Raw genomic sequence first — 57,671 nt, 5'->3', positions numbered from 1 at the left:
GAAGCGTTCGTTGAACTTGTCGATCAACTGCGAGAGCAGCGACTTCTCCGCTTCCTTCGCACCGCCCGAGCCGTCGCCGAAGCCCTTCATCGTCGTCGGCCCCTCGGCGGTGAGGGAGACGTCGTACTCGCCGGTCTTCTCCACCCGCATATGGCTGAGGTCGACCTCGCCTATGTCCACGCCGCCGTCCGCGCGACGCGGCAGCAGGTTGAGGAGGTAGCGGCCGTAGAGGTGCAGCCGCTCCAGCTCGGCGTCCCGGTAGGGGACGATCTGGGCGAGGAAGCCGTACTTCCTGACGTAGTCGTTGAGGTCGGCGCGGAAGCCCTCCGCCGTCTCCTGGTCGTCCTCGTCCTCGCTGTCCTGCAGAGCGGTGAAGCGGGCGATGGCGGGGGAGAGCAGCCGGTACAGCTCGGCGTGCAGCTTCTCCCACTTGGACTGTGAGCCCGCCGCCTTTTCCTTGGCGGCGAAGTACGCGGCGGCGAACTCGTCCATCTCCTGCCCGGACAGGATCCCCGCCTGCATGACCCGGCTCTGCGCGGTGTAGAGCAGGTTGGGGTCGGAGGGGAGGGTGTTCGCCTCCTCGAAGTACGGGCGGAAGGCGTCCTGTATGTCGTTCGCGTCGTTGACGAAGTCCAGTACCGCCAGGTCCGCCTGGGTCTTGCGCTCGGCGGTGCGGTTCAGCCGGGACAGGGTCTGGACGGCGGAGATGCCAGTCAGTGACTTGTTGACGTACATCGTCGTGAGGAGCGGCTGGTCGAAGCCGGTCTGGTACTTCTCCGCCACGACCAGGATCTTGTACTCGCGCTGGCCCGGACCACCGGCTCGGGCGGCCTTGTCGTCTGCGCGCGTGTACGCGAACGCCTTCGGTAGCGCGCTCTCCGACAGCCCGCCGTTCTCCTTCGGCTCGGTGGTCTCCTCGCCGTCGACGGTCAGCGATCCGGAGAAGGCTACGAGGACACCCAAGTCGGGGTACTTGGTGTCGTAGCCCCGGTCCTTGATGTAGCTCTTGATGGCGCGCGCCATGTGTACGGCGGACTCCCGGGAGCGGTTCACCACCATCGACTTGGCCCGCCCGCCGAGGCGGCCCCGACTGTGCGCCACAAAGTGTTCCACGATCACCTGGGCGTGCTGGGCGACCGTCGAGTCATGGGTGAGCGCGTACCGGGCGAGCAGACTGTTCGCCTTCGACGGGTCGACCTCCCGCTCGTCGGGGTTCTGGTTCACCAGCTTCCAGTACGTGTTGTACGTGACGTAGTTGCGCAGCGGGTCGAGGATGAAGCCCTCCTCGATCGCCTGTCGCATGGAGTACGTGTGGAAGGGCCGGTAGGTCGCCTTGCCGTCGATGTCCTGGAGCGTGCCGAAGAGTTCGAGGGTCTTGGCCTTCGGCGTGGCGGTGAACGCGAAGTAGGAGAGGTTCGCGGCGCGGGAACGCTGCTCGGCCCGCTTCTTGAGCTGCTCGTCCAGGGTTGCGCCCTCGGCCTTGACCGTGGTCGCGCCCGCGTCGTCCGAGTCGGAGTCGAGGCCGAGATCGCGCAGAGCGGCCCGTACGTCCTTGGCGGCGTCGCCGGACTGCGAGGAGTGCGCCTCGTCCACGATGATCGCGAAGTGGCTGCCCCGGATCTCGGTGGGGTTACGCTCGATGTACGAGATCAGCGCCGGGAACGAGTGCAGGGTGACCGTGACGATCTTCCCGGTGTCGCGGGAGAGGGCCTTGGCGAGCTGCTCGCCCTTCGCCCCGTGCTTCTCGTCGATCTTCACGACGAGGCCCGCGGTCTGCTCGAAATTGCCGACCGTTTCCCGGAGTTGGGCGTCCAGGTTGCGACGGTCGGTGATGACGATGACTTTGTCGAAGACTGGCACGCCCGGCTTGAGGCCCTTGGCCATGGCCTCGGCGTCGAGTTCGCGGGGGTCGGTGGGGGTGTGCAGGTCGCTGAGGCGGTGCGCGAGCCAGCCGATGGTGTTCGACTTGCCGGAGCCGGCCGAGGCCATGACGAGGTAGTCGTGGCCCGCACCATGGGTGGAGGCGTGCGCCGTGAGCTTCTTGACCGCGTCCCACTGCTGGAACCGGGGGAAGACCATCGTCTTGGTGGTGCCGCCGCCGGGCGTCTTGCTCTTGTGAAGGTGCACGAACCGCTGGAGTAGGTCCAGCCAGTTGTCCGGCTGCCAGACGTGCTCCCAGAGGTACGAGGTCGCGTACGTGCCGTAGGCAGTGGGGGCCGGGTTGCCTGCGCCGCCCGGCTGACCGGGGCCGTTGGAGCCGGTGTTGAAGGGGAGGAAGCGGGTGTTCTTGCCCTTGAGCTGGGTGGCGACGAAGACGAGATCTGGGTCAACGGCGAAGTTCGCGACGACCCGGCGCGTGAAGATCAGCTCGGTCGGGTCGCGGTCGGTGCGGTACTGCTCCTTGGCCTGCTCTACCCCCTGCTTGGTGAGCGGGTTCTTCAACTCGGCCGTGGCGACGGGGATTCCGTTGAGGAAGAGGGTGAGGTCGAGCCGGTTGCCCCAGTCGGCCTGCTTGGTCGCGTACTCGAGTTCGCGGACGACGGTTAGACGGTTGGCGCGGTAGCCGTCCAACACGGAGTCGTGGGCGACGAGGTTCGGCTTGAAGTACGCGACGCGGAGGAGAACGCCCCGGTCTTTGACGCCGTTGCGGAGCACGTCGAGGAGCCCGTTGGTTGCGATGGCCTGGTCGAGGCGGCCGGCGAACCCGCGCTGGGCCTCGTTGGGGTCGCCGCCGTAGACGGTGAGCAGCTCGCTCCACTCGTCGGGCTGGGTCGCCCCGATGAAGGTGAACAACTCGTTGGTGTCCAGGCCGAGATCGGCCCGGTAGTCCTGCGGGCGCGCTTCGCGCCAGCCACGCTCGACCATGGCGGCGACGATCGCGTCACCGAAGGCGGACTCCGTGTGGATGGAACTCATGACTACGCGGTGACTCCGTCCATTAGTTGCGTCCGCTGGCGGTGGAGACATCGAACTGGCCGGTTACGGCGGCGGTGATGAGGGCCTTGCGGCGTTCAGTGAGAGTCTGAACAGAGCGATGCAGTGACTCTCGAGCGCGTGCAACTGACTCGGCACTCAGATGAAGGGAGTCCGAGATGGATGCCTGTTTGCTCACAGGGACATTTGGCAGGAGCAAGTCTTTGACAACGCTGGTCGGGAGGTTGTTGGCCATCCCTTCGGCTCCGGAAATTCCGATCTTGATGTGCTCCCGAGCTTGGTGGCCGCGGAGTACGTGAGCCACGAAGTCAGCTTGCGCCCTCGTCCAGTCCAGTCTGATCCGATATACCTTGTCACAGAGCAGTAGGTTGTCGCTGATTTCTCCAACGACGCCGACACTGCCAATGAGGTCGATGGAGCCACTCGCGCGCGACATGAGCAGATCGCCTCTTTTGAGCACATACTCTCGTCGTGGTTCCACATCAGCAGGAAGCGCCTTGTGCTGGATCGGATCGAACCGCCCTGAGTTGACGCAACCAGCCTTCACGACGCCCCACTCGCCGTATTCTGCGAGGCGATCCTCACATTGGGGAGACCAGCCTTGCTCAATTCTCATTGACATGTGGCGTAGGCGAATAGAGCCGAATCGTTGCGTGAGGCTTGCAACAAGCTCAGAGAGTTGGCTCCGCCGACGGTCGTCCAACAACTTTGACTGCCGGTCTCGCATGGAAGTGAGTCGGTCGATGCGGGCGGTCTCGGCGTCGAGGAAGTCGGCGATGCGGCGCTGCTCCTCTGCGGACGGCAGAGGAACTGGCAAGGCGGCAACTTGACGCTCACTCACCGACGGAACCGGACCGGGGTTGGTAATTTTTGCCATATCCAGTAGCAGCATGAGGTAGCGCCAAAAGCGGGGATCGCCATAATGTGGCTCGAACGCGCGAACATTGTCGTCCACAATGCAATTGCGACCGGCGATGCATCGTTGATTGAGGAGCAGGGCAGCGCCTACTCGCGCATACAGGATACTGCCTCGGGGGACAATGCGAGCCCCGAGTTGGCGGGCCGTTCGACGGTCTACCCAGTTGTTCGCCCCGTCGAGTACACCTAGACGGTCAGCGCGAGGAAAGTCGGACACTTTGATGAACGGCAAATCTCCCTGCGTGGCTCCTTGGTAGGCGTGCGGGAACGTAGTGCCCATGTGAAACCGTCCGACTCGACCGAGAGTGGTTGTTGACCAACCTGGCCGCACGTTAGTCAGCCAGTCGACAGCTCTTGCAGACTGAGTAGGGGCAGAGTTCACTGCGTCACCTCACCCAACAGCGCCTGAATCTCAGCCTCCAGCGACTTCAACTCCGCATCGATCTCCCCCAGTGGCCTCGGCGGCTTGTACACGTAGAAGTGCCGCGTGAACGCGATCTCGTAGCCGATCTTCGTCTTCGTGTGGTCGATCCACGCGTCCGGGACGTGCGGCAGTACCTCACGCTTGAGGTAGTCCTCGACGTCCTCGCCGAGCGGGACGTTCTCGTAGTCCCGCAGGTCCGTATCCGGCTCCGGTGCGCCCTTGACCTTCTGGACCTCGCCCTCCGGGTCCCGGACGCCGATCGTCTCCCGTACCGCCTTCGCGAACGGCGCCCCCGAGGGCCACGTCAGGCCGGCCGCGACCACGGCGTCCTTGAGGGCGATGAACGCATCGGACTTCGTTGCCCAGGACGAGCCGAGCAGCGTACGCACCGCCGCCACGAACTCCTCACTCCGCTCCAGCTTGGCCACCGGCTTGGACTCCGCCAACGCCGCCAACGTCTCCTCCGTCACTTCGAAGCGGAGCTTCAACGGCCGCTCCACCGTGATGCGCTGGTAGCCGAAGTCCTCGTTGGCGAAGACCTTCACCTTGCCGTGCAGCGGGTGGTCCGCATCGCCCACGACCTGCAACGCCTCCGCGTACAGCCGCGTGATGTCGCCGATGTGGTCGGGGCGGCCGTTCGTCCCGTCGCCCAGTTCCTTGCGCTTGTCGCCGAGGGACTTGCGCATCTTCACCCACTGGTCGCGCGCGTCCAGCAGGACGACCTTGCCCTTGTGGTCCTTGTCCTTACGGTTCGTCAGGATCCAGAAGTACGTCGAGATACCGGTGTTGTAGAAGAGCTGGTCCGGGAGGGCGACGATGGCCTCCAGCCAGTCGTTCTCCAGGATCCAGCGACGGATGTTGGACTCGCCCGACTCGGCCGCGCCCGTGAACAGCGGGGAGCCGTTGAAGACGATGGCGATGCGGGAGCCGCCCCCGCCGTTCACGTCCACCGGCTTCATCTTCGAGATCATGTGCTGGAGGAAGAGCAGCGAACCGTCGTTGATGCGCGGCAGACCCGCGCCGAAGCGGCCGGCGTCGCCGAGCGACCTGTGCTCGTACTCGACCTCCTCCTTGACCTTCTTCCACTCCACGCCGAACGGCGGGTTGGCGAGGATGTAGTCGAACTTCCGGCGGGCGTGGCCGTCGTCGGAGAAGGAGTTGCCGAAGCGGATGTTCTCCGGGTCCTGGCCCTTGATCATGAGGTCGGACCGGCAGATCGCCCACGACTCGGGGTTGAGTTCCTGCCCGTACACCTCGACCGTCGCGTCCGGGTTGAGGGCCTTGATGCGGTCGTCGGCGGCGCTGAGCATGCCGCCCGTGCCGCAGGCCGGGTCCATAACCGTGCGGACGACGCCGGGCAGGCTGAGGGCGTCCGCGTCGGGCGCCACCAGCAGGTTCACCATGAGCTTGATGACCTCGCGCGGGGTGAAGTGCTCACCCGCCGTCTCGTTCGACTGCTCGGCGAAGCGGCGGATCAACTCCTCGAAGATGTAACCCATGTTGTGGTTGGGCACGACGTCGGGGTGCAGGTCGAGGTCGGTGAACCTGCCGATGACCCGGTAGAGCAGGTTCGCGCCGTCGAGCTTCCTGACCTGCTGGTTGAACTCGTACTTGTCGAGGACCTCACGGGCGTTGTCGGAGAAGGCGCCGACGTAGATCTGCAGGTTCTTCGCCGCGTTCTGCGGGTCGGCCGCGATCTTCCGCAGCGTGAGCTCGCTCTTGTTGTAGAAGGAGTGACCCGAGGCCTTGCGCAGGAAGTGGCCGGCGTCGATGTCCTGGCCCGCGAACCTGGCGACGGTCTCGACGACCTTCTCGCGCGTTGGCTCCAGAACGCACTCCAGGCGACGCAGCACGGTGAACGGCAGGATGACCTTGCCGTAGTCGGACTGCTTGTAGTCGCCGCGCAGGAGATCGGCGACGGACCAGGCGTGGTTCGCCAACTCCGTGTGCTTACTGCTGTTCAAGAGGTCCCGGCTTCCTTCCGAAGAGCGCCGTCCGGGTGTGGGACGGCAGGGATCCAGTGTGGTCGTGTGCGGTAGGACGTGTGGGGCGTTTCAGGCAGAACGGTTGTCGGGGGCACCCGACGTATTCGGGGTGCCCGGGGTGTCCGGTGGCAGGAGTACGCCGGCGGTGAGGCCGGTGGTCAGCGTGGCCGCGGTATCGGCGGCGAGGTCGGCGGCTCGGCGGACGGCCGTGCGCAGCTCGTACACCCGGCGGAACGCCTCCCCGTAGCGCCGCTGTTCCTTCAGCGGCAGCAGCGGTACGCGCAGGCGGCCCGGTGTGACGTGCACGAGGGTGGAGCCGGTGGACGCGGAGGCGATGTTGTCGTCGGCGCCGAGGAACCCGGCCAGGAACCACGGGTCGAGGCGGGCCGGGTCGGGGCGCAGGAGATGGACGTGCTGACCGAGCAGGGCTCCGGCGTCCCGGTCGTCCGCGACCCGGGTCATCGCGGACTCCTTGCCGCTGCCCGCGACGGCTCGTACCAGGACGTCCCCGGCGGCGACGGGCTGCGCGGCGTCGGCGTGGAGGTCCATGGCCCCGCCGGACGGGGGGTTTCCTGTGGCGACATCCTGGGCGGTGAGGACCGGCCGGTCCACGGCGGGGGCGGCGGAGCCTTTGGAGCCGCGGGTGCCGGGCGGCGCCGCCCGCAGCACGGTCAGGGCGCCGCCGCGTGCCAGGTCGGAGACGGTCGCCGTACGCCACTCGCGGGCCGATGCTCCGGACGGCTGCCAGCCGCCGGACGCGGAGGCGGATGCCAGGGCGGCGACCTGCTCGGTTAGTTGGTCGTGCAGGTCGTGGACGCGCCGTGTCAGGGCGGCCGGGTCGATGTCGGCCGCGGTCGCCCTGACATGGCGGGCCGGGGTGACGTCGACGACGTCGTCGAGGAGGTCGACGAGCGGTACCGCGCGGGCGACGCCGGGCTCGTCGGCGTAGGTGTCGGGGGCGGTGGTGAACGCGCCCCAGGGGCCGAGGACCCGCTCCGACAGCCCTTCCCAGTCGAAGGTGGCGGCGGAGGCCGAAGAGGTGGGGGCGGAGGCGGCGGAAGCGGAAGGGCCGGACCGGCGGGAGCGTGAGCCGCCGCGGGAGCCGGCACCCGCCATCGCCGTACCGGTGGCGGACGGCGTGCCTGTAGCGCCGTCCCGCTGCTCGCCCTCCCCGTCGACGAACAGCACCGTCGTACGGTCCGTGCCGCCCGGCTCGGGACGTTGCAACACCCAGATCTGCAGGCCGATGTGGAGCGGATACGCGGCACGCGCCGGAAGCGAGACGACGGCGCGCAGGGCCCCGCCGCGGATGAGTTCCGCGCGGACACGGCGGCCGGAGGAGCGGAAGGCCAGCGCGGGCGGCAGCAGCATGACCGCGTGGCCGCCGGGCTCCAGGTGTGCGAGGGCGTGCTGCACCCAGGCCAGTTCGGACTCGAAGCGCGGCGGGACCCCGTACGCCCACCTCGGGTCGTAGGCCAGCTCGTCGTGACCCCAGTCGCGGTCGGCGAACGGCGGGTTGCACAGGACGGCCTCCACGGTGAGGTCGGGGAAGGCGTCGGCGCGCAGGCTGTCGCCGATGTGGATCGCCGTCTCGGCCTCGGGTACGGCGATCAGTAGCCGGACCGCGGTGCGTTGGCCCTGGACGGGGAGCGAGTCCTGCCCGAACAGCTCCCGCGCGCCTTGCCGGGCGGCGGCGGCGAGGAGGGTTCCGCTGCCGCAGGCGGGGTCGAGGACACGGGACGCGCCCGCGGGCAGGAGCCGTGCCATGAGCCGCGCCAGACCCTCCGGGGTCTGGTAGACCCCGGAGGCGGCGCCCTCGTCCAGTTCGCGTTCGGCGAGGACGTCGAGGGCGGCTTGGGCGCCCGCCTCACGCACGCAGCCCAGCAGCGCGCGGACCGCGCTCGCGTCGTCCGGGCCGTAGCGGACCGGCTCGGCTTCCGGCACGGCGGTCGGTAGCTCTTCCGCGGTCTTGTCCGCCCGGGCGATCAGCTGGTCGTCGGGCAGGGCGGCTAGTTCGGCCAGCTCCTCCTTCGTGCGGCGGGACGCGGCAGCCACCAGCGGGAAGAGTCGCGCGGCCACCCCCGAGCCAGGCCCCAGCAGCCGTAGTGCCGTCCGCAGCTCCTCGGTCGGGGAGGCGGTGGAGGTGTGCCCGCGTCCTCGCAGCCATGCCTGGACGGCCGACAGGTCGTAGAGCGGGCTTGCTTCCGTGCCTGCGCTGGGTGCCGGGAAGTCGTCGTGGCGACGGCGCCAGTTGCTGACGGTGGCGCGTGTGACCCCTGCGATGCGGGAGATCTCGGCGGCTGTCACGTGTGCGGAGGGCGCCGGTCGGGCTGGTGGCTGCTGGGGCATGGCGTGGAGTTCCGCACCTCTCGGGCCAGTCGGATAGGGACGGTTAACACGTTACAACAGCCGTCAAGTTCGTCAAGTTGTTTGACAGTGCTTTCAGGGCTATGCTTATCTGGCCACGCTTCCGGATGGAAGCATGACCCTGACTCCGCAACCTCACCGTGAAGCGTCCTGGCGCCGTACCGCGCCCGCATTCAATCTCTCCCGGTCCCTTTTCGTTCGTCGCAATGCCATACCTCGGGGCCGTCCACTCCGCGTCCATTCCGCACCGCAGTTGCCACCCACCGCACACACGGGAGGAACCCGTATGACCGTGACGGAACAGCCCCGGCAGGACGCACACCACCCCACCGGCCCCGCCCATCCGGCCTCGTCCGACCAGCCCGTGCCCGTGGCCGATCTGGTGGAGGCCCGCCTGGCGGAGGAGGCGCTCACCGAGCCCGTGAAGGTGCTCCTGAGGGAGGCCCTGGGCAACGGCGAGCCCCGGGGGACCTCCTCTGTCGGCCGGATCTACCTCGAATCCGTCGCCGTCGCCCGGTTCCGTGGCATCGGACCGCGCGCCTGGCTCAAGCTCAGCCCCAGACCCGGCGTGAACCTGGTCGTGGGTCGCAACGGCTCCGGCAAGTCCAGCATCGCCGAGGCCATCGAGACAGCCTTCACCGGCGTCAACGCACGCTGGCAGGGGCAGCATGCGATGCGCAGCAGCAACTGGCGCAACCTCCACGACACCGACGGCAGGCCGGAGATCGAGGTCAAGCTCGCCGTCGAGGGCGACACCGGCCGCAGCACCCTCACCCGCGCCTGGGAGAGCGACGACTTCGACACCTCCCGGGCCGAGCTCAAGCGACCCGGGCACGGCCGCGCACCCCTCGACCAGGCGGACTGGAAGCAGGCCCTGCGGGACTTCCGGCCCTTCCTGTCGTACGTTGACCTCGACCGCATGATCAGTGGCAAGCCCTCCGAGATGTACGACGCCATCGCCACCATCCTCGGCCTGGGGCAGCTCAGCGCCGCCGACGGCCGGCTCCGCCAGGAGGCCAAGGCCCTCGAAGACGCGGACAAGGCGGTGAAGGCGGAGCTGCCGGGCCTCAAGGAGGCGCTGTACGAGTTGGAGGACGACGAGCGCGCGGTGCAGGCACTCGTCGCCGTCGACACGGCGGGAACGCCCGACTTCGAGACGGTTGAAGCGCTCGTCGCCGGTCTGCCCGCCGCCGGGGACGACGGCCTGCTGGCCCGGCTGCGCGCCGAAGCCGACGTGCAGGGACCCGAGATGGCGCAGGTCCACGCGGCCCTGGACCGCCTGCGCAATGCTCTCGCCGATGCCGAGGACCTGCGCGGCACCGGCGCCGAGGACGCCCTGCGGCGTGCGGAACTCCTCGAACGGGCTGTGGCGCACCACGACCGTCACCCCGACACGGCCGCCTGCCCCGTGTGCGGGACCGACGGGATGCTGGACGCGGCATGGGCCGCGGACGCCCTCGCCCAGATCGCCGCACTGCGGCAGGAGGCGGAGGCGGCAGCGGGCGCGCGCAGTGAACTCCGGTCGGCCGTGCGGGCCGTGCAGGACCTCGTCGACACGCCCCGACAGATCCCCGCCGCTCTGGCGGACCCGTGGCGCGCCTGGACAGCCTGCCGGACCATCAGTGATCCCGGCGAACTCGCCCAGCGCGCCCACGAGGCCGCCGCGACCCTGGCCGATGCCTGCGCCGCCGTCAAGGAGAACGCCGCCAGGGAACTGGAGAAGCGGGATGAACGCTGGCGCGGGCTTGTCACCCGCCTGGCGGGCTGGGCGGAGAGGGCCCGTGCCGTGGAGGCGAACAAGCCTCGGCTGCGGGACGTCAGGAAGGCGAGCACCTGGATCAAGGCGCTGGCCGCCGAGTTGCGGGATCAGCGGATGGACGGCTTCGCCGACCAGTCGCAGCGCATCTGGGAGCGGCTCCGCCAGGAGAGCAACATCGATCTCAAGGCCGTGAGCCTGAAGGGCAGTGAGAAGGCCACTGTTCGCAAGCTCGTCATGGATGTCACCGTCGACGGCCAGGAGGCATCGGCTCTCGGCGTCATGAGCCAGGGCGAGCAGCACTCCCTCGCGCTGTCCCTGTTCCTGCCCCGGGCCGCCACCGCCGACAGCCCGTTCGGCTTCATCGTCATCGATGACCCTGTGCAGTCCATGGACCCCGCCAAGGTCAACGGACTCGCCCAGGTCCTGCACGAGCTCGGCGAGCACCGGCAGGTCGTCGTGTTCACCCACGACACCAGGCTCCAGCGGGCGTTCACCAGCCAGGGTCTGCCCGTGACGGTGTTCGAGGTCGAGCGGGCCAAGTCGTCCAAGGTGAAGGTCAAGCCGGTGACAGACCCGGTACGGCAGGCACTCGACGACGCGCGGGCCCTCGCCAGTACCGGTGACCTGCCGTCGGCGGCACGGACCCACGTGCTGCCCAGCCTGTGCCGTATCGCGCTGGAGAACGCCTTCCTCGAAGCCGCCTGGATCCGGCGTCACCGCTCCGGCGCGCCCGAGGACGAGCTGCAGGCCGCCGTCGGCAGCGCCGACAAGCTCATGAAGGTCGCGGCACTGGCCCTGTTCGGCGACGCCGGCCGGACCGGCGACGTCTACCGGGAACTGCGCACCCTTTGCGGACCGCGTGCGGTGGAACTCCTCAAGGAGTGCCAGAACGGCGCCCACGCCACGGGAGCGCAGATCACCGACCCCCACCGCTTCGTGGACGACATCGAGATCATGGCGCAGAAGGTGCGCAAGCCGGGGGTGACCGCGTGATGAGCACTCCCACCACCTCGGTCGAGGAGCTCCTGCTGACGGCGGATCAGCTGCTTGCCGCCCGTACGGCCGCCACGGCCGCCGGCCGGCACCGCGGAGCCTCCCTCGCTCTGCGGACCGCCCTGGAGCTCTCCGTCGACCGCGTGCTCGACGCTGCGGTGCCAGGGCTCGCCGACACCACGATGCGGGCCAAGCTGCTGTGCCTCCAGTGCTACACCGCGGTGGAGACCGCTCGCCGCGCCAACGCCGTCTGGTCGCACCTCTGCCTGGGATGCCATTACCACCAGTACGAGATCGGCCCCACGCACGACCAGGTTCGGGCTTGGCGGACGGAGGTCGGCGAGCTGGTCGGGACGCTGACCATCTGACTGTTTGTTAGCAGCAGGTCTCTGATAGTTATTTCGACGGGGCCGGGCGTATGCCCGTCGCAGCGTCCTCCGGGGTGTTGCAAGGGGAGGGGATATGGACATGGGCACCAGCACGCGCGACGAGATCATCGCCGTCGAGCAGAAGGCGGTGGACCGCGCCTACGACTGCTATGCCGAGCGGCTGGCCGAAATGACCGGGGGCTCGGTCGCCATGGCCTCCGCCAGCGGCAAGGACAGCGTCGCCAACCGGATTGTGGCCGAGGAGCAAGCCGCGGCGTACGGAGGTCTCGGCAACGCTTCGCTGGTCATCAGCCGGGTGGACGTGCAGGACGGCCCCGATGGGGAGCCCGAAAAATTTTACATCGGCCGGCGTGCCGTGCCCGACGTCAGTACCCGCGACACCGTCGTCGTGGAGTGGACCAACGCGCTGGCGACGAAGTGGCTCGACGCGCTGCCGGACGCTCCGGGAGAGGTGCTGCTGCGGCGGCGGCTGCACTGCACGCAGCGCGTCGTTGAGGGCTATGCCGATGACATCTCCGTCGCCGTCCCTGCCCCGCGGCCGGCCGTGGACGACGCCGATCCGGGTTCATCGGCGGCAGACCCGGCCACCGACGCACAGCGGCAGGTGGTGGCCCGGCCGCGCGTGCTCACCCCCGCCGACGTCGCCCGCCTCCATCGTCAAAGGCCCCAGCAGCCCGACGACTTCCTCCTGCGTGAGCTTCAGCGCTCGCGCAGCGGCAGCATGCGGGACATCGTCGAGACCATCCGTCGCGACCAGATGGCCTTGGTCACCGGCTCGCCCTCCGACATCCTCGTGATCCAGGGCGGCCCGGGTACCGGCAAGTCGGCAGTGGGCCTGCACCGCGTGACCTGGCTCGTCAACAACGAGCACTTTAAAGCCCAGGACATCCTCGTCATTGGCCCCCATCAGCGGTTCCTGGACTACGTGAGCCAGGTGCTGCCACGCTCGGCACCCGGAACGTCAACGCCGTGCAGGTGACGCGCCTGTGGGACGGCGAGATCCTCGGCACCGACACCCCCACGGCGCGGATGGTGAAGTCCGATGAACGCATGGCGGCCGTCCTGCGGCGGCGCGTCGAGATCGAGTGCCGTCCCGAGGCCGTCGACGAGTTCACCACCACTGCCTCTTACGAGGGGGCCAAGCCTGAGCTCACCGTCACCGTCGGCAGCACGACCCTGCGCGTCCCACGCTCCGAGATGCATTCGCTCCTCGAAGACGTGCGCCAAGGCGACGGCTCCTACCGTGAGCGCCGCGACCGCTTCCGCGGGCTGCTCGTCGACCGCCTGCTGCGGGAACTCGTCGCCGTCGCCCCTCGCCGCAGCCGCGACGACACGATCCGCCGCGACCTGGAACGCAACCGTCAGGTGGAGCGCCTCATCGAACGTGTCTGGCCTTCGCCCGGCGCCAGGGAAGCCCTCCGCACCCTCTACGACTCCGAAGACCTCCTGCGCACCTGCGCCGAGGGCATTCTCGACGCCTCAGAGCAGGCCGCTCTGCGCCGTCCTCGGGCCGACACGGCCGACGCCGATCCCTGGACGCTCGACGACCGGGTCTGCCTCGAAGAACTGCGGTATCTCATCACCGGGGAGACGCCGCAGCGGTACGGGCACATCGTGGTCGACGAGGCACAGGACCTGACACCCATGCAAGCCCGCTCCCTGCGACGGCGCTCCGCTGCGCAGGGCTCCATGACCATCCTCGGTGACCTCGCCCAGGCCACCGGCCCCCACGCCCACACCGACTGGGACCGCCTCGGCACCCTCCTGTCCGACCACGGCGACTGGCGCGTGGCCGAATTGAACACCAGCTACCGCGTGCCCGCCGAAATCATGGAGTTCGTCGCCCCGTTGGCCCATACCGTCGCCCCCACGCTGCCGTACCCGCAGGCCGTGCGTGCGGCGGGAGAGGACGCCGTACGAACAGTCGCGACGGAGCCGTGGAAGCTCCTTGACGACACCGTGGCGGAAGCCACCCGCCTCATCGGCACCAGCGACGGACAGACCCTGCGCTCCGTGGCAGTCATCGTCCCCGACGACTCCGGCTGGCTCGACGAGATCAGCCGCCAGCTGGACCTGGCCGAGGGCATCACCGAGCAGGGACGCGAGGCGGTGTCCGTGCTGGCTGCCGCCCAGGCCAAGGGCATGGAGTATGACCATGTGCTCGTCGTCGAACCCGCCACCATCGCAGACCGCGGCCCGGCCGGACTGCGCCAGCTGTACGTCGCGCTCACCCGCAGCACCCAGAGCTTGACCGTCCTGCACACGTCTCCGCTCCCGGAGGCACTCACGAGCACCGACGGCGGCGGTACCGAACGAGCACCCACCGAAGGCGAACCGGGCATGGCGGACGGTGAAATCCCCGAGATCGGTACGGACGTCCGAGTCCGCGTGACCGGCCGGGCACCCGGCGGCCGGTACAAGGCCGAGGCCCTGTCTCCCAGGATCGACATCCCTCTGGTCCTGACCGTCCGCCACGGCTCGGTGCTCCCGCGCCCCGGAGACGAACTGGACTGCTGGGTGTTCGCCCACGAGACGAACCACTGCCTGCTCACCGCGGACCAGCGCGGTCGCCAGCCCATATCGCCGAGAATGGCGGAACGCTACCTGGCGGCGCTCAGCGTTCTCGACGAACTGACCAACGGTGACGGAACCGTTCCGGAGAACGCTCGTGATCGTCTGTCCGAGCTCAAGGGCATGGCCAACCGCGTCCTCCGCCGCGACCAGGCGGACTGGGTGGACGTGCGTCGCGTGCTCGGATCCCCGGACAAGCACCGTCTCAGCCTCCTGCGCGACCTCGCGGCGCAAGCCAACCGCATGCTCAAGGACGGCGACCCGGACGTGAACCGTCTCCTGACGGATCTGGCACGCGCCGGCTGGGCCCAGGCCCTGCACGAAGCCCGGGAGGCCCTTCAGCGCCGGGTCGCCACGGGCGAACCCGAAACCGACGACGCACCCGCCACCGCTGAACAGCAGTCCGAGCAGAAGGAAACCGAGCCCGTGACCCCCGCCGAAGACCTGCCCGCCACGCCCGCGCCAGCGCAGGGGCTTCTGCACTCGCTGGAGAGCGCGGCGACCGCCGACCGCACGTGCAGAAAGCACGAGGCGGTGCGGCATGCTCTCAAGGCCGCCCTGCTCTGGGAGGACCTGCAGCCGACCGACTCCCCGGTCGTCGACGTCAGCCGGATCGCAGACGACGGCCACTTCCTCTACGAGGTTCTCGGTGCCGGCCGCTCCACCTACGCCGACCTCCGCGCGGGAGCCACCCGCCTCCTGGAGATCAACCACACCCTGCCCGCTCCTGCCGACCGCCTCTACCTGGTGCTCTCCGAACCGCCCGCCGAGGACTGGTCGGCCGACACCGTGTTCGGTGTCTTCGGGGTTCAGGTCCTGTGGCGCACCCCCGACAGTTGGGGCGGCCACGACGCGGAAACCGCCCTGGGCTCCGGAGAGGCGTAACCACTTTCGACAGAAGCGCGATTCTTCCGTGCTCGTCGTGCGCCCCTTGGGTGCCTGAAGTGGATCAGGAGCGGTGCTCGTGCCCTCAGGCCGTGCCCCGCTCCTCCCAGCGGCCCCGGAACCATGCCAGGGTCTCGGCGAGCAGTTCGCGGTGCGGTCCTTCTCCAGCACTGACAGACGGATGTTGGGGCCCAGCTCCAGCTTGCCCTCCGGGACGTCTACGCCCTCCAATTCGTTGAGACGGGGGAGGAGTTCGGCGCGCAGTGCTCGGTCAGTGAACGGTTCGCGTGCGGCCAGGTACTGGAAACTCACCTCCGCGGTGCCGCCCCGCCCACCGCCCGGGTAGAGCGTCAGCGGCCAGATGTTCCTCGGCCCCAGCGAACGAGTAGCCATCAGGTTCCTTCTTGGAACAACCGAGTCCGAGCCCTCGATGTGATCGCCGCCGATCATGCACCGTCAGGGGAAGATCGCCTGGTTGGTTTCACCGTTGACGTGCTGTTGACGGTGCGGTCCTGCATGTCCTACGGGGTGCCGGTTCGACGCGGTGGTTCGGCGGTGGCTGCGAGCAGGGCGGCGTCGTCGTCGACCCGGTCGGGGGTGTTCAGGAGTTCCAGGGCCTGTTCGGTGATCCGCTGGGGGTCGGAGCGGGCGGCGGCGGGCAGGGCGTCGCAGGTTTGGCGCAGGGCCGCCAGGCCGTCGTCCAGGGACAGCGCCCGGTTCTCCACCAGGCCGTCGGTGTACAGCAGCAGGCCGGTGCCGGGTGGGAAGGGCACCTCGTGGTCGACCGGGGTGCTGCCCAGTCCCAGCGGTAGGGCGGGGGGCAGCTCCAGGTAGGTGGTGTCGGCGCCTAGCAGCAGGGGCGGTAGGTGGCCGCTGGCGGCGTAGCTCAGGTGGTGGCGGTGGGGGTCGTAGACCGCGTAGAGGCAGGTGGCGAAGCGGTCGGTGGCGAGCGACTGCAGATAGGCGTCCAGCCTGGTCAGCACCTGGGCCGGGCCGGCGCCCTCCAGGGCGAGGCTGTGCAGGGCGGTGCGGAGTTGGCCCATCAGCGTGGCGGCTTCCACGTCGTGGCCCATGACGTCGCCGATGGCCAGCCCGACGGAGCCGTCGGGCAGGGCGAGAACGTCGTACCAGTCGCCGCCGACCTCGGCGCCGCGGTTGCTGGCCCGGTAGTGGGTGGCCAGGCGCATTCCGGGCACCTGGGGCAGGCGGTGGGGCAGCAGGGCGCGTTGCAGGGTCAGGGCGAGGCGGCGCTCGTTGTGGTACCGGGTGGCGTTGTCGTAGGCCAGGGCCAGGCGGTGGGCGAGGTTCTCCAGATACTTGTGTTCGACCGCGGAATAGCCGCCGGTGTGCCGGACCAGTACCAGGGCCCCCAGCGTCTGGTCGTGGGCGTGCAGCGGCAGGGCCAGCACGGCGGCGGGCGCGGGCGCCGGGTGCGCGGCGATCGGGGCTGAGGCGGTGCCGTTGATCGCGCGGGTGGCAGCCGTGGCCAGGGCCTCGTGGGCAAGAACGGGGGTGCCGGCGATGTAGGGCGGGGGCGACTGCGCCGCCGGGGCGGGTGCCGCAGGGGTGAGGTGGACGCTGATCTGGTCGGCGAAGTCGGGCACCAGGATCTGACCGGTGGTCCGCAGTATCTGGTCCGGGTCGAGGGTGGCGGCCAGCCGCAGGCCCGCTTCGGCCAGGGAAGCCAGCACGGCCAGCTGGTTGCGGGTCTCGGTCAGGGCCTGCTCGCGCAGCCGGGACAGTTCCAACCCCGTGCCGACACGCGCCAGCAGCTGGCGCGCGGAGAAGGGTTTGGCCAGGTAGTCGTCGGCGCCGGCGTGCCGACCCTGCACGGATTCCTCCTCGCCGGCGCGGGCGGTGAGCAGGACGATGGGCAGGCGGGCGGTGCGCGGGTCGGCGCGCAGCGCCCGGACCAGCTCGAAGCCGTCCATGCGGGGCATCATCACGTCGCTGAGCACCAGCTCCACCGGCTGCGCCAGGGCCATCTCCAGGGCGGCCCGGCCGTCGGCGGCGAGCAGCACGTCGTAGTCGGGCTGCAGGAGCTGGGTGAGATACGCGCGCATGTCGGCGTTGTCGTCGACGACCAGCAGGCGGGCCCGGTGGGGGCGGTCGGATTCGTGCGGGCTGGGGCCGTGGAGGGCATCGTGGGTCGCGGGGGCGTACGGGGTCCGTGCCGCGGAGGTGGCCGCGGCGGGGACGGGGTCGGCCGCCAGCCAGCCCAGCGCCTCGTCCACATAGGCCGCCGTGCGGCCGGACCGGTCGCCCCCGCCTTCCCTGGGGATCTCCCCGGGGGATCCGGCGCCGGCCTCGGGCGGGGCCGGGCGGGGCCGCTGGGCGGTGGCGAAGGGGAGGTCCACGGTGAGGGTGGTGCCCTGGCCGAGGCGGCTGTCCGCGCCGACGGTGCCGCCGTGCGCTTCCACCAGATCCTTGACCAGCACCAGGCCGAGGCCGCTGCCCTCGTGGGAGCGGGAGCGGGCGCCGCGGACCCTGTGGAAGCGCTCGAACAGGCGCGGCAGCTCGTCCGCGGGGATGCCGGTGCCGGTGTCGGTCACGGTCAGCCTGGCCCGGTCGCCGGCCGCGACCACCTGCACCTGGGCGCCGCCGGTGAAGGTGAACTTCAGGGCGTTGCTGAGCAGGTTGAGGACGATCTTCTCCCACATCTCCCGGTCCAGGGGCACCGGCTTGGGCAGCGGCGGGCAGTCCACCTCCAGCGTCAGCCCTGCCGCCTCGAAGGCGGACCGGAACACCCCGGCCAGCTCGGCCGTGGCACCGGCGAGGTCGACCGGCTCGAGGGCGGGGCGCGTCTGCCCGGCCTCGGCCCGGGCGACGTCCAGGAGGGTGTTGACCTGCTTCAGCAGGCGCAGGGCGCCGCGCTCGGCCAGTTCCAGCTGCTCGTGCCGCTCGGGCCGGTCCTCGTCGGCCAGGGCCTGCTGGAGCGGGCCCAGGAGCAGGGTGAGCGGGGTGCGCAACTCGTGGCTGACGTTGGCGAAGAAGGTGGTCTTGGCCCGGTCGAGCTCGGCCAGTGCCTCCGCCCGCCTGCGCTGCTCTTCGTGCGCGAGCGCGGCCGTCAGCGCCCCGGCCACAGCTGAGGCGAGCACTTCCAGGAAGTCGTGGTACGCCCCGGCTGGGGGGAAGCAGGGGTTGACGCCCACCACCAGCACGCCCACCACCTGGGTCGCGGAGTGCAGCGGAAGGGCCAGCGCCTGCTCGACCGAGAGCTGGGGGGCCGCAGCGTGCTGCCCGGCCGTGCTGCCGCCGGTGAACGCGGCGGCCGGGAACGTGGCCGGGGTACCGTCGGCGACCACCTTCGCCAGCCGGGCCGCCACTTCCGGCCCGTCGTTCGCACTCAGCGAGCCGGTCTCGGGCGCCGACCCGAGTCCGGTGGAGGCCGCCGGCCGCCGCATCCCTGGCTCGGAGGCCAGGTACAGGCCCAGAAACGGGATCTCGTCGGGGTAGGAGGTCGCCACCTCGGCGACCACGCGGGCGACCTCGCCCGGAGTGGGCAGCCCGGCAGTGCGCGTGCCGGTCTCGCTCAGCAGGCGCAGCCGGCGCTCGCCCAGTACTCGGCCGGTCGTCTCGGTGAGGATCTGCAGTACGCCGCCGGCGGTGCCGTCATCCAGCAGTACGGGTTGGAAGGCGGAGTCGAAGTAGCACTGCTCCAAAAAGCCGTGGCGCTCCATGATGAGCAGCTCATTCGGGACCAGCAGGGGCTTGCGGGAGTCGGTCACATAGTGGAAGTGGGAGCTCACGGGGTGGGCCCAGGCCTCGGGGAATATCTCCTTGTAGGGCCTGCCGAGCGCCCAGGGGTGCTTGGCGCCGACAATCGGTGTGGAGCCCAGGTTGTACAGCGTGGCGAATTCAGCCCCCCAGTACAGAGCCATCCCATGCTCAGAGGTGAGCATGAGGCGCAGGGTGTCCACCAGGGGCCCCGGCCAGGAGACGGGGGGCCCGAACGGCGTCGCCGCCCAGTCGATCCCTGACAGGAGCTCGCCGAACGCGCCGCCGTCGGCGAACACCCGGGCCGCTGCGGTGCGGGGGTCATCGCGCCGGATCATCGAGAAATCGTCCTCCTGGCGCTTGTGTGATCCGCCCGCGCCTCCCACGGCTGCCGACGGCCACTCGCTGGGGACTTCCCGGGCAGATCGGATGCCGGATCCGACAGGTCCGGCGACGCTTTGCCCAAAATTGCCCATTTGAAACAATTAAAAGCCCATTTGTTCAGCAGTGTACGCCTGTAGCCGCGCGCCGGCGGCGGTGATCGTCGACTGGCAGTCCCTGCGGCCGGCCGACACGGTCGGCGACGACGGACCAGGCCGGGACCGCGCGAAGAGGTGGTCGATGATCCGGTCTGCGGCCGACTTGCTCGAGTGAAGCTACTCAGGATTCGACCTGGCTTCGCCATCGGCTGCGGCGGCAGGACCCTCCCTGCCGGACATCAAAGGTGTTCGATTTGCGTGGAGTTCACCACGATCGGGTGAATGCATCTGATTTGAGAAACCGTTCGAGGCCTGTGCAAGTCACACACCTTGCACTGCACGACATATGCCTCAGGGGGGACAATGAGCCAGCAGCAGTACCCGCCGCAACAGCCTGGATGGGGCGGCCCCCAACAGCCGTTCGGGCAGCCGCCGTTCGCGCCGCCGCCGCCGAAGAAGACCGGCGCGGGGAAGGTCATCGGCCTGGGCTGTCTCGGGCTCGTCGGTCTCTTCGTTCTGATCGCCCTCATCGGTGCTGTCGCGGGTGGTGGCTCCGGCTCGAGCGACTCCAAGAGCGCCGATAACACCAAGGTCAGCGGCTCCACGTCGAAGGGCGACAAGGCGGCCGACGCCTCCGAAGGCAGTGACACGAAGGCCGACAGCGAGAAGAAGTCCGACAAGAAGGTCGTCGTCTTCAAGGTGTGGGGCACCGCGCCCGCCGGTGCCCTCGGACCGCTCAACATCACCTACGGGTCCGATTCCGACAACCGCGACGGCACCTTCAAGAACGGCGAGTTCAAGGCCACCCCGCCTCTCGACGAGGACGCCCTGTACTTCGACGTCACCGCTCAGCTCCAGGGGTCCGGGGACATCCACTGCTCCGTCACGGTCGGCGGGAAGACCAAGAAGGCCCACGCGGCCGGGGATTACAACATCTGCAGTGCCCAGCTCAGCGCGGGCCTGCTGGGAGGGTGGGGCTGACGATGGCCGAGAGCACTCCGCAACCTCCCGCCACACCTCCGCAGCACGCATTCCCACCGCCCGTGCCGCCGCCCCCGCCGTCCGAGGCACCGGTCCCGCCGGACCCGCCCAAGAAGCTCCGCACCAACGCGATCGTCATCGGCTCGGCCGCCGCCGTGATCGCCGCGATCGTCACCACGGGCATCGTCGTCGTGGGGGCCACCCGGGGTTCCACCCACGACGACGACAAGCCGGCCATCGCAGCCGCGTCGAGCATTCCGGACGAGGATGTCGCCGCCTCCGCCTCGGAACCGACGTACGTCGAGGCCGACGCCGACAGCTTCTCGATCTACCTGCGCACCACCGCGCGGCAGTGCTTCGGATCAGCGGGCTGCAACGTGACCGTGGAGCCGGAGCTCAGCTACCTGGGCAGCAGTGGAGACCTCGACCCGGACGCCGTGTACGAGATCACCTACGAGATCCACGGCGACGAGTCCGGGCCGGTCATCCAGACTGCCGAGCTGACCGACCAGACCCGCCTCAGCTACAGACCGTCCCTGATCAGCACCGCTTCGGCGAGCACAGAGCCCTCCGTGGAGATCACTGACGTTCAGGAGAGATAGGCCCGGCCGTTCGCGAGCCAGCCTGGCCCCTGCGAGACCTGGCCGATGCAGGCACCCGCTTCGAGATCGTCATCTGGCGCCAGGGCAGCAAGGGGTCGATGCCCTCACGCTTTGCGGTGCTCGAGGTGCGGCCCTCGGGCAAGGAAGCCACCCGCACGGCGCAGGAGCACGCCGGCGGACGCGGCCAGTGGGACGGGGTACTGCCGCTGCGGACCCTGCTGATCGAGCAGCCGGAAGGATCGGAACAGCCCACCGGCTACTGGATGACCAACCTGCCCGCCACCACCCCGGTCGCCGATCTGGTGCGCTTCGCCAAGATGCGCTGGCGCATCGAGCACGACTACCGCGAGCTCAAACACGGCCTGGGCCTGGACCACTTCGAGGGCCGCACCTGGCGCGGCTGGCACCACCACGTCACCCTCGTCACCGCCGCCCAGGCCTTCCTCACCCTGCGGCGTTACGACCCAAAAGCCCACACGGCAGCCTGAGCCTCTACCAAGTCCTCGACGCGCTGCAGGGCCTGCTGTGGTGCTGGAGCGGCACTTGCACCACCTGCGGCCGCCCCTCACCAGCAGCAGACCCAGAACCGGAACCTAACGAAGCACTACTAGATTCCTGCAGCCCTCGTCGCTAAGCATGCGCCCTTGCCCTGGACCTGCACCCCTCACCAGTTCCTGACATACGCGATCGTCCGCGAGGCCGCCTACATCGCCCTCCCGCGCCCAGATCAGCGCACCCGCACCCACGCGTGCAGGACCGCCTGCGCATAGGCCACGCGGACGTCCAGGCGCTGGGGTTCGTAGTGGTAGACCTTGTTGATTCCCCGGTAGTCCAAAGCCGTGCCGGCTCCAGCCATACGCCACCGCGTACGGGTCGGGCCGTCGAGGCTGGTGTCGCTCGTGTCGCCTTCGAAGATCGAGTAGACCAGCATGAAGAGGAAGAAGAGCAGCCAGACCGGAGAGCTCAGGACGTAGAGCATCCAGGTGATCGCCCTTCCGGCCTTCCCCGTGAAGGCCTGCGGTGCGTCGCTGAGTTGTACGGTCCACCGGACACGGCGAGGCCAGGGGAGGAACCGGCCTGCGCGGCGCGTGATGCGGGCCAGTGGCGTGCCGTCGGCGGCGTACACGTCGTGGACGTCCGGGGCGGCCGGCTGGATCGAGCACATCAGCCCACCCCCGCCTCCGCCGTGGATCCAGAAGGGAATCGGAGACCGGCGACTCCACCGCTCCGTCGTCCGCCGCTCGAAGACCTCCGCCGCGGGGGCGGCCTCACGCTGAGCACCCGTCAACTGGATCGTCGAACTCATCTCGACATCGCGCTGAGAACCTGCAGGGACAGGGTTGTTCGCCTTGACCACGAACGTGTACCGGGTCGGTGGTGGCTGCATCGGCGCGGAGAAGGCCGAAGAGGGCTGCTCCTGGGGAGTGGGGTGCATTCTGGTCTCCGGCTCCGGGTGAGATACGGATTCGTAGAGGATACGGCCGCTGTTGACGCAGGTTCGAAGGTGCTGGGCCGGCTCAGCCGAAGGGATTCACCGCGGCTGCGCGGTCGGCGAACTCCCCGGCGGCGTTACGCGCCCTGTCGACGCTTTCGTGGAACTTCTCGGACGCGTACTGGGCGTCCTCCGTGACAAGTCGGGCGCCTTCCGTGTACAGCCCTTTCGCGCCCACCACTGCTTCGTAGCCACGCGCCGTCCATGACCTGGGATCGACGTAGTGGGAGACCGTGTTGCCCGCGCCGTCGACTACGGGCCTGACGGAGTCCGCGATTGCCGGAATGCGACCCAGAGGTGTGTTTTCGACCAGCGTCGGCATGAGTTTCTGGAACGGCTTGTCCAACAGCCCGGCACCCGCCCGGTACAAGGTGGAGTCCCCGAACTCCTTGGCCACGGCGACCGCGAAGCGATCCTTGAGACTGTCGGCGGTCACGTGGATGGCATGCGCCTTCGAACCGAGTTCACCCCAGTTCCGCATCACCCATTTCTCGGCGTCCTCGCCGAGCTTCGCGGTTCCGCCGACACTCTCGACGATGTCGCCCGCCCGCTTCCACGAGTCGGCGGCCTTCACTCCGAAGTCGAGGACGTTCATGGGGATCTTGACGCCGGTGAACGTTCCCTTGGCCACCTTTCCGACGCGCGCCAGGTCACCGAAGGGGATGAAACCGGCGAGGTCGAGACCGATGTCCATCCAGTTGCCCTTCTTGGAGCCGGCCGCCCAGCCGACCCCGTGGAAGGCGAGCGCCCCACCGTTGAGCACCATGCCGATCGCCTCGAAGGCGATCGCACCGATCACCGTCTCGGAGAAGACGACGGCCAGGACGTCGCACGCGGCGCTGGCGTAACCGAGCCAGTCACCGATCTCGTAGATCGTGTCGGCGTGCTCCTGTATCCATTTCCAGATGTCACCGGCAAGATCCTTGATCCGGTCCCCAAGGCCGTCGAGGGCGTCCATGAAACGATGGCGTTGAGGTCGTCGGTGGCCTCGTCGACCCGTTTGGCGGCGTGGTCGAACGCCTTCTGGGCGTTGTCCAGGGCGGCCTGTGTGTCGAAGGTCCGGCCCGCCAGCCGGAGATCCGGGTTGGACTTCGTCTCCTCGAGCGCACGGCGAGCCTCTTCCGCCTCCCTCTCCAAGCGGGCGGCGAGAGTCTGGAAGTCGGTGAGTTGCGTGTGCCAGGTGTTCAGGGCATGCGCGGCCTCGATCAGCGACGCGTGTCCGTCGGCGAGGTACTTCGGCAGCTCACCGACCTTCTTGGCGAAGCCGGCAGCGGCATCGCCCTCCCAGACGCCGTCGGATTTACCCACGCGCGTGAGCGTGCCGTGGGCACCGTTCAGTTGGTTGCCCACCTTGCTGAGAGCCGTGACGAGCTGTGTCACCGATGCCGGCACGCCGGGGGCCGGGTCGAAACCGAGCGCGTCGTAGGTCTGTGTGCTCATCCGTGTGTCCTCCTCGACGCGATCAACCGAACGGGTGGGCCTGCGGGACGAGTTCGTCCCCGACTGCGGGGTCGTCCTCGGCGTCGCCGAAGGCGATGGTGTCGGCGATGTCCGCGAGGACCGCCTGGTAGTGGAAGAGATCCTGGACATCGGCTGTGCTCAGACACAACAACAGGAGCCGGTCCTCCTCCGGGAACGGCAGCCAGAGCTCGACGCGCACGAAGAACCTCTCCTGCTCGCCGTCGGCGAGTGTCCATACCGCGCGGGAGTCCGCGACGTGGACGACGGCCGGACCGGCGGGCAGGGTGACCAACTGGGCTTCACCGTCCGCGCTCTGGTCGAGCGTTTCCGCGATGCCGGCCGCCGCGATGTGGGGAGCGGGGTTGTCGAGATCGCGGACGCTGACGGTGAGCGTGCAACGACTCACCCGCTCGGGCGGCTGCGATCCGTCGGCGGTCCCGCCGATGGGAAAGATCCCGAGGGCTTGGTAGACCGTGCCCCCGGCCGAGAGCCGCTGGGAGTTCACGCCATACATGGCCGCGGTGAATCTGCGGATCGGCTCCAGCTCGTCCTGATCGCCCCAGTAGCCGCGGGCGAACTCCCGCATCTGCTCGTCGAAGGTCTCCTCCTCGACGCCTGTGTCGAGGGGGATCGGATGAAACTCGGGCTGCACCAGGAAACGGGGTGCCGCAGAAGCAGGTTCTTGGCCCCGCATCACTTGGCGTCAGCCTTCCCGGCTCCCTTGAAGGCATCAGCGATCTGGTCTTCCAGCGCCTGGTAGATCTTGCGAGACTCGGAGAGTCCTTCGGTGACGCCGCCGGTGGCATCGGCGATCAGACCAATGCCATAGCCCCACTTCTCCTGGAAGTGATAGCCAGCCACGGTTGTCGTGATCCCCCGATGATGTTGCGCGCCGCCACCCGACCGAAGAAATGACACATCATCCTATGCTGCCGAAATCTCGCCACCGTGTTCGACCCCCGGGCGGGCACAGACCCTTCACCGGTCTCTCGGTCACTCCACGATCGTCATCCCGTGTTCGGTCGAGTTCAGCCGCCGCCGGTCGTCCTCCGTGCACGTCACCACGTCCGTGATCCGTACGCCGAAGCGGCCCGGTAGGTATACGCCCGACCCGATGGAGAGGCACATGCCGGGGACGAGGTAGGTCTGCTCGGACTCGGTGAGGTAAGGCGGTTCGTGTGCGGTGATTCCTATGCCGTGGCCGGTGAGCTCGGTGGCGTACTCGCCGTATCCCGCGTTCTCGATCAGCTCCCGTGCCCTGCGGTCGATCTCCTGGCAGGTGACGCCGGGGGCCGTCGCCTCGACGGCTGACTGCTGGGCCGTACGGACCGTGTCGTGGACCCTCCGTTGCTCCTCCGTCGGGTCGCCCACGTGGATCGTGCGGGTCGTGTGCGAGTTGTAGCCGTCCTTCCGGCCGCCGAGGTGCAGGACCACCATGTCGCCCTTCTTGAGCGTCCGGTCGCCCGACCTGTGGTGTGGGTTCGCGCTGTTGCGGCCGGACGCCACCGCCGCGAAGACCTCGGTGTGGCCCTGTTCGTGGAGCAGGCGGGCCAGATCGGCGGCCACTTCGGACTCGCGGCGGCCGGTGAAGCGGGTGGCGAGGATCTCCTCGTACGCCGCGTCCGCCGCCGCTCCCGCCGCCGTGAGGCGGGCCACCTCGTGGGTGTCCTTCACCGCGCGGAGCAGGGGGAGTACGACGGTCAGGGGGCGGTAGGTCGTCAGCGGCAGGGCTTCCTGGAGACCGAGGAGGTGGACGGCCCAGGTGGTGTCGGAGACGCCGTAGCGGCCGTTGGGGAGGAGGAGGCCGGTGGCTGCGGCGTACGGGTCCTGGCCGTCGCGCCAGTCGGAGATGCGGAGGGCGTTCGCGCCGGGGGCCGCTTCCGCGTCGGGGCGTTCGAGGGACGGCACCAACAGGCGGGGTTCGGAGCCGGGGGTGAGGACGAGGAGGGTGAGGCGTTCCGTCGTCGAGGCGGGGCGGTAGCCGCACAGCCAGGTCAGGTCGGGGCCGGGGGTGATGAGCAGCCCGGCCAGGCCGGCCTCGGTCGTGTCCCTGGCCGCCCTGGTCATACGGGCCGCGTAGTCCTGTTCTGTGAAGGGGGCGGGGGTGTCGTTCATGGGGCTCCTCCGACCGCTGCCGTCGTCCGGTTCATCGTCGGAGGGGTGGGGTGCGGGGTGCCCGGGGGCGTAGGCCGAACGGGTGACGGTTCGTCGCCCCGCCCATGGCGGGTGGGTCAGAGGGCCCCGGGGCCCAGCGAACGCTCCGTGACCCGACTCAGATGGCGGTGGAAGACCTCGCGCGGGTCCGGGGTCAGCGTGCGCAGCGCCACCAGCGCCGTGATCACCACGTCGCAGAGCTCGCCCTCCACGTCCTGCCAGGTGTGGCTGACGCCCTTGCGTGGGTTCTGGCCGATCGCCCCGATGACCGCCTCGGAGACCTCGCCGACCTCCTCGGACAGTTTCAGCATGCGCAGGAGGAGGCCCTCGCGGCCGTGCACCGGCTGATCCGTCTCCAGCCAGGTCCACAGGGCGTCGACGGACTTCCAGAGGTCGGGGGCGGGGGCGGTGGCCTTATCACTCATACGGGGCAGCTTGTCACGGGCGGCACTGGCGGCTCGGGTAAGGGTGCTTCGTCCGACGCGAGTTCGCTGCGGGGCGCCCTCGGCTGGGCCGCGCCACGGCTTCGGCTCGGTCCTGGGCTGCGCCCCGGCCCGCCCGGGCAGGGCTGCCGGTCTCGTCTCGGCCTGCCCAGACGGGGCCAGTGGCTGTGCCTCGGTCCTCGGCTCCGTCTCGGTCCGCCCGGAGTCGGTCCCGGCTGCGCCCCGGCCCGCCCGGGGACGGCCCCGCACCGGCCCGCCCGCGTCGGACCCAGGCACCGACCCCGGCCCACCCCCCGTCGCACGCCGACCCCGGCACCCTGGTCGTACGCCGGTCCGGCCAGCCGCCGACGCCGACCCTCGACCCCATCCCCCTACTCCTCGCCCCCATCCCCCTACTCCCCGAACAACGCCTCTTCCTCCTCGAACAGCGATACCTGCCCGTCATCGCCCCCGCCCTCCTTCTCCCGCAGCCGCCGGTTCCGTGCCCCCACGACCACGCTCGTCACCAGTGCCGTCGCGCCGAGGGCCGCCGGTACCATCCAGCCGCGGTTGACCGTGTGGCCGAGGGCGTGGTCCAGGGAGAGGCGGCCCGGGCCCGTCACGGCGAGGCCCGCTGCCGTGAGGCCCAGCGTGGCCGCGTACTCGTAGCCGCCACCCGCGTTGAAGAAGCCGTTGGGCGCGTGCACCGCGGACGCGCCGGCCATCGCACCGGCCGCCGCCGCACCCGCCGCCGGGGTCGCCAGACCAAGTGCCAGCAGGGTGCCGCCGCCCGCCTCCGCAAGGCCCGCTGCCGTGGCGCTCGCCTTGCCCGGCGCGTAGCCGACGGACTCCATGAACTGGCCGGTTCCTTCGAGGCCACCGCCGCCGAACCAGCCGAGCAGTTTCTGCGCGCCGTGGGCGGCGAGTACACCTCCGGTTCCCAGCCGGAGCAGCAGCAGGCCCAGATCGCGTCGGTCGTAAGCGGTCACGATGACTCCCAGCACAAGAAGTGGAACGGGACCCCCCTCGCGTTTCCACCGTCGCACCGCTCACACCTGCCCGGAACACTCGCGCGGCCGTTCGGGTGGCGGGCCCGGGGGCGCGGTGTGAGTCTGGCAGGCATGACGATTCAGCCCGCCCGACTCAGCGACCCGGCTGTCCGCGCCTTCGTCTCCGCCGTCAACGCCCATGACCGCGAGGCCCTCCTGGCCCTGCTCGCGCCCGGTGCGACCATGGCGGACGACGGCAGCGACCGTGACCTCGACGACTGGATCGACCGGGAGATCTTCTCCTCCAACGGCCATCTCGACGTCGACAACGAGTCCAACGGCGGCCGTTCCCTCCTCGCCCACTACCGCAACGACGCCTGGGGTGAGATGCGCACCCGCTGGGACTTCACGGTCGGCGAGGACGGCAGGATCTCCCGCTTCGAGACCGGCCAGGCCTGAGAACCGGCCCCGTTGCAGAAAGCCCCTTGCCTTGAAGCGCACTCCAACTCCTAACGTTCCGGCACATGGAGACCACACGCACTCTCGGCCGCTCCGGCATCCAGGTCAGCGCACTCGGCTTCGGCTGCTGGGCCATCGGCGGCGAATGGCAGGGCGCCGACGGGCAGCCGCTCGGCTGGGGCAAGGTCGACGACGAGGAGTCCGTACGGGCCGTCCGGCGCGCCCTTGATCTGGGCATCACCTTCTTCGACACGGCGGACACCTATGGCGCCGGGCACAGTGAACGCGTTCTCGGCCGCGCCCTCGGCAAGCGCCGGGACGACGTCGTCCTCGCCACCAAGTGGGGCAACGTCTTCGACGAGGACACCCGCACCCTCACCGGCTCCGACCACACACCGGAGTACGCCCGCCGCGCTCTCACCGCTTCCCTGAAACGCCTGGGCACCGATCACATCGACCTCTACCAGCTCCACCTGTCCGACCTCGCCCCGGAGCGCGCGGCCGAACTCCGGGACCTGTGCGAGGAGTTCGTGAGCGAAGGGCTCATCCGGGCCTATGCCTGGAGCACGGACGACCCCGCCCGCGCCGCGGTGTTCGCGCAGGGGGAGCACTGCGCGGCCGTACAGCACGCGCTCAACGTGATGCAGGACGCCCCCGAAATGCTGGCGCTGTGCGACGAGTCGGAGCTGGCGAGCGTCAACCGCAGCCCGCTCGCCATGGGGTTGCTCGCGGGCAAGCGGCAAGGGCCCCAGGACGCCGGGGACATCCGCAGCAGGCCCCCGGCCTGGCTCCAGGGTTTCGGTGACGGCACGTCGGCCGACCCGGAGTGGCTGGCCCGTATCGACGCACTCAAGGAGATCCTCACCAGCGAGGGCCGCACCCTTGCCCAGGGCGCGTTGGCCTGGATCTGGGCCCGCAGCCCGCGAACGGTACCGATCCCGGGCTTCCGTTCCGTGGCCCAGGCGGAGCAGAACGCGAACGCCCTGGTGAAAGGGCCGCTCACCGCCGAGCAGTTGACCGAGGTCGACCGCATCCTCGGACGGTGAGCGCGCCCCGACCCGGCAGCCTCAGTACTGTGGCAAAGGCTGCTGCTGAGGCTGCTGCTCGGTCAACGTGATCTGCCCCGCCTTGATCGTCGCCAGCCGAGGCGCGCGCCGCGCGATCGACGAGTCATGTGTGACCATGACGAACGTCAACCCGTACTCGTGCCACAGCCCTTCCAGCAACGCCATGATCTCGTCCCGCATCGACTCGTCGAGGTTGCCGGTCGGCTCGTCGGCGAGCAGCACCTTCGGCTTCTTGACCAGCGCCCGCGCGATGGCCACCCGCTGCTGCTGACCACCGGACAACTCGGAGGGCGCGTGGGTGAGCCGCTCACCCAGCCCCACCGAGCGGAGCGCCTCGGCCGCCCGCTCACGCCGTTGGGCCGGCTTCACCCCCAGCGGGACCAGCGCCGTCTCCACGTTCTCCTGGGCGGTCAGCGTCGGGATGAGGTTGAACGACTGGAAGATGATGCCGATCTTCTCGGCCCGCAGCCGGGTCAGCTTGGCCTCGCTGATCTTCGCCAGGTCGACGCCGTCCAGTTCGACGCTGCCCTCGGTGGGGCGGTCCAGCCCGCCGATCATCTGGAGCAGCGTGGACTTGCCGCCGCCGGTGGGGCCCTGGATGACCAGCTGGTCGCCGTCCTCGATGGTGAGGTCGACGCCGCGCAGTGCCTCGACCGTCTCCTTGCCGCGCGTGTAGCGCTTGGTGACGCCGGTGAGTCTGTACATGAGAGCTCCGTAGAGAAGAAGAAGTGGGGGAGGCGACAGCGGCTACGACACGCTGCGCAGCGCGTCGGCCGGCCGCATCCGGGAGGCCCGCCACCCGCCCATCGCCCCGGCGATCAGCCCGCCGGTCACCGCGAGACCCACGGCGAGCGCGATGGTGGTCATCGAGACCGGCGCGGAGAGCGCGATCTCCATGGTGTTCTGGGCGGACTGCTGACCAGGACCGCCACCGCCGCCCGGCCCGCCGCCCGTGCCGCCGCCACCGCCGCCGGTGCTGCCGAGCTGAGCGGTCAGCTTGGGGCTGATCGCGGTCACCGTGTACGCGGCCGCGAGGCCCAGGCCGATGCCGAGGGCGCCGCCGAGCAGGCCGTTCACGATCGACTCGCCGACGACCTGCCGGGTGACCCGACGACTCGGCCAGCCGAGCGCCTTCAGGGTGCCGAACTCCCGCACCCGGCGCGACACCGCCGAGGAGGTCAGCAGCGCGGCCACCAGGAAGGCGGCGACGAGCACCGCGATGGACAGCCACTTGCCGACGCTGGTCGCGAGGCCGGAGGCGGTGGACAGGGAACCGGAGACGGTCTCCGCGAGGTCGGCGGAGGTCGTGACGGTCGTACCGGAGATGTTCTTCTGGATCGCCGCCTTGACCGCGTCGATCTGCTGCGAGTCGGTCGCCTTGACGTAGATCGTGGTGACCTTGTTCTTGGCGTCGGCCAGCGTCTGGGCCTGCTTGAGCGGCAGATAGACGTCGGTGGTGGACTCGCTGCTGTCGGGCGTCGCGATGCCGATGACCGTGTACTTCGTGCCGGAGATCTTCAGGGTCCCCCCGACCTTGAGGGAGTTCTCCTTGGCGTACGACTTGCTGACGACCGCGACCTTCGTGTCGGTCTGTGCGGCCGTGAACGTCTTGCCGGTGGTGATCTTGGAGCCGGCCAGCGGGCCGAGCGTCTGGTCGGTGACGTCCACGCCGGCGACCGAGTAGGAGTTCACGTCGAAGTTGGCGCCGCCGCCCTGGACCCGGGGTGCGGCGGTACTGGTGCCTCCGGAGCCACCACCTGGACCACCCTGGCCACTGCTCCCGGTGTTCCCGGTGTTTCCACCGGAACTCTGCGCCTTGCCCTGGGTGAAGGAGCCGTCGACCTTGGTGACGTTCAGGGTCAGCGCGCCCACCGCGCTCGCCACGCCCTTCTGCGCGGCGATCTTGGTGACCACCGAGGACGCCAGGGCCTGACCGCCCTGGGTCATCACGCGGTCGGAACTCTGTGTGTCGTCACTGTCGTTGGAACTGGCGTCGAACTGGAAGTTCGGTCTGCCGGAGCTTCCGGACGTCGGGGCCGACCTGGCCTTGGTGACGGTCATGTCGGTGCCGAGGCCGTACAGCGACTTCAGGACCTTGTCCTGAGCCTGAGTCATACCGGCCGACACCGAGTTGACGGTGATGACCAGCGCGATACCGAGCGCCAGACCCAGTGCGATGACCAGGGCCGCCTTCTTGCGCCGGCCCAGCTCGCGCTTGAGATAGATGCCAAACATCCCGTTCCTCGAAGGTTCTTGGCGCCCGCTGTGGGCGCGCCCTCAAGGTAGGGACGAAGGATTGCGGGGCCGTGAGGAAGGGATGTGCGCAGGCTGGGAAGGGATGTGCGCGAGCTGAGAATGTGCGCGGCGGCCGTCCACGGACCGGACGTGCGCGGCCCGGATCTGCGAAGCAGCCGTCCACCGACCGGACCTACCCGAGCTGAGAATGTGCGCGGCGGCCGTCCACGGACCGGTGCGTACCTCGCGGTCCCACGCGAGATCCACCCCCACCCGGCCCATGGACGGCCGCCGTGCTCCCCCCTCGGATGAGGTCGACGGAACGCCACCCCTCAAGTGTGAAGCTCTTGTGGAGGGCGCGTGATGAGCATAAGCCGCCAACCAGTCGCGAAGGGGGTGGAATCACATATTCCGCTTGTAGAGATCGGCTGTTCAGCCACGTCCCACATATGGCATCGCCGTCGCCAGCACGGTCGCGAACTGCACGTTCGCCTCCAGCGGCAGCTCCGCCATGTGCCGCACCGTGCGCGCCACGTCGGCCACGTCCATCACGGGTTCCGGCACGACCTCACCGTTCGCCTGCAGGGCACCGGCCCCCATGCCCGCGGTCATGTCGGTCGCCGCGTTCCCGATGTCGATCTGCCCCACCGCGATGCCGTACGGCCGCCCGTCCAGCGACAGTGACTTGGTGAGGCCGGTGAGGGCGTGCTTGGTCGCGGTGTAGGCGACGGAGTGGGGCCGGGGCGTGTGCGCGGAGATCGAGCCGTTGTTGATGATCCGTCCGCCCTGCGGGTCCTGCTCCTTCATCTGCCGGTACGCCGCCTGCGCGCACAGGAACGCCCCGTTGAGGTTGGTGTCCACCACGTGCCGCCACGCCTCGTACGGCAGCTCCTCCACCGGCACGCCGCCGGGCCCGAAGGTCCCCGCGTTGTTGAACAGCAGATCCACCCGCCCGAACCGCTCCACGGTGGCGGCGAACAGGTCGGTCACCTCGTCCGGCCGTGACACGTCGGTCCGTACGGCGATCGAGGCGCCCCCGGTGCCTTCGGGAGCCAGCGCCGCCGTCTCCTCCAGCGTCTGCGTCCGCCGGCCCGCCAGGGCGACCGACCAGCCCGCGCGCAGCAGCTCCACGGCGACCGAGCGGCCGATGCCGGAGCCGGCGCCGGTCACCACCGCGATCCTCGAATGTTGCGCAGTTTGCATGGCATTCATGGCCCCGCAGCGTACGGGAGGTCCCGGGCGCGGTCCGTCATGCGGAACTCATCCGTCCGCCATCTGAATGTCGTGCACCTGTCAATCGGTCGTCGTTCCCGGCCACTCCAATTGCCTCCTGCATCCATCAGTCAGGGGAGGACCGGATGACACTCGACACCTACCCGTCACAGCACGCCCCCGAACTGCGCGCCGCCGCCCGGCACATGGGCCGCCGCCGTTTCCTGACCGTCACCGGCGCCGCCGCCGCGCTCGCCTTCTCCGTGAACCTGCCCGCCGCCGGCACGGCGAGCGCCGCCGAACTCGACGCCGCGAAGATCACCGAGAACCCGTTCACCCTCGGCATCGCCTCCGGCGACCCGCAGCCCGACTCCGTGCTCCTGTGGACCCGCCTCGCCCCTGTCCCCTTCCAGGCGGACGGCGGCTTACCGGCCGAACGCGTCCTGGTCCACTGGGAATTGGCGCACGACGAGAGATTCCGCCGGATCGCCAGACGCGGCACGGCCGTCGCGCACCCCGAGTTCCACCACACCGTGCACGCCGAGGTCGGCCACCTCGACGCCGACCGCTTCTTCTACTACCGCTTCCGGGTGGGCAGGTGGATCAGTCCCACCGGCCGCACCCGCACCGCACCGGCCCCCAGCAGCCGCGCCACGGCCCTCACCTTCGCCGCGGTCTCCTGCCAGGCGTACACCGACGGCTACTTCACCCCGTACGGCCATCTCGCCGCCGAGGACGTCGACATGGTCTTCCACCTCGGGGACTACCTGTACGAGTACGCGGTCAACTCGGTGGGCGGATACCGCAACTACACCGACCGCACCCTCCCGGCGGTCTTCAACCGCGAGACGGTCACCCTGGAGGACTACCGCCTGCGCTACGCCCTCTACAAGTCCGACCCGGACCTGATGGCCGCGCACGCCGCACACCCCTTCGCGGTCACCTGGGACGACCACGAGACCGAGAACAACTACGCCGACGACATCCCCGAGAACGACGTGCCGCCCGAGGAGTTCCTGCTCCGCCGCGCCGCCGCCTACCGCGCCTACTGGGAGAACCAGCCGCTGCGCCGCCCGCAGCAGCCCGCAGGCCCGGACATGCAGCTGTACCGGCGCCTGCACTGGGGCCGGCTCGCCCAGTTCGCCATCCTCGACACCCGCCAGTACCGCTCCGACCAGGCCTACGGCGACGGCCTCGACCTGCCGGGACCCGAGATCGACGATCCGGCGCGCACGATGACCGGCGAGAGTCAGGAGCGGTGGCTGCTCAACGGCTGGCGCGCGTCACGGGCCCTGTGGAACGTCGTACCGCAGCAGGTGAACTTCTCGCAGCGCAAGCTCGACCTCACGGACCCGGCCCGGCTGTCGATGGACTCCTGGGACGGCTACCGGGCCTCCCGCCGCCGGATCCTCGACGGGGCCGAGGCGGCCGGCATCGACAACCTGATGGTCCTCACCGGTGACGTGCACGTCGCGTACGCCTACGACATCAAGGACGACTTCGACGACCCGGACTCCCGCACCCTCGGCACGGAGATCGTCGGATCGTCGATCTCCAGCGGCCGGGACGGCGCCGACAAGCCCGCGACCTGGGAGACGTACACCGGGGCCAACCCGCACATGAAGTTCTACAACGGGCTGCGCGGCTACGTGACCGTCGAGCTGGGCCGCGAGCGCGCCCGGGCCGACTTCAGGAGCGTGCCGTACGTGTCCAGGCCCGGGGCGCCGATCGCGACGGCCGCGTCCTTCGTGACGGAGGTGGGGGACCAGGGGCTCAAGCCGGCGTGAGTTCCGTCTCACCGGTCTCGCCGATCTCGCCGGTCTCGCCGGGATAGCGGACGCCTACGCGGTCACGGATCGCGTCCAGCGTCCGCATCACCGCGAGGGTGCCCTCCAGCGGCACCAGCGCGGACTCCGTCTCACCGGCCCGCAGCGCGCGCATGACCTCGCGGGCCTCGTGCTTCAGGCTGTTGCGGGGCCCGTCGGCCGGGTCGGCGACGAACTCCTCGGGCTCGCGCCCGTCACGGTGCAGGACGAAACGGTCCGGGTGGAAGAAGCCGTCGGGGATGTCGATCCGGCCCAGCGAGCCGGTCACCGACGCGATCGTGGCCGTACCGCCGGTCAGCGAGCAGTGCAGGGACGCGAGCGCCCCGCTGTCCCAGGAGAGCAGCGCGCCCGTCTGGAGGTCGACGCCCTCCTCGGAGAGCACCGCCTTCGCCGTGACGTCCGAGGGCTCCCCGAGCAGCAGCTGCGCGAACGACACCGGGTACACCCCGAGGTCCAGCAGCGCGCCCCCGCCCTGCGCCGGGTCCCGCAGCCGGTGCGAGGGCGGGAAGGGGCCGGCGAGCCCGAAGTCGGCCTGCACGGTGCGCACCTCGCCGATCGCGCCGTCGTCGACGAGGGCCTTGAGCCGCCGGATCATCGGGTTGCAGTACATCCACATGGCCTCCATGAGGAAGCGTCCGTGGTCCTTCGCGAGCCGGACCAGTTCCTCGGCCTCCCGCGTGTTCAGCGTGAACGCCTTCTCGCACAGGACATTGCGTCCGGCGCTCAGACACAGCCCGGCGGCCGCGCGATGCGCCGCGTGCGGAGTGGCGACGTACACGACATCGATGTCCGCGTCCTCGGCGAGCGCGCCCCAGTCGCCGTACGCCCGCTCGATCCCGAACCGTTCCGCGAACGCCTTCGCCGAGGCCTCGGAGCGCGAGGCCACCGCGACCACCTCCGCGTCCGGGAGATCCACCAGGTCCGCGGTGAACGCCGCCGCGATCCCGCCCGTCGCCAGAATCCCCCAGCGCACCCTCTGCTCCGTCATCCCGGCTCCACCCTCGCTCACCTGACCGTCGCCACCCTGTACGAGCTGAGAGCATAGGTGGCCGGGGGTCCGGGGGGTTCCCCGGGACGACGCAGTACTCGGAGAGGGAGGGGCACATGCCCGAGCAGGGGGCACCGACACCGCACCTGGAGCAGCAGACGGCCGCGGCCGGCACGGAACCGCCCTCGGTCGCCGTGCGCCGCACCGGGCTGCTCGTCACCCTGCTCCTCGGCGGCCTCACCGCCACGCCCCCGCTGGCGATGGACATGTACCTGCCGTCACTGCCGGAGGTCACCGACGCCCTGCACGCGCCCGCCGCCACCGTCCAGCTCACCCTCACCGCCTGTCTGCTCGGCATGGCGCTCGGGCAACTGGTGGTCGGTCCGATGAGCGACCGCTGGGGCCGCAGGCGCCCGCTGCTCGCCGGTCTCCTCGTCTACGTCGTCGCCACCGCGCTGTGCGCCGTCGCACCGAACGTGGAGTTCCTGGTCGGCTTCCGGCTGGTGCAGGGTCTCGCGGGCGCCGCGGGCATAGTGATCGCCCGGGCCGTGGTCCGGGACCTGTACGACGGCGTGGCGATGGCCCGGTTCTTCTCCACCCTGATGCTGATCGGCGGGGTCGCGCCGATCGTGGCGCCGCTGATCGGCGGGCAGATCCTGCGGGTGACGGACTGGCGGGGCGTGTTCGTGGTCCTGACGGTGATCGGAGCGCTGCTCGCCGCCCTGGTGTGGGCGAGGCTGCCCGAGACCCTCCCGGCGGCCGAGCGGCACACCGGAGGCGTCGGCGAAGCCCTGCACTCCATGCGCCGTCTCCTCGCCGACCTGCCCTTCACCGGCTACATGCTCACCGGCGGCTTCGCCTTCGCCGCGCTGTTCGCCTACATCTCGGCGTCCCCGTTCGTGGTCCAGGAGATCTACGGCGCCTCCCCGCAGACCTTCAGCCTGCTGTTCGGCGTGAACTCGATCGGCCTTGTCGTGGTCGGCCAGATCAACGGCAAGGTGCTGGTGGGCCGGGTCGGCCTGGACCGGGTCCTGGGCGTGGGTCTGCTCGTCGTGACGGCGGCGGCCGCGGCGCTGCTGCTGATGACGACCGGGGTCTTCGGCGAGGTGGGCCTGTTCCCCGTCGCCGCCGGTCTCTTCGTCCTGATGTCCGCGATGGGTGTCGCCCTCCCCAACGCCCAGTCCCTGGCCCTCCTGCGCACCAAGCACTCCGCGGGTTCCGCGTCCGCCCTGCTCGGCACGTCGTCCTTCCTCATCGGCGCCGTCGCCTCCCCGCTGGTAGGGATGGCCGGAGAGGGCACCGCCGTCCCGATGGCGGTCGTCCAACTGGCGGCCGCACTGGTAGCGCTCCTGTGTTTCATGGCAATGTGCCGTCCTTGGAACAGACGTGCGACCGCGGAGGGAGCAGAGAGCTGAGCGCACCGAGACTGCGCACCGACACACCGGAACGAGCCGGGCTCGACCCCGAGGAACTCCGGCGACTCGTCCGGGATTTCCGCGTCCTCACCACCGGCCGACGTCCCTGGACCCCCGGCGCCGTCCTGGTCGCGGGGCGTGGCCCGGTGATCGCCGTGGAAGAGGCGTCGGGCTGGGCCGTCCGCTACGCCTCCTACGACCCCGAAGCCGACGCGGGCGTGGAACTGCCCCACGACAAACGCGTCCCCGCCCGGGTGGACACCCCCTTCGACCTGGCCTCCCTCACCAAACTGTTCACGGCCGTGGCGGCGGTGCAGCAGATCGAGCGCGGCACGCTGGGCATCGACGCGCGGGTGGGCGCGTACCTCCCGGACTTCACGGCGGCCGTGACCCACGGCATCACCGTCCGTGAACTGCTCACCCACACCTCGGGACTGCGCCCCGAACTCCCGCTCCACGGCTGCGACGACGAGGAGGACCGCCTGAACCTCCTGCGCGCCGAGCCGCCCGTCGGAGTCCCCGGCACCTACACCTACTCCGACCTCAACCCGCTCCTCCTCCAGCACGTCCTCGAACGCATCACCGGCCGCCCCCTCGACGTCCTCGTCCACGAGGGCATCACCCGCCCCCTCGGCATGACGTCCACCCGTTTCGGCCCCTGCCCGGAGGCGGCGGCCACGGAGGACCAGCGCCGGCCGTGGGCCAAGGTGGACCGGGGGATGCTGCGGGGCGTGGTCCACGACGAGAACGCGTGGGCGCTGGGCGGGGTGGCCGGCCACGCGGGCCTGTTCTCGACCGCCCGCGACCTCGCGATCTTCTGCCGTGCCCTGCTGGCGGGCGGCGCGTACGGCCCCGCCCGCATCCTCGGCCCGGACTTCGTGGAACTGCTGCTGACCCCACCCGGGCTGGGGTTCGCCATCGACCAGAAGTGGTTCATGGGGGAGCTGGCGGGGCGGGGAGCGGCGGGCCACACGGGCTTCACGGGCACGTCCCTGGTCCTGGACCCGGCGACGGACACTTTCGTCGTGCTGCTGGCCAACACGGTCCACCCGAGGAGACGCCCACCGGACAACCGCCCGAGGGCCGAGATGGCGACACGGGTGGCGCGGGCGGTCAGGGGGACGGGTGGCTTCCAGCCGTGACGGGGGTGAGGCGCGGCCGGCTGTGACGGGGGGAGGGGCCGCCCAGCCGCGGCGGGGCGAGGGGCCGCCTGACCGTGACGGGTTGGGTCGGCTGGCAGTGGCAGGGGTGAGCGGTCGCCTGGCCGTGGCGGGGCGAAGGGTCGCTTGGTCATGACAGGGCGAGGGGCCGCCTGACCGTTACGGGTCGGGTCGGGTCGGCCGGCAGCGGCAGGGAGAGCGGTCGCCTGGCCGTGGCGGGGCGAAGGGTCGCCTTGTCGTGACAGGGCGAGGGGCCGCCTGACCGTGACGGGTTGGGTCGGCCGGCAGTGGCAGGGGTGAGCGGTCGCCTGGCCGTGGCGGGGCGAAGAGTCGCTTGGTCATGACAGGGCGAGGGGCCGCCTGACCGTGACGGGTCGGGTCGGCCGGCAGCGGCAGGGGGAGCGGTCGCCTGGCTGTGGCAGGGCGAAGGGTCGCCTTGTCGTGACAGGGCAAGGAGCCGCCTGGCGGTGACGGGCCGGGCCGCCTGACTGTGACAGGGCCGCGCGGCCGCCCAGCCGCCGTTCGAGACCGCCGTACGGGTCCGGACGGGCGAGCGCGGCCCGGTGACCGGGCGAGGGGGTGCCTGGCCCCGGCGGGGTGAAGGGCCGCCCAGCCGTGATCGGGCGAGCGGCTGCCCAGTCGCGACAGCAGAGTGAGGGGCCGCCCAGCCGTAGCGGGGTGAAAGGTCGCTTGGCCGTGATTGGCGCGAGCGGCCGCCCAGTCGCGACAGGGGGGCGGGGTCGCTGAGGGTCGCCTGGCTGGGCAGAGGGAGCGGTCGCTTGGCCGTGACCGGGCCGCGCGGCCGTCCAGCCGTGACCGGGCGAAAGGCTGCCTGGGTCGGGCCGGGTGAGCGGTTGGACGGGCGTGACCGGGGCGAGGACCCCCACGCCGCACGCCCCCGCGCCGCACGCCCCTAGAATCACCGGGTGACCGCCCCCGCAGCCCCGGCCGAGACCCTCCGCGCCACCCTCGCCGGCCTTCTCGGCGGCCTGCCGCCCAAGCAGGCCGCACAGGCGGTGGACCGCCTGATCGCCAGTTACCGCGGAACCACCCCCACCGACGCCCCCATCCTCCGCGACCGCGCGGACGTGGCCGCCTACGCCGCCTACCGCATGCCCGCCACCTTCGAGGCGGTCCACGCGGCCCTGGAGGCATTCGCCGAGGCAGTCCCGGACTGGACCCCCGCCGACCACACCGACGTCGGCGGCGGCACCGGCGCCGCGACCTGGGCCGTCACCGCCACCTGGCCCGGCGACCGGGCGGTCACCGTCCTCGACTGGTCCGACCCGGCGCTCGCCCTCGGGCGCGAGATCGCCGCCGCCAACCCGGCCCTGCGCGACGCCCGCTGGCAGCGCGCCAGGATCGGCAAGGACCTCACCCTGCCCGCCACGGACCTGGTCACCGTCTCGTACGTCCTCAACGAACTCACCCCCGACGACCGCACCGCCCTCGTGGACACCGCGGCGGCGTCGGCCCAGGGGGTCGTGATCGTCGAGGCCGGCACCCCCGCCGGGTACGCCCGCGTCATCGAGGCCCGCGACCGCCTGATCGCCGCCGGCTTCCGTGTCGCCGCGCCCTGTCCGCACAGCGCCGCCTGCCCGATCGTCCCCGGCGAGGACTGGTGCCACTTCTCGGCCCGGGTCAGCCGCTCCTCCCTGCACCGCCAGGTCAAGGGGGGCTCGCTGCCGTACGAGGACGAGAAGTTCAGCTACGTCGCCGCGACCCGCCTCCCCGCCACCCCGGCACCCGCCCGGGTGATCCGCCGCCCCCAGATCCGCAAGGGCCAGGTCCTCCTCGACCTCTGCGAGCCCGACGAGCGGCTGTCCCGGCGCACGGTCACCAAGCGCCACGGCGAGCTGTACAAGGCGGCGAGGGACGCGGCATGGGGCGATCCCTGGCCGTTGCCGTAGTAGCCCCGGCCCCCTCCCACCCCCCACAACGAGACGCCCCGTCTCACCCGCCTGCTACCGTCGCCCCATGGTCAAACAGCCCGCCCCCGACACCACCCGCCGCAGCGAGAGGTCCCGTCGCGCCATCTACGACGCCGCCCTCGACCTCGTCGCCGAGGTCGGCTACCCGAAGACCACGATCGAGGGAATCGCCGCCCGTGCCGGTGTCGGCAAGCAGACGATCTACCGCTGGTGGTCGTCGAAGGCGGAGGTGCTGATGGAGGCGTTCCTCGACCTGAGCGAGCGGGCGGCCCGGGAGGCCGGGTCGGAGCAGGCGTACGCCATCCCGGACACCGGTGACCTCGCCGCCGACCTCAAGGCCGTACTGCGGCTCACCGTGGACCAGCTCAAGGACCCCCGCTTCGAGGCCCCCTCCCGCGCCCTGGCGGCCGAGGGCGTCGTCAACGAGGAAGTCGGCCGGGCCTTCCTGACCAAGCTCCTCGAACCCTCGCTCCAGCTGTACGTCGACCGGGTGCGCGCCGCCCAGCGGGCCGGCCAGGTGCGCCCCGAGATCGACCCGCGCATCGCCCTCGAACTCTGGGTCTCCCCCCTCGCCCAGCGCTGGCTCCAGTACACCGGCCCGATCAGCTACGACTACACCGACACCCTCGTCGACTACGCCCTCCACGGCATCGCGCCGCGCTGAGCCGTACGCGGTCATCGGGCATTGGTTCCCAACCTCCCATATCCGCTCAGGGCCCCCCGGAGCAGAGGAAGGTGGGACCATGAGGCATGCTGTTTTGCACGACAGCGAGGCGAGGGTGGTAGATGAGCGCGGAGTCGGGAGGCCGGAACGGCCTGCAGGGCAAACTCTCCCAGTGGCTGCGCGGACGCCGGCCGAAGGAGGCCGCGGCCGGGGACGACGGCGGCCGTGAGGCCCTGCTGCTGGCCGCCGCCTCAGCGGGACTCCCGCTCGCGCCCGCCGCGCACCCCGCCCCCGGATACCGCTGTTCCTGCGACCGGGTCGGCTGTCCCACGCCCGCCCGGCACCCCGTCTCCTTCGCCTGGCAGACCCAGTCGACCACCGACCGCGCGCAGATCGAGCGCTGGGCCCGGCATCAGCCGCAGGCCAACTTCATCACCGCGACCGGCACGGTCCACGACGTCCTCGACGTGCCCCTGGAGGCCGGACGGGAGGCCCTGCGGCGGCTCCTGGAAGCCGGTATCGATGTGGGCCCGGTCGCCGAGAGCGACGACGGACGGCTCCTCTTCTTCACCCTCACCCGCGGCACCCCCGAGGACGAGGACGAGTGGTGGCCGTGCGAACTGGACTGCCACCCCGAGACGGCGGACGAGCATCCCGGCCTGCGTTGGCACTGCCGCGGCTCCTACGTCCTCGTACCGCCCGCCCGGCTGCCCGGTGACCAGACCGTGCACTGGGTGCGCGGCCTCGAACACCCGCTGCCCGATCCGCTGAACCTGCTGGAAGTCCTCACCGACGCCTGCGCCCGCCATGTGGGCGAGGAGCCGGACCACGAGAGCGCGGCCTGGCCCCTGCGCCGGTAGCGCCCGGCCTCCGGGCCGCTACGAGCCGTTCGCGGATGTCAGCCCCTGGATTCGGCCGAGCACGGTGACCTGCTGGTCGCCCGAGCCCTTCGGCGGGTCGAGGGCCACCGAGTTGGAGACGATCTCCATCGTCAGGGACTGCTTGATCTCGCCGGTCGTCAGGGCCCGCACGTCGTCGGTGGTGGGGATCGAGATGCCCGGGGCGGCCGTCAGCTTCGAGTAGAGGTGCGTGGCGAAGAACACCAGCGCCCCGCCGTCCGCCGTCCGCAGGGCCAGTGGTGCGTAGTCGCCGCTCGTCATCGGTTCGTCGATGTACTGGGTGACCAGACCCGGCCGCTTGGCGTCCTTCGCACGCGCCGCCCGCCAGGCGCTGGTGTACGCGCCGTCCGCGAAGGTCTCGCCACCGCTCTTGAGGTAGGTCGCGTACTGCTGCCCCAAGTCGCCGGGCGGGACGGCCAGTTCGGCCGAGTTCACCGCAATGGCCTCGGCCCAGCCGTCCGTGTCCTTCTTGAACTCCGGCACCTTGCCAGCGGCGACCAGCGTCAGATACGACACCTGGAACGGCTCGTCCATGGCGTCGCGGGTGAACACGAGCAGCCAGCGCGCGGTGCCGCCCTTGTTGCCGGCCGCGTCGGCGACGAACCAGCGCGGCCAGCCCGCCTTCTTCGGGATGGTGTACGTCACGTCCGACAGCTTCAGCGGGGTGTGCGAGGCGTTGCCGCTCGGGCTGTTGGCCTTGCCGGCCTTCAGCCGCGCCGCGTCGATGGCGCCGAGCGCGCCCGTGACATGGGCGGCGTCCAGCGAGCTGTCGTACGCCTTGTCCGCCGCGTTGTACGCGTTCGTGAACTGCTGGAGCGCCTTGGCGGCCTCCGCCCTGGTGGTCGCGGGAAGCACCTCCCGCTCGCCGTGCACCACCATGCATCCGCTCGCCGTCAACGACAAAGCGGTCACAGAGGCTGCTATCAGTGCGCTCCGGTCAAGCCTGCGGAGCCTTCGAGGGCCGCGATCCCTGCTCATCAGGTGCCTTCACCTTCCCCTTCCCGGAGGCGAACCCTACCGGGGCGAGGAACAGTGCGAGCGTCGGGATCAAGTACAGCAGCCACACCGTGACCTGAAGGACGGTCGGGTCCGGCTGGAAGTTGAACACGCCCTTGAGGAGCGTGCCGTACCAGCTGTCCGGCGGGATGGTGTCGCTGATGTCGAAGGCCCTGTCGGTCAGGCCGGGCAGCCAGTTCGCCTCCTGGAGGTCGTGGAAGCCGTACGCCAGCACGCCCGCGGCCACGACGACCAGCATGCCGCCGGTCCAGGTGAAGAACTTGGCCAGGTTGATGCGCAGGGCGCCGCGGTAGAACAGCCAGCCCAGGAGGACCGCCGTGGCGATACCCAGGGCCGCGCCGATCAGCGGGCGCGGGGTGCCGTCGCCGGCCGCGTGCACCGACGCCCACACGAACAGGGCGGTCTCCAGGCCCTCCCGGCCCACCGCGAGGAACGCGGTGGCGACCAGGGCGGCGGTGCCCATCTGCAGGGCGGCGTCCAACTTGCCGTGCAGCTCGGACTTCAGGTGCCGGGCGGTGCGCCGCATCCAGAAGACCATCCATGTCACCAGGCCGACCGCGATGACCGACAGGGAGCCGCCGAGCGCCTCCTGCGCCTCGAACGTCAGCTCCTGCGAGCCGAATTCGAGCGCGCTCCCGAAGCCGAGGGCGAGCGCGACCGCGACGCCGATGCCGATCCAGATGGGCCGCAGGGCGTCCCGGCGGCCCGTCTTGACCAGGTAGGCGATGAGGATGCAGACGACCAGGCTGGCTTCGAGTCCCTCGCGCAGACCGATCAGGTAGTTGGAGAACACGGGTCAGGCCTCCTTGGAGAACAGCGTGCTGCCCCACCAGTCGTCCGTGTCACGGACGCCGGGCGGGACGGCGAAGACCGCCGAACCCACGTGCTGGATGTACTCGTTGAGCGCGTCGGTGGACAGATGGCGCTGGATGCGGATGAAGCCCTCGCGGACGTCCTTCATGTACGCCAGGAAGAACAGCCCCGCGTCCAGCCGGCCGAGGCCGTCGGTGCCGTCGGTGAAGGAGTAGCCGCGGCGCAGGATCGTCGCCCCGCCGTTGGAGTCGGGGTGCGCGAGCCGGACGTGCGCGTCGGGCTTCATCGCCGGCAGGAACGGCTTGTCGCGCTCCTTCGCCTTGCCGACCGGGGCGCCCTCGCCCTTGTCGCGGCCGAAGACGTCCTCCTGCTCCTGCAGGGAGGTGCGGTCCCAGGTCTCGATGTGCATGCGGATGCGGCGGGCGACGAGGTAGGAGCCGCCGGCCATCCAGTCCGCGTCCTTGCCGTCCGCCCACACGAACTTCTTCAACCGGTCGGTCTCCGTGCCCGCGATGTTGCGGGTGCCGTCCTTGAAGCCCATCAGGTTGCGCGGGGTCTGCGCGTCGGGTGTGGTCGAGGACGTCTTGCCGAAGCCGAGCTGCGACCATCTGATGACGACCTTGCCGAAACCGATCCGGGCCAGGTTGCGGATCGCGTGCACGGCGACCTGCGGGTCGTCCGCGCAGGCCTGGACGCACAGGTCGCCGCCGCTGCGGTTCTTGTCGAGGTTGTCCCCGGCGAACTGGGGGAGGTCGACGAGCGCCTCGGGCCGCTGATCGGCCAGGTCGAACTTCCCGAAGAGGGACGGCCCGAAGCCGATCGTCAGCGTCAGCCGCGACGGCTTGAGCCCGAGCGCCTCCCCGGTGTCGTCCGGCGGGGCCTCGGCGAGACCGCCGTACGCCCCCTCACCGACCGCCTTGCCCGCGGTCATCCGGCGGGCCGCGGCCGTCCAGTCCTTGAGCATCTGCACGAACTCGGCGCGGTCCTCGGTCGTCACGTCGAACGCGGCGAAGTGCAGCCGGTCCTGTACGGGCGTGGCGATGCCGGCCTGGTGGGTGCCGTGGAACTCCACGGCGGCACCCGCGTCGGCGGCGGTCGGGGTGATGTCGTCCCCGGTGCGGGTCATCGCGACGGCGCCGCCGGCCGCGGCGGCACCGAGCGCGAGCCCGGCCCCGCCCCAGCCGATGAGCGCGCGGCGCGAGGGAGCCGTGGTTTCCTCCGTGTCCGTCATGGCCCCGGCCTCAGGCGGACTTGGTGACGACGGCGGCGGCGAGCTTGGACAGCGGTTCCGCGAGCGCGTTCACAGCGTCCGAGAGCTGCTTGCGGTCGGCGTCGCCGACCTTGTCGTACGAGGTGAAGTCGTAGGACGTCTTGTCGGCGCGGTACTTGTCCAGCAGCGTGTCGATCGCCGCGAACTGCTTGTCGAGCTCGGTGACCAGGGCGGCGTTGTTCTCCTTGGCGACCGGCTTCAGCAGCTCGTACGACTTCTCGGCGCCCTCGACGTTGGCCTTGAAGTCGACGAGGTCGGTGTGCGAGTAGCGCTCCTCCTCGCCGGTGACCTTGCCGGTGGCGACCTCGTCGAGGAGTTCCTTGGCGCCGTTGGCCATGGAGGTCGGGGTGATGTCCGCCTTGCCGACCCGGTTCTGCCAGTCGGTGAGGTCGGTGATCAGCTGGTCGGCGAGGGTCTTGTCCAAGGCGGTGATCTTCTTGTCCTGCCAGAGGGACTTCTCCAGGCGGTGCCAGCCGGTCCACTTCTGGCCGTCCTCCAGGCCGTCCGCGCGCACATCGACCTTCGGGTCGATGTCACCGAAGGACTCGGCGACCGGCTCGGTGCGCTCCCAGCCGATGCGGGAGGGGGCGTAGGCCTTCTTGGCGGCCTCCAGGTCCCCGGCCTTGACCGCGGCGGCGAAGGTCTTCGCCAGCGGCAGGGTCGCGTCGGCCTGCTCCTGCGCGTACTTGCGGTACGCGGCGACGGCGGCGTCGAGGCGCGGGTCGCGCTTGGCCGCGGTCCCGCCGGTGGCAGTGACCTCCTGGCGGATGCCGTCGCCCTTCATGCCGGGCTTGCAGGCGATCGTGTAGGCACCGGCCTTCACCTCGGCGGTGACCTTCTGCCTGGTGCCCGGGCCGATGTTCTCCCGCTCGGTGACGATCCGGTCGTCCGGGAACAGGACGTAGACCTCGGTGACCTTGGAGCCCTTGTTCTCTATCGCGAGTTCCACGTGGCCGGCCGGGAACTCCTTCTTGGAGACCTCGCACTTGCTGTCCGTGGCGGTCACGTCGATCACGCGGTCGCTGTCGCCGGAGCTTCCCTTTTCCGTGCACCCCGTGACGGCGGTCAGGGCCGCCACGGCGGTGGCGGTGACGACGGACAGTCTGGCGGCTCGCATGCGGGCTCCTGGTGCTGGCTGAAACATCACGTGACGGGCATCACAAAGTAAGTGAGGCTAGCCTAACTTATCTGAGGCTTACCTGAGTGATACCGCGAGATGGCTCAAAACAGACACCAAGAGAAGGTCAAAGGAAGGTCAAAGGTTCCGCGCGGGGGGCGTGCGCCCTCACCCGTTCCATGGTGCTTCGCCGCGGATGTTTCAATTCCCCCGTGACTGACTACGACGTGCTGCGCGTCTTCTGCGCGGCGAACGGCGGCTACGGCAACGAGCTGGGCGTCGTCCGCGAGGGGTCCGTGCTGCCGGACCGGGACGAGCGGCAGGCGTTCGCCGCGAAGCTCGGGTTCAGCGAGACCGTGTTCGTCGACGATCCCGAGCGCGGCGTCATCGACATCTACACGCCCTCCGCGCGGCTGGCGTTCGCCGGGTACCCGTGCGTCGGCGCCGCCTGGTTGCTCGACGTGCCCGAGCTCGTCACACCCGCCGGCGTCGTCGGTACCCGGCTCGACGGGGAGTTCAGCTGGATCGAGGCGCGGGCCGAGTGGGCGGCGCCCCGGACGTTCCGGCAGTACGGCACCGCCGCCGAGGTGGACGATCTCGCCGTCCCGCCGCCGGGGGAGTGGATCTACGCCTGGGCCTGGGAGGACGAGGCCGCCGGGCGGATCCGGGCCCGTGGCTTTCCCGGCCGGGGCGACGGCGTCGAGGAGGACGAGGCCACCGGTGCGGCGGCCCTCCAGCTCACCGACAGCCTGGGGCGGGCCCTGAACATCGTCCAGGGCGCCGGCTCCCAGATCCTCACGGCTCCACAGCCGGGCGGCTGGGTCGAGGTGGGCGGACGGGTCTTCCTGGAGCGCTGAGGCCCACGCCGACTACGGCAGCGTCAGGATCTCCGCCCCCGTCTCCGTCACCACCAGCGTGTGCTCGAACTGGGCCGTGCGCTTGCGGTCCTTCGTGACGACCGTCCAGCCGTCGTCCCACATGTCGTACTCGTGCGTCCCGAGCGTCAGCATCGGCTCGATCGTGAACGTCATGCCGGGCTGGATGACCGTCGTCGCGTGCGGGCTGTCGTAGTGCGGGATGATCAGGCCGCTGTGGAAGGAGGAGTTGATGCCGTGGCCCGTGAAGTCGCGGACGACTCCGTACCCGAAGCGCTTGGCGTACGACTCGATGACCCGGCCGATGATGTTGATCTGACGCCCCGGCCTGACCGCCTTGATCGCGCGGGCCAGCGACTCCCGGGTCCGCTCGACCAGCAGCCGGCTCTCCTCGTCGACGTCACCCACCAGGTACGTGGCGTTGTTGTCGCCGTGCACCCCGCCGATGTAGGCCGTCACGTCGAGGTTGATGATGTCGCCGTCCCGGAGCACGGTGGAGTCCGGAATGCCGTGGCAGATCACCTCGTTGAGGCTCGTGCACAGGGACTTGGGGAAACCCCGGTAGCCGAGCGTCGACGGGTAGGCGCCGTGGTCGCACATGTACTCGTGCGCCACCTTGTCCAGTTCGTCGGTGGTCACCCCGGGCGCGATCAGCTTCGCGGCCTCCGCCATCGCCCGGGCCGCGATACGGCCGGCGATCCGCATCGCCTCTACGGTCTCCGGGGTCTGCACCTCCGGACCCGTGTACGGCGTCGGCGCGGGCTTGCCGACGTACTCGGGGCGACGGATGTTTCCGGGCACGGAACGGGTGGGGGACAGTTCCCCGGGCACGAGCAGCGACTGGCCAGACATGGGGACGAGTCTATCCAGCGGCGATGGGGGAACATGTCGATGGCGAGAGGAGCAGGTCATGTCCTTGTTCAAGAAGCGTACGGTCGGCAAGCCGGGCGAGTGGTACTACTGCCTGGAGCACAAGAAGGTCGAGGAAGGGCCCGAGTGCCCGGCCAAGGACCGCTTCGGGCCGTACGCGAGCCGAAAGGAAGCGGAGCAGGCGATGGAGACGGCCCGCGAGCGCAACCTCGAGTGGGAGAACGACCCGAAGTGGCACGACGCCCCGGCGGGGGGCCGCGAGGACGACTGATCACACCCGGGCGGCGGCTCGCTGCTCCCGCACGTGTGCCGCGTGCTCGTCCGTCCGGGCGTCGTAGGACATCAGCTTCGGCAGGCACAGGGCCAGCAGCCCCACCGCCCCCGCGCACAGCACCCCGCCCGACCAGACCGACGTCCGCACGCCCCACCACGCGGCGAAACCACCGGCCCTGACCTGGCCGACGGTCGGGCCCACCGAGTACGACAGCAGTTCGATCCCGGCCAGCCGCCCGCGCAGCTCGTCCGGGATCGTCTGGTTCCACATGATCCCCCGGAAGATCCCGCTGACCATGTCGCAGCCGCCGGCCACGGTCAGGAACAGCAGCACCAGCCATACGTCGTCCATCACTCCGGCCGCCGCGATCGCCAGGCCCCACAGGGCTGCCGACAGCACCACCATCCGCCCGTGCCGACGGATCCGCGCGGTCCAGCCGCTGACCAGGCTCACCAGCAGGGCGCCGAACGGGACGCTCGCGTACATCAGGCCCAGCGACCACTGCGCGTCCAGTTCGTCCGCCAGGAACGGCAGCAGGGCCAGCGGCATCGCCAGGAACATCGCGGCGAGATCGACGGCGTAGGTGCCGAGGAGTTCCTTGCGGCTCCAGGCGTACCTCGCGCCCTCCGCGATGGCCTTCAGGGAGGGTTTCGCCGCTTCGTGGGAGGCGGGGGCGGCGGCGATCCGTACGACCAGCGCGACCGAGACGACGAACGTCAGCAGGTCCGCGCCGTACGCCCAGCCGAGGCCCGCGTAGGCCACCACCACGCCCGCCAGCGCCGGGCCCGCGACCCCGCCGACCGTCCAGCGGAAGGAGTTCAGCGAGCCCGCCGCCGGGAGGTGGTCGTGGGCCACGATCCGGGGCCAGAGGGAATCCAGCGCCGGGCGCTGCACCGAGACCAGGGCGGAGGACAGGGCGGCGACGACATACAGCGGCCAGACGGCGGGGTGCGGGAGCAGCGCGTTGAGCAGCAGGGCCGCGCTGAGCAGGCCCATCCCCACCTCGGTCCACACGATCAGCTTCCGCTTGTCCCAGGCGTCCGCGAGCGCGCCGCCGTACAGACCGAAGACGAGGAGGGGGATCAACTCCACGGCCCCGATCGCGCCCACCGCCGCCGCGGACCGGGTCAGGTCCTTCAGCTGCACCGGCAGCGCCACGAAGGTCAGGAAGCTGCCGAAGTTCGAGATCAGCCCCGAGTACCACAGCCGCCGGAAGTCCCGGGAGGCCCGCCAGGGGGCGAGGTCGGGAAGCATCGCGCGCAGGCCGGAACGGGGTCCAGGGGCGTCGTCGGTCACGACCCGTCATGGTCCGGGGCGGCGTCCCGGTCGGCAACCGCTTTTCGCGGCTACCAGCGCGCCGGAGGCGGTGCCGTCAGCTGGTCGGCCAGTCTCGACAGCCGGTCCCGGAACCGCCGTCGGCCCCGGGGCGTGGGGACGGCGTTCTCCCCGGCCGCCGCGCTCACCAGGTGCTGCACGGTGTCCAGATCGAGGTCCGTGCCCTCCGGCACGGCCAGCGACTCGTGGGCCATCGCGGCGAGTTCACCCTCACCGGGACCGAGGGAGAGGACCGTCGCACCGGCCCGCCGGGCGTCGTGGACCTGCTCCAGCAGCGGGGCGCCCGCCCGGTTCGGGGACACCACCAGCAGGGTCTCGCCGCGCCGGGCCGCCGCGAGCCGCCCCGGCCCGACCGACAGATGCGGGGGGTCGGAAGGGCGCGCGTCATGGCGTACGAGAGTGGGGGCTAGCTCCGGGGTGCCCGACCAGGCGGCCTCGTCGACCAGGTGGGCCGCCAGATGCCACGGTTCGTACTCCGGCGTGCCGACCAGGAGCAGTCCGCCGCCGTGCGAGACCACCGAGCCGCGCAGCACGCACGCGAAGCGTCGCGTGGCTCCCAGCCACTCGGTCCCGGCGAGCACCTCACGCAGCAGCGCGACCCGTACGGCGTCCATGGGGCCGCATCCTGCCGCAAGCGGACGTCCGTGACCCGCGGTTCACCCCGGATTCGCCCGAACCGGGCAGCGAGACACGGAGAACGACGGATCGCCTCGGGCGGGTGCCCGTGACGCGGCTCACCCGACCGGCCGGGGCGAGCGGGGCGGACGTAAAGTCGGGCCCATGACCTCTACCGACAGTGCTGCACAGAAGGCTCCCGCCAAGGACCCCTGGGACCTTCCCGACGTCTCCGGGCTCGTCGTCGGCGTGCTCGGCGGGACCGGGCCGCAGGGCAAGGGCCTCGCCTACCGGCTGGCCCGCGCCGGACAGAAGGTGATCATCGGCTCACGTGCCGCCGACCGCGCCCAGGCCGCCGCCGGTGAACTCGGGCACGGTGTCGAGGGTGCCGACAACGCCGAGACCGCGCGCCGCAGCGACATCGTGATCGTCGCCGTGCCCTGGGACGGCCACGGCAAGACCCTGGAGTCGCTGCGCGAGGAACTCGTCGGCAAGCTCGTCGTCGACTGCGTCAATCCGCTCGGCTTCGACAAGAAGGGCGCCTACGCGCTGAAGCCGGAGGAGGGCAGTGCCGCCGAGCAGGCCGCTTCGTTGCTGCCGGACTCGCGGGTCACCGCCGCCTTCCACCATCTGTCGGCCGTGCTGCTCCAGGACCCGGAGGTCGAGGAGATCGACACCGACGTCATGGTGCTCGGTGAGGAGCGGGCCGACGTGGAGATCGTGCAGGCGCTGGCCGGCCGTATCCCCGGCATGCGCGGCATCTTCGCGGGCCGGCTGCGCAACGCCCACCAGGTGGAGTCGCTGGTCGCCAACCTGATCTCGGTCAACCGGCGGTACAAGGCGCACGCGGGGCTGCGGGTCACGGACGTCTGAGGCGATGGGGGACACTGGACCGCGTAACGCAGCCGTGTCCCCCCGACAGGAGCCCGACGACATGCCCCGCCTCGCCCTCTACGCCCTCGCCGTCTGCCTCCTCGCCGTCGCGGCGGCCGTCGTCTCCTTCACGCAGGGCAGCTGGCTGGGGATCGTGTGGGTGCTGCTGGCGGGGCTCTCGTCCAACATGTGCTGGTACTACCTCAAGCGGGGCAGGGCCGCTCAGGTCCAGAAGCGGTAGAGGCTCCAGCCGAACGAGGCCTCACCGGGGTCGACCTGGAGTCCGCGCAGGACCGCGTCGACCAGGTCGAAGAACACGCTGTTGACCTGCGGCACCCACAGCAGCGCGAACACGAACAGCAGGCCGAAGGGCGCGAAGGGCTCGATCTGGCGCTTGACGCCGTGCGAGAGCCACGGCTCGATGACGCCGTAGCCGTCCAGGCCCGGGACCGGCAGGAAGTTCAGGATCGCGGCCGAGACCTGGAGCAGGGCGAGAAAGGCCAGCGCGAAGCGGAACTCCAGTGGTACGCCGTCGAGGGCGTCCAGCCAGAACGGGGCCGTGCAGGCGATCGCGAACAGGACGTTCGTGAGGGGGCCCGCCGCCGAGATCAGGCTGTGCCGCCAGCGGCCCCGGATCCGGTCGCGCTCGATGAAGACCGCGCCGCCGGGAAGACCGATGCCGCCCATGATCACGAAGATGACGGGGAGCACGATGCTGAGCAGGGCATGCGTGTATTTCAGAGGATTCAGCGTGAGGTAGCCCTTGGCGCCGATCGTGATGTCGCCGCTGTGCAGGGCGGTGCGGGCGTGGGCGTACTCGTGCAGACACAGGGACACGACCCAGGCGCCGGTCACGAACAGGAACACGGCGACACCGGGCTTCTCGGCGAAGCCGGTCCAGGTGGCCCAGCCCGTCACCGCCGTCACGGCGACGATCCCGATGAAGACCGGGCTGATCCGCCGGTCGCTGTGGCGGGTGGTGGCGGTGGTCATGGGGCTCCCTGGACTGGACATGCACGCGGTGGGACTGCCCGACGGTACCGGGCACAGGTGAAAACGTCTTGGGGCGGGGCGGGGGTTCCGTGGAAGGCTGGGGACATGGGGCTGTGGCACGTGTTCTACGCGGACTGGCAGATGGAGTGTTGCGGTACGCCGTTCTCGGTGGGGGAGGAGGTGGGCTGGCCGCTGCTGTGCCATGCCGCCGCCGACGTCCTCGGGGGCGGCTGGCGGGATCAGCTCACCGAGCTCGTCGGGCCGGTGGAACAGGGTGCCGGGCGGGTGCTTCGGGACAGGAACGGCCTGGTCGTCGGAGTCGGGGAGAGCGCGGCGGCACCGGGCGGCTCCGCTCCACTTGTCGGGCTGCTCACGGTCGAGACGCACGGGGGGCGACTGCCCGAGGTCCGGGGCCGGGTGCGGTGCGTGCAGGTCGTGACACAGGAGTACGGCGAGACGGAGCCGGGTTCGAGGACCTGGGAGCCGGTGCCGGGGCGCCGGTCGCTGCGGTCGGTGGACACGAGCCCCAAGTGGTTCGCCGGCGGCGGAGGCGCGCGGTCCGAGGCGGGGCTCGTGGTCACCCTGGAGGTTCCGGACACGGACTCGAAGCTGTCGCACGCCGTCCGCAGGACCCGGAACATCCCGCCCGGCTCACCGCCCGGTACGGAGACGGCGGGCCTTCCGTCCGAAGCACTGGCCAAGCTGCTGGCGGGGCTGAGCAAGGCCTGACCCCGGGGCGGTGGGGCGGGAGCTTCCGGCCGGCGCTGACTGCGACGATCCCACGGCGACCGATCCGCCGACACCCCGCGAGCGGAACCCCGTGACCGGCCCCGACCCCAGCAGAGACAATGGACCCCGTGCGCTATCGCATCCTCGGCACCACGCAAGCACTCCGCTCCGACGGTACGACCGTCCCGGTCGGCGGGACGCGCCTGCGCGCGCTGCTGACCGTTCTCGCGCTGCGGCCCGGCCGTACCGTGCCGGTGAGCCTCCTGGTGGACGAGGTGTGGGACGGCGACCCGCCCGCCGACGCGACGGGCGCGGTGCAGGCGCTGGTGGGGCGGCTGCGGCGGGCGCTCGGCCCGGACGCCGTGGCTTCCGTGGACGGCGGCTACCGGCTGACCGCCGCGCCGGAAGACATCGACCTGCACCGATTCGAGCGGCTCGCCGGTGACGGCATGCGGGCGCTGACCGACGGCGACCCCGCCAAGGCGGCCGTGCTCCTGGACGACGCCCTCGCCCTGTGGCGGGGCCCGGCCCTGGCCGACCTTCCCGACCGTACGGCCGAGGCCGCCCGCGCACAGGCCCGCCGGCTGGACGCCCTGCGCGCCCGGCACACCGCCGCGCTCGCCCTCGGCCACGCCGACCAGTCCCTGCCCGAACTGACCGCCCTCTGCGACACCCACCCCTTGGACGAACCCCTCCAGTGCCTCCGCCTGCGTGCCCTGCGCGACACGGGCCGCACGGCCGAGGCACTGGCCGCGTACGAGTCCGTACGACAGCTGCTCGCGGACCGGCTGGGTGCGGACCCGGGGGCCGAACTGCGGGCACTGCACGGCGAGTTGCTGCGGCCGGAGCCATCCGCTGCGGGCGCTCCGGGCGGCCGGGTGCCCGCCGTGGCCCTCGGGAGGAACGGGGCGAGCGGATCCGCTGCCGCCCCCGCCCCTCCGACCGCCGCCCCCGCCCCTCCCTCCGGCAACCTCCGTGCCCGTCTCACCTCCTTCGTCGGCCGGGAGGCCGACATCGATGCCATCCGGGGCGACCTCACGACCGCCAGGCTGGTCACGCTGCTCGGGCCGGGCGGGGCCGGGAAGACCCGGCTCTCGCAGGAGGCCGCCGAGGCCGTGGGAGAGGCGGTGCGGGACGGCGTGTGGCTGGCCGAGCTCGCGCCGGTCGACGACCCCGACGCCGTGCCCGAGGCCGTGCTCACCGCCGTCGGCGCCCGCGAGACCGTGCTGTACGGCGCCGGTGCCGAGGCGATGCGCGTGGCAGGCAGCGAGCGGCTCGACGACCCCGTCGAGCGGCTCGCGGAGCACTGCGGCCGGCGCAGCATGCTGCTGATCCTCGACAACTGCGAGCATGTCGTCGACGCGGCCGCGCGGCTGGCGGAAACGCTCCTGGAGCGCTGTCCGGGGCTGACCGTGCTGGCCACCAGCCGTGAACCCCTCGGCATACCCGGGGAGTTGCTGCGCCCTGTGGAACCCCTGCCCGAGCCGGTCGCGCTGCGGCTGCTCGCCGACCGGGGGGCCGCGGCCCGGCCCGGATTCCGGGTCGACGCCGACCAGGAGACCGCGGCGGCCTGCGCCGAGATCTGCCGGCGCCTGGACGGTCTGCCCCTCGGTATCGAGCTCGCCGCCGCCCGGCTACGGATGCTGACCCCACGTCAGATCGCGGACCGGCTCGACGACCGTTTCCGGCTGCTCACCTCCGGCAGCCGTACCGTGCTGCCCCGCCAGCAGACCCTGCGGGCCGTCGTCGACTGGTCCTGGGACCTGCTCGACGAGGAGGAACGGGACGTCCTGCGGCGGCTCTCGGTGTTCGCCGGCGGTTGCGACCTGGCCGCGGCCGAGGCCGTGTGCGGCCCGGCCGCGCTGGACGCGCTCGGTTCGCTCGTCGACAAGTCCCTTGTGGTGGCGGCCCCTTCGGGAGACGGTGAGATGCGCTACCGGCTCCTGGAGACGGTCGGTGAGTACGCCGGTGAGCGCCTCGACGAGACGGACGGCGCACGCACCGACGCCGAGCGCGCGCATCTGACGTACTACCGCGAACTCGCCCGTACCACCGACCCTTTGCTTCGCGGTCCCGGCCAGCTCGCCGCCATCGAGCGCCTGGAGCGCGAGTACGAGAACCTCCGCTCCGCCCTGCGCCGCGCCGTCGCCTACCGCGACGAGCAGGAAGGGCTGTGTCTGGTGCTGTCGCTTGCCTGGTACTGGCAGATGCGCGACCTGCGCATCGAGGCCCGTAACTGGTCCCGCGAGGTCCAGGGCCTCGGCCCCGACCCCTTCACCGAGCCGGTCCGCCCCGCCGCGCCGGTGTGGGAGCGCTGCACGGACACTCCGCCGCCGTGGACCGGCGAGGTTCTGGAAGAGGCCCGGCGCGGCGCCCACCTCGTCCATCTCGCCTGCATGGACACCGAGTTGGACGCCTGGCAGAACCAGCACGCGCAGGCGAAGCTGCGGTCCATCGCCGCCACCTACCAGCCCGGCATGGCGCAGACCTGCCGGATGCCGGGCTCCCTGTGGTTCTTCGCCATCATGCTCACCGGGGACATGGACCGGCTGCGGGACGTCATCAAGGCGACCGTCGACACCTGCCGGGCCACGCCGGGCTACGAGTGGGAGCTGGCCGCCGCCCTCCAGTGGCGGGCCAACCTGCTCGCCAACCGCTCCGACTGGGCCGGAGACGCCATCCAGGACGCCGAGGAGGCGCTGGAGATCTACGAGCGGCTCGGCGATGTGTGGGGCACCGCGGAGGCGCTCTCCGCGCGTGCCGAGGCCCATGAGCGCAAGGGCAAGTGGCGTGCCGCCGCCGAGGACTACGAGAGGGCGATCGAGCGCGCCGAACAACTCGGTGCCCGCGCCCAGAGGTCCGTGCTCAACGCCCGCCTCGGCAGCGCGCTGCTGGAGACGGGGGAGGCCGAACGCGGTGAGCTCCTGCTGCGCGGGGTGATCGCCGACCAGGACGGGGCCCGCAACGAGGCGATGCCGGCCTCCCGGATGTTCCTCGCGGGCTGGCTCGGCCTGACCGGCCGCATCCCCGAGGCGCGCGAGCAACTCCGGTTGCTGCGCCAGCAGTTCGGCATCGCCCACTTCGTCATCTTCGACGCCTTCATCCTCGGCTCGGAGGCCTGGCTGGAGGCCCTGGACGGCTGCTACGAGGAGTGTCTGAGGCTGACCCGCCGGGCGCTGGAGAAGTCCGAGGACCCACTGGCCCTGACCATCGCCCCGCACATGCGCACCATGTACCTGCACACCGCCGGCCTCGCACTCGCCTGCGCCGACGGCGGCGCCCGCGCCCGTGACGGCGCCCGCTGCCTCCGGGTCGGCGACGCGCTGCTGCCTCCCGGCCACGCCCCGACGACCATCGAGCGCGCCGTGCGCGACCGGGCCGAGCGGGAGCTGCGCGCGGTGCTCGGTGACGCGATCTACGAGTCGGCGTACGCGGAGGGCGACGGCCTCTCCCCGGAGGAGGCCGCCGCCCTGGTGTGACGCGCACCGACGCCTGGGAGGCCGGGCCGGTCAGTTCTTCGTACGGAACTTGTGGATGGCGTACGGTGCCGCCACCGCCGTGATCGCCGCCGACCAGCCGAGCGTCACCCACAGGTCGTGCGCGACCGGGCCGCCCACCATCAGCCCGCGGGCCGCGTCGGCGAGCGTGGACAGCGGGTTGTAGTCGGTGAAGTGCTGGAGCCAGCCCGGCATGGAGTTCGTCGGCGCGAAGATCGACGAGCCGAACTGGAGCGGGAACAGCACCAGGAAGCCCATCGCCTGCACGGACTGCGCGTTCTTCAGGACCACGCCCAGGGTGAGGAACACCCACATGATCGAGGAGGCGAACACGGCGGACAGACCGACCGCCGCGAACAGACCGCCCCAGTGGTTGATGTCGAAGCCGACCAGGACGGCGACGATCATCAGCACGGTGGTCGCGAACAGCATCCGCAGCAGTTCCACGGAGATCTTTGCGAACAGCACCGAGCCGCGCCCGATGGGCAGGGACCGGAAGCGGTCCATGACACCGGAGTTGAAGTCCTGGCTGAAGCCGGTGCCGACGCCCTGGGACAGGGTCATGCTCATCATCGCGATCATGCCCGGGATGACGTACTGGACGTATCCGTCCTGTCCACCGCCCAGGGCCTGCCCGATCGAACCGCCGAAGACGAAGACGAACAGCAGGGTGAAGACGACCGGCATCAGCAGGGCGTCGAACATCGACTCCGGGTCCTGGCGGATCCACAGCAGGTTGCGGCGGACGAGGGCGCCGGTGTGCCGGAGGTGCCCGCGCAGGGGGATCCGGGCGTCGGCGTCGACGGTGGTGGCGGTTGCGGTTGCGGCGCTCATACGGCGACCTCCTCGCGAGTGTCGGTGGGGACGGTGTCCTGCGGGGCACTGGCGCGGTGGCCGGTGAGCGACAGGAACACCTCGTCCAGGCTGGGCAGTTCGGTGGTGATGGAGGAGAGCGTGATGCCACGCGCGGTGACCGCGCCGACCACGGCGGTCAGCTGCTCGTCACTGAGGATCGGGACGATGAGGGCGCCGCTCTCGGAGTCCACGGTGGAGGTGGCCAGCCCGGTGATGCCGAGCTCGTCGATCCACCCGGCGAGCGGCTGCAACTGCTGCGGATCCAGGGGCCGTACCCGCAGTGTGCGTCCGCCGACCTTCGCCTTGAGCTCCTCGATGGCGCCGTCGGCGATGACCTTGCCGTGATCCACGACGGTCAGCTCGGAGGCGAGCTGCTCGGCCTCCTCCATGTACTGGGTGGTCAGCAGGACGGTCACGCCGTCCCCGACCATCCGCTTGACCTCGTCCCACACCTCGTTGCGGGTGCGCGGGTCGAGACCGGTGGTGGGCTCGTCCAGGAACAGCACCTGGGGGCGCCCGATCATCGAGGCGGCGAGGTCGAGGCGCCTCCGCATACCGCCCGAGTAGGTGCTCGCCGGCCGCTTCGCCGCGTCCGTGAGCGAGAACCGCTCCAGCAGCTCGTCGGCCCGGGTGCGGGCCTCCTTGCGGGGCAGGTCGAGCAGCCGCCCGATCATGTACAGGTTCTCCCAGCCCGGCAGCTTCTCGTCCACCGAGGCGTACTGCCCGGTGAGCCCGATGACCCGCCGCAGCTGACGGGGCTGGCGCACCGCGTCGTAACCGGCGACGGTGGCCTGCCCGGCGTCCGGGGTGATGAGGGTGGAGAGAATGCGTACGAGGGTGGTCTTACCGGCGCCGTTCGGCCCGAGCACACCCATCACGGTGCCCTCGCGCACGTCCAGGTCGACGCCGTCCAGCGCCTTGGTCTCGCCGTAGTGCTTGACCAGCCCCCGCACGGAAACGGCGGAGTCCCCGCTCTGGGGGTTCTTGTCGATTCGCGTCATACCGAGGACAGTGCCAGCCCCCACCGACAAACCACCGACAGGCCGCCTACACGGGCCTACAGGTCGCCGACAGAGCAAAAGAGGGGGGGGGGGGCCGGGGGGCCCCGCCCCGCCCCCCACTCTGATGGCACACCCGAGCGCCCGAGCCACCCCGGAGGC

General features: G+C 70.6%; 44 protein-coding genes and 2 pseudogenes (1 of these 46 running past the window's edge). 20 read left to right on the top strand and 26 right to left on the bottom strand.

The features are described 5' to 3' along the window. From ABZT93_RS14480 to ABZT93_RS14465, 4 genes are all read right to left on the bottom strand, one after another. A protein-coding gene (locus tag ABZT93_RS14480; protein ID WP_356103708.1) for a type I restriction endonuclease crosses the window boundary here: on the bottom strand, window positions 1–2,916 show its 5' portion. Its footprint begins 282 nt before the window's first position; the window shows 2,916 of its 3,198 coding nt (coding positions 1–2,916); the start codon lies at window positions 2,914–2,916; the stop codon falls past the left edge of the window. Window positions 2,917–2,938: 22 nt separating this feature from the next. After that, entirely contained in the window at window positions 2,939–4,183 is a 1,245-nt protein-coding gene (locus ABZT93_RS14475) for a restriction endonuclease subunit S (protein ID WP_356104241.1), read from the bottom strand. A 47-nt stretch (window positions 4,184–4,230) separates the two neighbouring features. Further along, complete coding sequence (locus ABZT93_RS14470) at window positions 4,231–6,240, bottom strand: class I SAM-dependent DNA methyltransferase (RefSeq protein WP_356103705.1); 2,010 nt, start codon at window positions 6,238–6,240, stop codon at window positions 4,231–4,233. Between the two features lie 90 nt (window positions 6,241–6,330). Continuing rightward, window positions 6,331–8,568: an N-6 DNA methylase gene (locus ABZT93_RS14465; protein WP_356103702.1), complete on the bottom strand. Its 2,238-nt coding sequence runs from the start codon at window positions 8,566–8,568 to the stop codon at window positions 6,331–6,333. 346 nt (window positions 8,569–8,914) lie between these two features. Here ABZT93_RS14465 and ABZT93_RS14460 point away from each other — a divergent pair, with 346 nt between their 5' ends. From ABZT93_RS14460 to ABZT93_RS14450, 3 genes and pseudogenes are all read left to right on the top strand, one after another. Continuing rightward, window positions 8,915–11,380, top strand: coding sequence for an AAA family ATPase (locus tag ABZT93_RS14460; protein WP_356103699.1), 2,466 nt, complete (start codon window positions 8,915–8,917; stop codon window positions 11,378–11,380). Next, the gene (locus ABZT93_RS14455; protein WP_356103697.1) at window positions 11,380–11,748 is read left to right on the top strand and encodes a hypothetical protein; all 369 of its coding nucleotides are present in this window, start codon (window positions 11,380–11,382) and stop codon (window positions 11,746–11,748) included. Before ABZT93_RS14460 ends, ABZT93_RS14455 begins: the two co-directional genes overlap by 1 nt. Before the next feature lie 100 nt (window positions 11,749–11,848). After that, window positions 11,849–15,225: pseudogene (locus ABZT93_RS14450) on the top strand (AAA family ATPase). A 521-nt stretch (window positions 15,226–15,746) separates the two neighbouring features. Here ABZT93_RS14450 and ABZT93_RS14445 read toward each other — a convergent pair. Next, window positions 15,747–19,280 carry a SpoIIE family protein phosphatase gene (locus ABZT93_RS14445; RefSeq protein ID WP_356103694.1) on the bottom strand — a complete coding sequence of 1,178 codons (3,534 nt, stop codon included), beginning with the start codon at window positions 19,278–19,280 and terminating at the stop codon, window positions 15,747–15,749. Window positions 19,281–19,784: 504 nt separating this feature from the next. On the opposite strand from ABZT93_RS14445, the gene ABZT93_RS14440 reads away from it, so the two are divergent. The 3 genes and pseudogenes from ABZT93_RS14440 to ABZT93_RS14430 form a co-directional block, all read left to right on the top strand. Further along, window positions 19,785–20,402 carry a hypothetical protein gene (locus ABZT93_RS14440; RefSeq protein WP_356103691.1) on the top strand — a complete coding sequence of 206 codons (618 nt, stop codon included), beginning with the start codon at window positions 19,785–19,787 and terminating at the stop codon, window positions 20,400–20,402. 2 nt (window positions 20,403–20,404) lie between these two features. Further along, complete coding sequence (locus tag ABZT93_RS14435; RefSeq protein ID WP_356103688.1) at window positions 20,405–21,004, top strand: hypothetical protein; 600 nt, start codon at window positions 20,405–20,407, stop codon at window positions 21,002–21,004. Between the two features lie 38 nt (window positions 21,005–21,042). Continuing rightward, window positions 21,043–21,492, top strand: a pseudogene (locus ABZT93_RS14430) (transposase); the annotation flags it as partial. A gap of 239 nt (window positions 21,493–21,731) precedes the next feature. Here ABZT93_RS14430 and ABZT93_RS14425 read toward each other — a convergent pair. The 7 genes from ABZT93_RS14425 to ABZT93_RS14395 all read right to left on the bottom strand — a co-directional run bounded on the left by ABZT93_RS14425 (window position 21,732) and on the right by ABZT93_RS14395 (window position 27,522). Continuing rightward, the gene (locus ABZT93_RS14425) at window positions 21,732–22,310 is read right to left on the bottom strand and encodes a hypothetical protein (RefSeq protein WP_356103685.1); all 579 of its coding nucleotides are present in this window, start codon (window positions 22,308–22,310) and stop codon (window positions 21,732–21,734) included. 211 nt (window positions 22,311–22,521) lie between these two features. Beyond that, window positions 22,522–23,454, bottom strand: a complete 933-nt coding sequence (locus tag ABZT93_RS14420) for a hypothetical protein (protein ID WP_356103682.1) — start codon at window positions 23,452–23,454, stop codon at window positions 22,522–22,524. A 504-nt stretch (window positions 23,455–23,958) separates the two neighbouring features. Then, entirely contained in the window at window positions 23,959–24,609 is a 651-nt protein-coding gene (locus tag ABZT93_RS14415) for a hypothetical protein (protein ID WP_356103679.1), read from the bottom strand. 41 nt (window positions 24,610–24,650) lie between these two features. Then, window positions 24,651–24,818 carry a hypothetical protein gene (locus ABZT93_RS14410; protein ID WP_356103676.1) on the bottom strand — a complete coding sequence of 56 codons (168 nt, stop codon included), beginning with the start codon at window positions 24,816–24,818 and terminating at the stop codon, window positions 24,651–24,653. Window positions 24,819–24,950: 132 nt separating this feature from the next. After that, window positions 24,951–26,072, bottom strand: coding sequence for an aminopeptidase P family protein (locus ABZT93_RS14405; RefSeq protein WP_356103673.1), 1,122 nt, complete (start codon window positions 26,070–26,072; stop codon window positions 24,951–24,953). 116 nt (window positions 26,073–26,188) lie between these two features. Further along, entirely contained in the window at window positions 26,189–26,536 is a 348-nt protein-coding gene (locus tag ABZT93_RS14400; RefSeq protein WP_356103670.1) for a MazG-like family protein, read from the bottom strand. A 410-nt stretch (window positions 26,537–26,946) separates the two neighbouring features. Next, on the bottom strand, window positions 26,947–27,522 hold the full coding sequence (locus tag ABZT93_RS14395) for a DoxX family membrane protein (RefSeq protein ID WP_356103668.1): 576 nt from the start codon (window positions 27,520–27,522) through the stop codon (window positions 26,947–26,949). 132 nt (window positions 27,523–27,654) lie between these two features. Here ABZT93_RS14395 and ABZT93_RS14390 point away from each other — a divergent pair, with 132 nt between their 5' ends. Both ABZT93_RS14390 and ABZT93_RS14385 read left to right on the top strand, forming a co-directional pair. Continuing rightward, a complete protein-coding gene (locus tag ABZT93_RS14390; RefSeq protein WP_356103665.1) occupies window positions 27,655–27,981 on the top strand; it encodes a nuclear transport factor 2 family protein in 327 nt (108 codons plus the stop codon). 65 nt (window positions 27,982–28,046) lie between these two features. Next, window positions 28,047–29,027, top strand: a complete 981-nt coding sequence (locus ABZT93_RS14385; RefSeq protein ID WP_356103663.1) for an aldo/keto reductase — start codon at window positions 28,047–28,049, stop codon at window positions 29,025–29,027. A 21-nt stretch (window positions 29,028–29,048) separates the two neighbouring features. On the opposite strand, the gene ABZT93_RS14380 is transcribed toward ABZT93_RS14385, so the two are convergent. The 3 genes from ABZT93_RS14380 to ABZT93_RS14370 all read right to left on the bottom strand — a co-directional run bounded on the left by ABZT93_RS14380 (window position 29,049) and on the right by ABZT93_RS14370 (window position 32,495). Then, complete coding sequence (locus tag ABZT93_RS14380; RefSeq protein ID WP_356103661.1) at window positions 29,049–29,753, bottom strand: ABC transporter ATP-binding protein; 705 nt, start codon at window positions 29,751–29,753, stop codon at window positions 29,049–29,051. A gap of 42 nt (window positions 29,754–29,795) precedes the next feature. Then, window positions 29,796–31,283: an ABC transporter permease gene (locus ABZT93_RS14375; protein ID WP_356103658.1), complete on the bottom strand. Its 1,488-nt coding sequence runs from the start codon at window positions 31,281–31,283 to the stop codon at window positions 29,796–29,798. 432 nt (window positions 31,284–31,715) lie between these two features. After that, the gene (locus ABZT93_RS14370; protein ID WP_356103655.1) at window positions 31,716–32,495 is read right to left on the bottom strand and encodes an SDR family oxidoreductase; all 780 of its coding nucleotides are present in this window, start codon (window positions 32,493–32,495) and stop codon (window positions 31,716–31,718) included. 146 nt (window positions 32,496–32,641) lie between these two features. On the opposite strand from ABZT93_RS14370, the gene ABZT93_RS14365 reads away from it, so the two are divergent. Beyond that, window positions 32,642–34,282 (top strand): alkaline phosphatase D family protein, encoded by a 1,641-nt coding sequence (locus ABZT93_RS14365; RefSeq protein ID WP_356103651.1) that lies wholly within the window; start codon window positions 32,642–32,644, stop codon window positions 34,280–34,282. Here the strand turns inward: ABZT93_RS14365 and ABZT93_RS14360 are convergent. Beyond that, window positions 34,269–35,309, bottom strand: coding sequence for a Gfo/Idh/MocA family oxidoreductase (locus ABZT93_RS14360; protein WP_356103648.1), 1,041 nt, complete (start codon window positions 35,307–35,309; stop codon window positions 34,269–34,271). The genes ABZT93_RS14365 and ABZT93_RS14360 overlap by 14 nt on opposite strands. A gap of 116 nt (window positions 35,310–35,425) precedes the next feature. Between ABZT93_RS14360 and ABZT93_RS14355 the strand changes: the two genes are divergently transcribed. The 5 genes from ABZT93_RS14355 to ABZT93_RS14335 all read left to right on the top strand — a co-directional run bounded on the left by ABZT93_RS14355 (window position 35,426) and on the right by ABZT93_RS14335 (window position 41,339). Continuing rightward, window positions 35,426–36,724 (top strand): multidrug effflux MFS transporter, encoded by a 1,299-nt coding sequence (locus tag ABZT93_RS14355; RefSeq protein WP_356103645.1) that lies wholly within the window; start codon window positions 35,426–35,428, stop codon window positions 36,722–36,724. Beyond that, window positions 36,676–37,866, top strand: coding sequence for a serine hydrolase domain-containing protein (locus ABZT93_RS14350; protein WP_356103643.1), 1,191 nt, complete (start codon window positions 36,676–36,678; stop codon window positions 37,864–37,866). Before ABZT93_RS14355 ends, ABZT93_RS14350 begins: the two co-directional genes overlap by 49 nt. A gap of 944 nt (window positions 37,867–38,810) precedes the next feature. Further along, the gene (locus ABZT93_RS14345) at window positions 38,811–39,794 is read left to right on the top strand and encodes a small ribosomal subunit Rsm22 family protein (RefSeq protein ID WP_356103640.1); all 984 of its coding nucleotides are present in this window, start codon (window positions 38,811–38,813) and stop codon (window positions 39,792–39,794) included. A 67-nt stretch (window positions 39,795–39,861) separates the two neighbouring features. After that, window positions 39,862–40,479, top strand: a complete 618-nt coding sequence (locus ABZT93_RS14340) for a TetR/AcrR family transcriptional regulator (protein ID WP_356103636.1) — start codon at window positions 39,862–39,864, stop codon at window positions 40,477–40,479. 122 nt (window positions 40,480–40,601) lie between these two features. Further along, complete coding sequence (locus ABZT93_RS14335) at window positions 40,602–41,339, top strand: bifunctional DNA primase/polymerase (protein ID WP_356103634.1); 738 nt, start codon at window positions 40,602–40,604, stop codon at window positions 41,337–41,339. Window positions 41,340–41,357: 18 nt separating this feature from the next. Here the strand turns inward: ABZT93_RS14335 and ABZT93_RS14330 are convergent, their stop codons facing one another. Genes ABZT93_RS14330 through efeO form a run of 4 tightly spaced genes read right to left on the bottom strand, consistent with a single transcriptional unit; the run spans window position 41,358 to window position 45,595 of the window. After that, window positions 41,358–42,356, bottom strand: a complete 999-nt coding sequence (locus ABZT93_RS14330; protein ID WP_356103632.1) for a hypothetical protein — start codon at window positions 42,354–42,356, stop codon at window positions 41,358–41,360. Continuing rightward, window positions 42,316–43,188, bottom strand: a complete 873-nt coding sequence (gene efeU / locus ABZT93_RS14325) for an iron uptake transporter permease EfeU (RefSeq protein ID WP_356103630.1) — start codon at window positions 43,186–43,188, stop codon at window positions 42,316–42,318. The genes ABZT93_RS14330 and efeU overlap by 41 nt, the downstream gene beginning before the upstream one ends. Window positions 43,189–43,191: 3 nt before the next feature. Next, on the bottom strand, window positions 43,192–44,439 hold the full coding sequence (efeB, locus tag ABZT93_RS14320) for an iron uptake transporter deferrochelatase/peroxidase subunit (protein ID WP_356103628.1): 1,248 nt from the start codon (window positions 44,437–44,439) through the stop codon (window positions 43,192–43,194). A gap of 10 nt (window positions 44,440–44,449) precedes the next feature. Further along, entirely contained in the window at window positions 44,450–45,595 is a 1,146-nt protein-coding gene (gene efeO, locus ABZT93_RS14315) for an iron uptake system protein EfeO (RefSeq protein WP_356103626.1), read from the bottom strand. Between the two features lie 212 nt (window positions 45,596–45,807). On the opposite strand from efeO, the gene ABZT93_RS14310 reads away from it, so the two are divergent. Beyond that, a complete protein-coding gene (locus ABZT93_RS14310; RefSeq protein WP_356103624.1) occupies window positions 45,808–46,452 on the top strand; it encodes a PhzF family phenazine biosynthesis protein in 645 nt (214 codons plus the stop codon). Between the two features lie 12 nt (window positions 46,453–46,464). Here ABZT93_RS14310 and map read toward each other — a convergent pair whose 3' ends face one another. Beyond that, on the bottom strand, window positions 46,465–47,322 hold the full coding sequence (gene map, locus ABZT93_RS14305; protein WP_356103622.1) for a type I methionyl aminopeptidase: 858 nt from the start codon (window positions 47,320–47,322) through the stop codon (window positions 46,465–46,467). A 58-nt stretch (window positions 47,323–47,380) separates the two neighbouring features. Between map and ABZT93_RS14300 the strand changes: the two genes are divergently transcribed. Further along, window positions 47,381–47,611, top strand: a complete 231-nt coding sequence (locus tag ABZT93_RS14300; RefSeq protein WP_356103620.1) for a hypothetical protein — start codon at window positions 47,381–47,383, stop codon at window positions 47,609–47,611. Here ABZT93_RS14300 and ABZT93_RS14295 read toward each other — a convergent pair whose 3' ends face one another. After that, on the bottom strand, window positions 47,612–48,910 hold the full coding sequence (locus ABZT93_RS14295; RefSeq protein WP_356103618.1) for an MFS transporter: 1,299 nt from the start codon (window positions 48,908–48,910) through the stop codon (window positions 47,612–47,614). A gap of 50 nt (window positions 48,911–48,960) precedes the next feature. Next, complete coding sequence (locus ABZT93_RS14290; protein ID WP_356103615.1) at window positions 48,961–49,563, bottom strand: hypothetical protein; 603 nt, start codon at window positions 49,561–49,563, stop codon at window positions 48,961–48,963. Window positions 49,564–49,729: 166 nt separating this feature from the next. On the opposite strand from ABZT93_RS14290, the gene npdG reads away from it, so the two are divergent. After that, window positions 49,730–50,437, top strand: coding sequence for an NADPH-dependent F420 reductase (gene npdG / locus ABZT93_RS14285; RefSeq protein WP_356103612.1), 708 nt, complete (start codon window positions 49,730–49,732; stop codon window positions 50,435–50,437). A 4-nt stretch (window positions 50,438–50,441) separates the two neighbouring features. Then, on the top strand, window positions 50,442–50,678 hold the full coding sequence (locus ABZT93_RS14280; protein WP_356103609.1) for a hypothetical protein: 237 nt from the start codon (window positions 50,442–50,444) through the stop codon (window positions 50,676–50,678). On the opposite strand, the gene ABZT93_RS14275 is transcribed toward ABZT93_RS14280, so the two are convergent. After that, window positions 50,660–51,430: a site-2 protease family protein gene (locus tag ABZT93_RS14275; RefSeq protein ID WP_356103607.1), complete on the bottom strand. Its 771-nt coding sequence runs from the start codon at window positions 51,428–51,430 to the stop codon at window positions 50,660–50,662. The two genes, ABZT93_RS14280 and ABZT93_RS14275, sit on opposite strands and share 19 nt — an antisense overlap. 105 nt (window positions 51,431–51,535) lie before the next feature. Between ABZT93_RS14275 and ABZT93_RS14270 the strand changes: the two genes are divergently transcribed. Continuing rightward, window positions 51,536–52,159: a DUF6578 domain-containing protein gene (locus ABZT93_RS14270; protein ID WP_356103604.1), complete on the top strand. Its 624-nt coding sequence runs from the start codon at window positions 51,536–51,538 to the stop codon at window positions 52,157–52,159. Between the two features lie 119 nt (window positions 52,160–52,278). Beyond that, on the top strand, window positions 52,279–55,638 hold the full coding sequence (locus ABZT93_RS14265; protein ID WP_356103601.1) for a BTAD domain-containing putative transcriptional regulator: 3,360 nt from the start codon (window positions 52,279–52,281) through the stop codon (window positions 55,636–55,638). Between the two features lie 30 nt (window positions 55,639–55,668). On the opposite strand, the gene ABZT93_RS14260 is transcribed toward ABZT93_RS14265, so the two are convergent. Together ABZT93_RS14260 and ABZT93_RS14255 are read right to left on the bottom strand one after the other, a co-directional pair. Continuing rightward, window positions 55,669–56,490, bottom strand: coding sequence for an ABC transporter permease (locus ABZT93_RS14260; RefSeq protein ID WP_356103598.1), 822 nt, complete (start codon window positions 56,488–56,490; stop codon window positions 55,669–55,671). After that, on the bottom strand, window positions 56,487–57,512 hold the full coding sequence (locus ABZT93_RS14255; protein WP_356103595.1) for an ATP-binding cassette domain-containing protein: 1,026 nt from the start codon (window positions 57,510–57,512) through the stop codon (window positions 56,487–56,489). The genes ABZT93_RS14260 and ABZT93_RS14255 overlap by 4 nt, the downstream gene beginning before the upstream one ends. Window positions 57,513–57,671 lie beyond the last annotated feature (159 nt).

It is taken from the genome of Streptomyces sp. NPDC005303 (assembly GCF_040607335.1).
Classification (GTDB): Bacteria; Actinomycetota; Actinomycetes; order Streptomycetales; family Streptomycetaceae; genus Streptomyces.
This window is presented reverse-complemented; position numbering and strand designations above follow the sequence as displayed.

Excerpts from the sequence above, each read along its gene's own strand:
- ABZT93_RS14400 (WP_356103670.1), bottom strand. The coding sequence starts at position 26,536 with ATGAGTGATAAGGCCACCGCCCCCGCCCCCGACCTCTGGAAGTCCGTC.
- ABZT93_RS14340 (WP_356103636.1), top strand. The coding sequence starts at position 39,862 with ATGGTCAAACAGCCCGCCCCCGACACCACCCGCCGCAGCGAGAGGTCC.
- ABZT93_RS14385 (WP_356103663.1), top strand. The coding sequence starts at position 28,047 with ATGGAGACCACACGCACTCTCGGCCGCTCCGGCATCCAGGTCAGCGCA.
- efeO (WP_356103626.1), bottom strand. The coding sequence starts at position 45,595 with ATGCGAGCCGCCAGACTGTCCGTCGTCACCGCCACCGCCGTGGCGGCC.
- ABZT93_RS14330 (WP_356103632.1), bottom strand. The coding sequence starts at position 42,356 with ATGAGCAGGGATCGCGGCCCTCGAAGGCTCCGCAGGCTTGACCGGAGC.
- ABZT93_RS14290 (WP_356103615.1), bottom strand. The coding sequence starts at position 49,563 with ATGGACGCCGTACGGGTCGCGCTGCTGCGTGAGGTGCTCGCCGGGACC.
- ABZT93_RS14455 (WP_356103697.1), top strand. The coding sequence starts at position 11,380 with ATGAGCACTCCCACCACCTCGGTCGAGGAGCTCCTGCTGACGGCGGAT.
- ABZT93_RS14460 (WP_356103699.1), top strand. The coding sequence starts at position 8,915 with ATGACCGTGACGGAACAGCCCCGGCAGGACGCACACCACCCCACCGGC.
- ABZT93_RS14405 (WP_356103673.1), bottom strand. The coding sequence starts at position 26,072 with ATGAACGACACCCCCGCCCCCTTCACAGAACAGGACTACGCGGCCCGT.
- ABZT93_RS14380 (WP_356103661.1), bottom strand. The coding sequence starts at position 29,753 with ATGTACAGACTCACCGGCGTCACCAAGCGCTACACGCGCGGCAAGGAG.
- ABZT93_RS14270 (WP_356103604.1), top strand. The coding sequence starts at position 51,536 with ATGGGGCTGTGGCACGTGTTCTACGCGGACTGGCAGATGGAGTGTTGC.
- map (WP_356103622.1), bottom strand. The coding sequence starts at position 47,322 with ATGTCTGGCCAGTCGCTGCTCGTGCCCGGGGAACTGTCCCCCACCCGT.
- ABZT93_RS14255 (WP_356103595.1), bottom strand. The coding sequence starts at position 57,512 with ATGACGCGAATCGACAAGAACCCCCAGAGCGGGGACTCCGCCGTTTCC.
- ABZT93_RS14445 (WP_356103694.1), bottom strand. The coding sequence starts at position 19,280 with ATGATCCGGCGCGATGACCCCCGCACCGCAGCGGCCCGGGTGTTCGCC.
- efeB (WP_356103628.1), bottom strand. The coding sequence starts at position 44,439 with ATGACGGACACGGAGGAAACCACGGCTCCCTCGCGCCGCGCGCTCATC.
- ABZT93_RS14275 (WP_356103607.1), bottom strand. The coding sequence starts at position 51,430 with ATGACCACCGCCACCACCCGCCACAGCGACCGGCGGATCAGCCCGGTC.
- ABZT93_RS14435 (WP_356103688.1), top strand. The coding sequence starts at position 20,405 with ATGGCCGAGAGCACTCCGCAACCTCCCGCCACACCTCCGCAGCACGCA.
- ABZT93_RS14425 (WP_356103685.1), bottom strand. The coding sequence starts at position 22,310 with ATGAGTTCGACGATCCAGTTGACGGGTGCTCAGCGTGAGGCCGCCCCC.
- ABZT93_RS14420 (WP_356103682.1), bottom strand. The coding sequence starts at position 23,454 with ATGGACGCCCTCGACGGCCTTGGGGACCGGATCAAGGATCTTGCCGGT.
- ABZT93_RS14300 (WP_356103620.1), top strand. The coding sequence starts at position 47,381 with ATGTCCTTGTTCAAGAAGCGTACGGTCGGCAAGCCGGGCGAGTGGTAC.
- ABZT93_RS14360 (WP_356103648.1), bottom strand. The coding sequence starts at position 35,309 with ATGACGGAGCAGAGGGTGCGCTGGGGGATTCTGGCGACGGGCGGGATC.
- ABZT93_RS14375 (WP_356103658.1), bottom strand. The coding sequence starts at position 31,283 with ATGTTTGGCATCTATCTCAAGCGCGAGCTGGGCCGGCGCAAGAAGGCG.
- ABZT93_RS14265 (WP_356103601.1), top strand. The coding sequence starts at position 52,279 with ATGGACCCCGTGCGCTATCGCATCCTCGGCACCACGCAAGCACTCCGC.
- ABZT93_RS14280 (WP_356103609.1), top strand. The coding sequence starts at position 50,442 with ATGGGGGACACTGGACCGCGTAACGCAGCCGTGTCCCCCCGACAGGAG.
- ABZT93_RS14260 (WP_356103598.1), bottom strand. The coding sequence starts at position 56,490 with ATGAGCGCCGCAACCGCAACCGCCACCACCGTCGACGCCGACGCCCGG.
- ABZT93_RS14440 (WP_356103691.1), top strand. The coding sequence starts at position 19,785 with ATGAGCCAGCAGCAGTACCCGCCGCAACAGCCTGGATGGGGCGGCCCC.
- ABZT93_RS14355 (WP_356103645.1), top strand. The coding sequence starts at position 35,426 with ATGCCCGAGCAGGGGGCACCGACACCGCACCTGGAGCAGCAGACGGCC.
- ABZT93_RS14390 (WP_356103665.1), top strand. The coding sequence starts at position 27,655 with ATGACGATTCAGCCCGCCCGACTCAGCGACCCGGCTGTCCGCGCCTTC.
- ABZT93_RS14335 (WP_356103634.1), top strand. The coding sequence starts at position 40,602 with ATGAGCGCGGAGTCGGGAGGCCGGAACGGCCTGCAGGGCAAACTCTCC.
- npdG (WP_356103612.1), top strand. The coding sequence starts at position 49,730 with ATGACCTCTACCGACAGTGCTGCACAGAAGGCTCCCGCCAAGGACCCC.
- ABZT93_RS14370 (WP_356103655.1), bottom strand. The coding sequence starts at position 32,495 with ATGAATGCCATGCAAACTGCGCAACATTCGAGGATCGCGGTGGTGACC.
- ABZT93_RS14365 (WP_356103651.1), top strand. The coding sequence starts at position 32,642 with ATGACACTCGACACCTACCCGTCACAGCACGCCCCCGAACTGCGCGCC.